This is a genomic window from Bartonella sp. TT29SHDZB (genome assembly GCF_042193395.1).
Taxonomy (GTDB): Bacteria; Pseudomonadota; Alphaproteobacteria; order Rhizobiales; family Rhizobiaceae; genus Bartonella.
Genome location: NZ_JBHILQ010000006.1, coordinates 1 through 50,692, shown reverse-complemented (window position 1 = coordinate 50,692; position 50,692 = coordinate 1). Strand labels below are relative to the sequence as shown.

The 50,692-nt window shown below is 36.5% G+C and carries 38 protein-coding genes, 2 tRNA genes and 2 pseudogenes; 6 read left to right on the top strand and 36 right to left on the bottom strand.

The window, feature by feature from the left end; all coding sequences use genetic code 11:
• From ACFIJJ_RS04530 to ACFIJJ_RS04500, 7 genes are all read right to left on the bottom strand, one after another.
• Positions 1 to 923, bottom strand: a 923-nt coding sequence (locus tag ACFIJJ_RS04530; protein ID WP_375646080.1) for a site-specific DNA-methyltransferase, incomplete at its 3' end; no start/stop codon positions are given.
• A gap of 60 nt (positions 924 to 983) precedes the next feature.
• Positions 984 to 1,385, bottom strand: a complete 402-nt coding sequence (locus tag ACFIJJ_RS04525) for an SUF system Fe-S cluster assembly protein (RefSeq protein WP_375623233.1) — start codon at positions 1,383 to 1,385, stop codon at positions 984 to 986.
• On the bottom strand, positions 1,378 to 2,622 hold the full coding sequence (locus tag ACFIJJ_RS04520) for a cysteine desulfurase (protein ID WP_375623235.1): 1,245 nt from the start codon (positions 2,620 to 2,622) through the stop codon (positions 1,378 to 1,380). Before ACFIJJ_RS04520 ends, ACFIJJ_RS04525 begins: the two co-directional genes overlap by 8 nt.
• Positions 2,623 to 2,632: 10 nt before the next feature.
• Positions 2,633 to 3,895, bottom strand: a complete 1,263-nt coding sequence (gene sufD / locus ACFIJJ_RS04515; protein ID WP_375623237.1) for a Fe-S cluster assembly protein SufD — start codon at positions 3,893 to 3,895, stop codon at positions 2,633 to 2,635.
• Positions 3,896 to 3,906: 11 nt separating this feature from the next.
• Positions 3,907 to 4,662 carry a Fe-S cluster assembly ATPase SufC gene (gene sufC, locus ACFIJJ_RS04510; RefSeq protein ID WP_375646132.1) on the bottom strand — a complete coding sequence of 252 codons (756 nt, stop codon included), beginning with the start codon at positions 4,660 to 4,662 and terminating at the stop codon, positions 3,907 to 3,909.
• A gap of 161 nt (positions 4,663 to 4,823) precedes the next feature.
• Positions 4,824 to 6,335 carry a Fe-S cluster assembly protein SufB gene (gene sufB, locus ACFIJJ_RS04505; RefSeq protein ID WP_375623239.1) on the bottom strand — a complete coding sequence of 504 codons (1,512 nt, stop codon included), beginning with the start codon at positions 6,333 to 6,335 and terminating at the stop codon, positions 4,824 to 4,826.
• 139 nt (positions 6,336 to 6,474) lie between these two features.
• Positions 6,475 to 7,650, bottom strand: a complete 1,176-nt coding sequence (locus ACFIJJ_RS04500; RefSeq protein ID WP_375623241.1) for a cysteine desulfurase family protein — start codon at positions 7,648 to 7,650, stop codon at positions 6,475 to 6,477.
• A 160-nt stretch (positions 7,651 to 7,810) separates the two neighbouring features.
• Here ACFIJJ_RS04500 and ACFIJJ_RS04495 point away from each other — a divergent pair, with 160 nt between their 5' ends.
• The 3 genes from ACFIJJ_RS04495 to ACFIJJ_RS04485 all read left to right on the top strand — a co-directional run bounded on the left by ACFIJJ_RS04495 (position 7,811) and on the right by ACFIJJ_RS04485 (position 10,724).
• Positions 7,811 to 8,491: an alpha/beta hydrolase gene (locus ACFIJJ_RS04495; RefSeq protein ID WP_273791258.1), complete on the top strand. Its 681-nt coding sequence runs from the start codon at positions 7,811 to 7,813 to the stop codon at positions 8,489 to 8,491.
• A gap of 310 nt (positions 8,492 to 8,801) precedes the next feature.
• Positions 8,802 to 10,055 carry a tyrosine--tRNA ligase gene (gene tyrS, locus ACFIJJ_RS04490; RefSeq protein ID WP_375646077.1) on the top strand — a complete coding sequence of 418 codons (1,254 nt, stop codon included), beginning with the start codon at positions 8,802 to 8,804 and terminating at the stop codon, positions 10,053 to 10,055.
• Between the two features lie 183 nt (positions 10,056 to 10,238).
• Complete coding sequence (locus ACFIJJ_RS04485) at positions 10,239 to 10,724, top strand: peroxiredoxin (RefSeq protein ID WP_273791260.1); 486 nt, start codon at positions 10,239 to 10,241, stop codon at positions 10,722 to 10,724.
• Between the two features lie 339 nt (positions 10,725 to 11,063).
• Here ACFIJJ_RS04485 and prfB read toward each other — a convergent pair.
• From prfB to ACFIJJ_RS04470, 3 genes are all read right to left on the bottom strand, one after another.
• A protein-coding gene (gene prfB, locus ACFIJJ_RS04480; RefSeq protein ID WP_375646075.1) for a peptide chain release factor 2 occupies positions 11,064 to 12,192 on the bottom strand; the annotation gives its coding sequence in 2 pieces (ribosomal slippage) (positions 11,064 to 12,122 and positions 12,124 to 12,192; 1,128 coding nt in all).
• Between the two features lie 170 nt (positions 12,193 to 12,362).
• Positions 12,363 to 14,828, bottom strand: a complete 2,466-nt coding sequence (locus ACFIJJ_RS04475) for a penicillin-binding protein 1A (protein ID WP_375646073.1) — start codon at positions 14,826 to 14,828, stop codon at positions 12,363 to 12,365.
• Between the two features lie 169 nt (positions 14,829 to 14,997).
• Positions 14,998 to 16,227: an N-acetylmuramoyl-L-alanine amidase gene (locus ACFIJJ_RS04470; RefSeq protein WP_375623250.1), complete on the bottom strand. Its 1,230-nt coding sequence runs from the start codon at positions 16,225 to 16,227 to the stop codon at positions 14,998 to 15,000.
• 586 nt (positions 16,228 to 16,813) lie between these two features.
• Here ACFIJJ_RS04470 and ACFIJJ_RS04465 point away from each other — a divergent pair.
• Complete coding sequence (locus tag ACFIJJ_RS04465) at positions 16,814 to 19,444, top strand: ribonuclease E/G (protein WP_375623252.1); 2,631 nt, start codon at positions 16,814 to 16,816, stop codon at positions 19,442 to 19,444.
• An 87-nt stretch (positions 19,445 to 19,531) separates the two neighbouring features.
• Here the strand turns inward: ACFIJJ_RS04465 and ACFIJJ_RS04460 are convergent, their stop codons facing one another.
• The 24 genes and pseudogenes from ACFIJJ_RS04460 to ACFIJJ_RS04345 form a co-directional block, all read right to left on the bottom strand.
• Positions 19,532 to 20,143, bottom strand: coding sequence for an invasion associated locus B family protein (locus tag ACFIJJ_RS04460; protein ID WP_273791265.1), 612 nt, complete (start codon positions 20,141 to 20,143; stop codon positions 19,532 to 19,534).
• A gap of 1,488 nt (positions 20,144 to 21,631) precedes the next feature.
• Positions 21,632 to 22,471: a hypothetical protein gene (locus ACFIJJ_RS04455; RefSeq protein WP_375646070.1), complete on the bottom strand. Its 840-nt coding sequence runs from the start codon at positions 22,469 to 22,471 to the stop codon at positions 21,632 to 21,634.
• Positions 22,472 to 22,731: 260 nt separating this feature from the next.
• A complete protein-coding gene (gene mfd, locus ACFIJJ_RS04450; protein ID WP_375646068.1) occupies positions 22,732 to 26,232 on the bottom strand; it encodes a transcription-repair coupling factor in 3,501 nt (1,166 codons plus the stop codon).
• A gap of 5 nt (positions 26,233 to 26,237) precedes the next feature.
• Positions 26,238 to 26,525, bottom strand: coding sequence for a succinate dehydrogenase assembly factor 2 (locus ACFIJJ_RS04445; RefSeq protein WP_375611887.1), 288 nt, complete (start codon positions 26,523 to 26,525; stop codon positions 26,238 to 26,240).
• 65 nt (positions 26,526 to 26,590) lie between these two features.
• The gene (locus ACFIJJ_RS04440; protein ID WP_375646067.1) at positions 26,591 to 27,271 is read right to left on the bottom strand and encodes an ABC transporter ATP-binding protein; all 681 of its coding nucleotides are present in this window, start codon (positions 27,269 to 27,271) and stop codon (positions 26,591 to 26,593) included.
• A complete protein-coding gene (locus tag ACFIJJ_RS04435) occupies positions 27,271 to 28,539 on the bottom strand; it encodes a lipoprotein-releasing ABC transporter permease subunit (RefSeq protein WP_375646064.1) in 1,269 nt (422 codons plus the stop codon). The genes ACFIJJ_RS04440 and ACFIJJ_RS04435 overlap by 1 nt, the downstream gene beginning before the upstream one ends.
• 11 nt (positions 28,540 to 28,550) lie before the next feature.
• Positions 28,551 to 29,876, bottom strand: coding sequence for a proline--tRNA ligase (gene proS / locus ACFIJJ_RS04430; protein WP_375623265.1), 1,326 nt, complete (start codon positions 29,874 to 29,876; stop codon positions 28,551 to 28,553).
• Positions 29,877 to 30,079: 203 nt separating this feature from the next.
• Positions 30,080 to 31,756, bottom strand: coding sequence for a ribonuclease J (locus ACFIJJ_RS04425; RefSeq protein WP_375646062.1), 1,677 nt, complete (start codon positions 31,754 to 31,756; stop codon positions 30,080 to 30,082).
• Positions 31,757 to 31,801: 45 nt separating this feature from the next.
• Entirely contained in the window at positions 31,802 to 32,611 is an 810-nt protein-coding gene (locus ACFIJJ_RS04420) for a biotin--[acetyl-CoA-carboxylase] ligase (RefSeq protein ID WP_375646060.1), read from the bottom strand.
• Positions 32,611 to 34,065 (bottom strand): NADH-quinone oxidoreductase subunit NuoN, encoded by a 1,455-nt coding sequence (gene nuoN / locus ACFIJJ_RS04415; RefSeq protein WP_375623271.1) that lies wholly within the window; start codon positions 34,063 to 34,065, stop codon positions 32,611 to 32,613. The genes ACFIJJ_RS04420 and nuoN overlap by 1 nt, the downstream gene beginning before the upstream one ends.
• A gap of 17 nt (positions 34,066 to 34,082) precedes the next feature.
• Positions 34,083 to 35,552 (bottom strand): NADH-quinone oxidoreductase subunit M, encoded by a 1,470-nt coding sequence (locus ACFIJJ_RS04410; protein WP_375646130.1) that lies wholly within the window; start codon positions 35,550 to 35,552, stop codon positions 34,083 to 34,085.
• Entirely contained in the window at positions 35,549 to 37,516 is a 1,968-nt protein-coding gene (nuoL, locus tag ACFIJJ_RS04405) for an NADH-quinone oxidoreductase subunit L (protein ID WP_375646128.1), read from the bottom strand. Before nuoL ends, ACFIJJ_RS04410 begins: the two co-directional genes overlap by 4 nt.
• Before the next feature lie 6 nt (positions 37,517 to 37,522).
• On the bottom strand, positions 37,523 to 37,831 hold the full coding sequence (nuoK, locus tag ACFIJJ_RS04400; RefSeq protein ID WP_375623273.1) for an NADH-quinone oxidoreductase subunit NuoK: 309 nt from the start codon (positions 37,829 to 37,831) through the stop codon (positions 37,523 to 37,525).
• 14 nt (positions 37,832 to 37,845) lie between these two features.
• The gene (locus ACFIJJ_RS04395; RefSeq protein ID WP_375623275.1) at positions 37,846 to 38,466 is read right to left on the bottom strand and encodes an NADH-quinone oxidoreductase subunit J; all 621 of its coding nucleotides are present in this window, start codon (positions 38,464 to 38,466) and stop codon (positions 37,846 to 37,848) included.
• A gap of 94 nt (positions 38,467 to 38,560) precedes the next feature.
• Positions 38,561 to 39,052 carry an NADH-quinone oxidoreductase subunit NuoI gene (gene nuoI, locus ACFIJJ_RS04390; RefSeq protein ID WP_273723184.1) on the bottom strand — a complete coding sequence of 164 codons (492 nt, stop codon included), beginning with the start codon at positions 39,050 to 39,052 and terminating at the stop codon, positions 38,561 to 38,563.
• Positions 39,053 to 39,066: 14 nt separating this feature from the next.
• Positions 39,067 to 40,113 carry an NADH-quinone oxidoreductase subunit NuoH gene (gene nuoH, locus ACFIJJ_RS04385; RefSeq protein WP_375623295.1) on the bottom strand — a complete coding sequence of 349 codons (1,047 nt, stop codon included), beginning with the start codon at positions 40,111 to 40,113 and terminating at the stop codon, positions 39,067 to 39,069.
• Between the two features lie 22 nt (positions 40,114 to 40,135).
• A complete protein-coding gene (gene nuoG, locus ACFIJJ_RS04380; RefSeq protein WP_375646058.1) occupies positions 40,136 to 42,205 on the bottom strand; it encodes an NADH-quinone oxidoreductase subunit NuoG in 2,070 nt (689 codons plus the stop codon).
• A gap of 68 nt (positions 42,206 to 42,273) precedes the next feature.
• Entirely contained in the window at positions 42,274 to 43,578 is a 1,305-nt protein-coding gene (gene nuoF, locus ACFIJJ_RS04375) for an NADH-quinone oxidoreductase subunit NuoF (RefSeq protein ID WP_375623280.1), read from the bottom strand.
• A gap of 146 nt (positions 43,579 to 43,724) precedes the next feature.
• Positions 43,725 to 44,397: pseudogene (nuoE, locus tag ACFIJJ_RS04370) on the bottom strand (NADH-quinone oxidoreductase subunit NuoE).
• Entirely contained in the window at positions 44,397 to 45,587 is a 1,191-nt protein-coding gene (locus ACFIJJ_RS04365) for an NADH-quinone oxidoreductase subunit D (RefSeq protein WP_375646055.1), read from the bottom strand. The pseudogene nuoE and the gene ACFIJJ_RS04365 overlap by 1 nt, the downstream one beginning before the upstream one ends.
• Before the next feature lie 120 nt (positions 45,588 to 45,707).
• Positions 45,708 to 46,319 carry an NADH-quinone oxidoreductase subunit C gene (locus ACFIJJ_RS04360; RefSeq protein ID WP_375646052.1) on the bottom strand — a complete coding sequence of 204 codons (612 nt, stop codon included), beginning with the start codon at positions 46,317 to 46,319 and terminating at the stop codon, positions 45,708 to 45,710.
• A gap of 14 nt (positions 46,320 to 46,333) precedes the next feature.
• On the bottom strand, positions 46,334 to 46,915 hold the full coding sequence (locus ACFIJJ_RS04355; protein WP_039758600.1) for an NADH-quinone oxidoreductase subunit B family protein: 582 nt from the start codon (positions 46,913 to 46,915) through the stop codon (positions 46,334 to 46,336).
• Positions 46,906 to 47,271 (bottom strand): NADH-quinone oxidoreductase subunit A, encoded by a 366-nt coding sequence (locus tag ACFIJJ_RS04350; RefSeq protein WP_005773599.1) that lies wholly within the window; start codon positions 47,269 to 47,271, stop codon positions 46,906 to 46,908. The genes ACFIJJ_RS04355 and ACFIJJ_RS04350 overlap by 10 nt, the downstream gene beginning before the upstream one ends.
• A gap of 298 nt (positions 47,272 to 47,569) precedes the next feature.
• Positions 47,570 to 47,646 (bottom strand) — tRNA-Asp (locus ACFIJJ_RS04345).
• 174 nt (positions 47,647 to 47,820) lie between these two features.
• Here ACFIJJ_RS04345 and ACFIJJ_RS04340 point away from each other — a divergent pair.
• Positions 47,821 to 47,896, top strand: a tRNA-Val gene (locus ACFIJJ_RS04340).
• 89 nt (positions 47,897 to 47,985) lie between these two features.
• On the opposite strand, the pseudogene ACFIJJ_RS04335 reads toward ACFIJJ_RS04340, so the two are convergent.
• A pseudogene (locus tag ACFIJJ_RS04335) lies at positions 47,986 to 48,360 on the bottom strand (XRE family transcriptional regulator).
• 247 nt (positions 48,361 to 48,607) lie between these two features.
• On the opposite strand from ACFIJJ_RS04335, the gene ACFIJJ_RS04330 reads away from it, so the two are divergent.
• Positions 48,608 to 50,521 carry an ATP-binding protein gene (locus ACFIJJ_RS04330; RefSeq protein WP_375646050.1) on the top strand — a complete coding sequence of 638 codons (1,914 nt, stop codon included), beginning with the start codon at positions 48,608 to 48,610 and terminating at the stop codon, positions 50,519 to 50,521.
• On the opposite strand, the gene ACFIJJ_RS04325 is transcribed toward ACFIJJ_RS04330, so the two are convergent.
• Positions 50,510 to 50,692: hypothetical protein (locus tag ACFIJJ_RS04325; protein ID WP_375646048.1), on the bottom strand; the 183-nt coding region annotated here is incomplete at its 5' end. The genes ACFIJJ_RS04330 and ACFIJJ_RS04325 overlap by 12 nt on opposite strands.

The window sequence follows — 50,692 nt, the reverse complement described above, 5'->3', positions numbered from 1 at the left end:
AAGACATTATCAGAATTAAAGGCTTTGACTTCTTTTTTGGCATCTTGGTTGTGCCCTACTTCCTCATAAAGCCAAATTGTCATTGAAACCATGCCATTTTTTACTTCTGATAAAAAACGCTTCAAAGAAGGAACATTGCTTCCTGTGGGGCCAAACCAAATACGATTATCATTCAATAATTCAAAGAATTTTTTTTTATTCATAGCCCAACTTCTACCATTAGGAGGCATTACCTTGCGTCCAGAAGGTGTGATGATTTCATAAATATCCTTAGATGTTACTCTTTTTACGGATAAATCTCCAGATTTCCAAGGACCGCGAGGATCATTATCAGGATTTTTATAGCGCGCATCCATATCGTTTGAACGAGGAAGCAATTGAGGGCGCCAAATCGTTTTATCTTTGGCATAAACCATTATAAAATCATGATTATCAGAAAGCCATTTTGTATCATTTTGTGGAGCATATTTCTTTTGCCAAATAATATTGTTGATGAAATTTTGGCGACCAAAAATTTCATCCATCATCACTTTAAGATAGGCTTGTTCATCATCATCAATGGAAATCCAGATACTTCCATCTTCTGCCAGTAAACGATGTAACAATTCTAATCTGTCTCTCATAAGGCTTAGCCATATGGAATGCTCCAAACCATCTTCATAATGTTCAAAGGCATTGCCTGTATTATAAGGTGGATCAATATAGATACATTTTACCTTTCCCGTATATTCTTGCTCAAGTGCCTTGAGTGCGAGTAAATTATCACCAAAAATAAGTTTATTATCAAAAATATCCTGAGATGATATTTGACGCGAGGCATGATAAGATTTTTCAACATTTTCTAATAAGACATGAGGCTTTAGTTTGGGGCGCTTTTCTTTTCCAATCCAGTTAAGTTCTAATTTTGGTTTATTATGATGCATGTAATCGTTTTTAAACCCAAATGTTTGCGAAAAACGATGTATTCACGAACAGGAGTATTGTTAGTACCATCCGACAGCAATTTGCGCTTCTTCTGACATACAATCAGGTGTCCACGGTGGATCAAAAGTCATAGTGACTTCAACATACGAAACCCCTTCAACTGCACTAACCGCATTTTCTACCCATCCCGGCATTTCACCAGCAACAGGACATCCCGGTGCCGTAAGAGTCATTTCAATTTTTACTGAACGATCATCTTCAATATCAATACGATAAATCAGTCCTAGCTCATAAATATCAGCAGGAATCTCTGGGTCATAAACTGTTTTGAGAGCAGCAATAATATCATTCGTCATACGATCAATTTCATCTGCTGGAATTGCTGATATGTAAGATTTTTTATTTTCACTTACAGTTTCAACAGATTCTGGAGAATGACGCTCTTCAATTAATTCAGCCATTAAAAAATGTCCTTGTTTCTTGCAATGCTTCTACCAATTGATCTATATCCTCTTGAGTGTTATACATGGCTAACGATGCGCGGCAAATAGATGTTAGACCAAAGCGCTGTAATAAAGGCTGTGCACAATGAGTTCCCGCACGTATCGCAATCCCTTTTCTATCAATAAACATAGCGATATCATGAGCATGAATCCCTTCAATGGCAAATGATATAATAGCTCCTTTATTAGGAGAATGACCATAAATACGCAATGAATCAACAGTTTTAAGTTTTTCATGCGCATAAGCTAAAAGGGACATTTCATGAGCATGAATCTTACTCCGACCTTTCTCTTGTATATAATCAATAGCCGCAGCCAATCCAATAGCTTCAACAATAGGAGGAGTACCTGCTTCAAAACGATAAGGAGGAGCATTATAAAGAACCTTATCGGTTGTTACTTCCTCGATCATTTCCCCCCCTCCTTGAAAAGGACGCATTTCCTCTAATCTATGTTCCTTCCCATAAAGAACACCAATACCGGTAGGACCATACAGCTTATGACCTGTAAAGACATACCAATCACAATCGAGATCTTGCACATCAACAGTTAAATGTATTGCTCCTTGAGAGCCATCAACAAGAACAGGAATAGAATTTTGATGTGCTCGCTTAATAATTTCTTTAACAGGAGGCACCGTTCCTAATATATTGGACATATGCGTTATAGCAACAAGCCGTGTTTTTTCGCTTAAAGCCTTTTGGAAATCTTCAATATGCAGAACACCATTCTCATCAACAGGAACAAAAACAAGTTTAACACCTTTTTGTTCTCGGAGGAAATGCCAAGGAATAATATTTGAATGATGTTCCATAATCGTTAGAACAATCTCATCACCTTCTTTGAGTTTGGGCATAGCCCAACCATAAGCAACAGTATTAATAGCTTCCGTTGCATTTTTGGTAAAAACAATTTCCTCTGCTTTTTGAGCATTTAGAAAAACACGAACGGTTTTACGAGAATTTTCATAGGATTGTGTTGCCATATTGGCTAAAAAATACATTCCTCTATGCACATTAGCATAACTATAGTGATAATAATTATTCATTGCATTGAGTACTGATTGTGGCTTTTGGGCAGAAGCACCACTATCAAGATATGCTAATCGCTTTCCATAAACTTGATGGTGCAAAATAGGAAAATCACGCCGAATTTCTTCGACATTATAAGTCAATGTTTGTACGTTATTTTCCATTTCTCCTCCCTTAAACATTTTTTTCAAGCCATTTACCAATGATATTCTCTAAAACAGTTTGAATATGATCTTGCTTGATGTCATCAATAAGTTCAGAGATAAATCCTTTAATCAAAAGTGCACGAGCCGTTTTAAATGGAATACCGCGCGCCATGAGATAAAAAAGATAATCATGATTAATATTAGCAACTGTTGCACCATGACCGCATGCAACATCATCAGCAAAAATCTCTAATTCAGGTTTTGCATTAAATTCTGCCTTATCTGAAAGGATAAGGCTATTACAGGCCATACGTGCATCTGTTTTTTGCGCTTTTTGAGCAACACGTATTATCCCTTGAAAAACACCTACAGCCTTATCTGCAACCACATTGCGTATAATTTCCGTTGAGGTTGATCTTTCGTCAAGGTGACAAACAGTCATTGTAAGATCACTATGTGTTTGCCCTGATAATAAATTTATAACGCGTAATTGAAAATCAGATTCTTCTCCCTGTAACTTAACATCGACTTCCTGGCGATTTAGTTGACTCCCTATATTAATGACATAAAGTGATAATTTCGCTCCTTGATCAAGAATAGCACGAAATTGACCAAACTGTGTAGAATTAAAATCACGATTGCGAATAAGAATCCACGTAACATCACTCTCAGCAGCAATATTTAATGAAAATATTGAACTGACAAAGGTATCTTTATCATTGCCAACCTGATGTTCAATAAACACAACCTGACTATTTTTATCAACTTTTATATCAGAAAAAATATGAGATTGTCCGCCCATTTGTATATTTTGTAGTTCAATGGGTATATTTAACTTTGTATTTTCAGGAATGTGAAAAAGCCAACCATCCGTAACAAAAGCTGTATTTAACTGTCCAATAAAATCCTCATCAGAAATGTTTTGACTTATCTGTACAGAATTATCTTCTAATGCTTCTGAAAGGCGTTTTACTGTAATATTGTCTACCTTGGACTGTGTCGATGTTTTTCCATTGTTCATAGAAAAAACAGCGCTTTCTGAAAGTAATGCCTCAACCGATTGATTGTCTTGGACTTTTGAAAAATTACTAACAGACTTTAGTAATGTGCGCAGATTGGTATAGTGCCAACTTTCGATTTTACGGGAAGGAAGCCGTGTCGTTTGAAATCGTTCAATAGCTTTCTTGCGAATTTCCTGCACGGCTTTATTACCAGGTAAATCGTTTGCATACTGATTGAAATTATTGAGTATATCTTCTTCAACCGCTAATAAGTTTTGCTGAGCATTCATATTTAATAACCTCAAACCGCTTCTTTGATAAGATCAGCATAACCATTTTGCTCTAAATAAAGCGCCAAGGATTTGTCTCCGCTTTTGATAATTCGTCCTTTATAAAGAACATGTACCGTATCAGGAATAATATAATTAAGCAGCCGTTGATAATGGGTAATCACCAAAAATGAACGTTTTGAATCCCGAAGTTTATTAACACCATCTGCAACAATTTTTAATGCATCAATATCTAAACCAGAATCTGTCTCATCTAAAATGCAAAGTTTAGGTTCAAGAAGTGCCATTTGTAAAATTTCAGCGCGTTTTTTTTCCCCACCTGAAAAACCTACATTTAATGGACGCTTTAGCATATCCATATCTATTTCAAGTTTGGCTGAAACTTCTTTAACACATTTTATAAATTCAGGAATTTTAAGTTCTTCGTCACCTCGCGCTTTGCGTTGAGAATTCATCGCAACTTTTAAAAATTCCATTGTTGCTACCCCTGGTATTTCCATTGGATATTGAAATGCAAGAAAAACACCATATGCAGCACGTTCTGCTGGATCCATTTCTAAAAGTGATTGTCCATTATAGAGAATATCTCCTTCTGTTATTTCATAATCATCACGACCAGCAAGCAAATAAGATAAAGTTGATTTTCCGGCTCCATTTTGTCCCATGATAGCGGCAACTTCTCCATCTTGGACTGTCAAGTTTAAACCACGAATAATTTCTGTATCGGTTTCAGCAATACGGGCGTGCAAATTTTTGATCTCTAACATCATTTAATCCTGTTTTGGCTGTTTTTTCAGATACCAATGCTGTGTTCTTTCGCCTTAGCATCCATCTACTTTTGTAATTACCATAGAGGTCATTTTTAGCATTATGTGCTACCGTTACAGCCTTTTTACATAAAGTCTTCTATTTATCTCATTAAATAAAATTATCCAACACTACCTTCAAGGCTAATACTAATAAGCTTTTGTGCTTCGACAGCAAATTCCATGGGAAGTTTTTGAATGACCTCTTTTACAAAACCATTTACAATTAATGCGATAGCTTCTTCTTCGGGAATTCCTCTTTGCATAACATAAAAAAGTTGGTCATCGGAAATTTTGGATGTTGTGGCTTCATGTTCAAACTGAGCTGTTGCATTTTTTGCTTCAATATAAGGAACTGTATGCGCACCACATTCATTCCCGATTAATAAACTATCACATTGCGTAAAGTTACGAGCATTTTGTGCTTTTCGATGCGCCGTGACTTGTCCTCGATACGTGTTATTTGAAAAACCAGCAGAAATACCTTTGGAAATAATACGACTGGATGTATTTTTTCCTAAATGAATCATTTTTGTACCGGAATCAATTTGTTGATGACCGTTTGCAACAGCAATAGAATAAAACTCTCCACGCGCATTCTCACCACGCAGTAAGCAGGATGGGTATTTCCAAGTAATCGCAGAACCGGTCTCAACTTGTGTCCATGAAATCTTAGAGTTATCACCTCGACAATCTCCACGCTTCGTCACAAAATTATAAATACCACCCTTTCCATCTTTATCGCCAGGATACCAGTTTTGTACTGTAGAATATTTAATCTCTGCATTTTCAAGGGCAATAAGCTCAACAACAGCAGCATGGAGTTGGTTTTCATCACGTTGGGGTGCTGTGCACCCTTCAAGATAAGAAACATAGGAATCCTCAGCTGCAATAATTAATGTTCGTTCAAACTGACCTGTATTGCGTTCATTAATCCTAAAATAAGTTGAAAGCTCCATAGGACAACGAATTCCTTTGGGAATATAAACAAATGAACCATCTGTAAAGACAGCTGCATTTAAGGCAGCATAATAATTATCACTTATAGGTACAACTGTTCCTAAATACTCTTTAATAAGCTCAGGATGCTCAATAATGGCCTCTGAAATAGAGCAAAAAATCACACCAGCACGTGCCAATTCTTTTTTAAATGTTGTCACAACAGAAACAGAATCAAAGACCGCATCAACAGCCACCTGCCCCGATACAGACATACTGTCATCAAAAGTGGAGGGATCAGACTGTTTTCTTACTCCTGCCAAAATCTCTTGTTCTTTAAGGGGAATGCCAAGTTTTTCGTACGTTGCTAATAACTCAGGATCCACTTCATCCAAAGATTTTGGTCCTGTATGATTTTTGGGAGCAGCATAATAATAAAGCTCCTGAAAATCAATTTTAGGATATTCAAGACGCGCCCAATGAGGCTCTTGCATTGTCAGCCAACGGCGGTACGCTTTTAAGCGCCATGTTAACATCCATTCAGGCTCATGTTTTTTAGCGGAAATAAATTTTATAATATCCTCATTTAAGCCTTTTGGAGCTTTATCGGTTTCAATATTGGTTTCAAAACCATATTTATATTGGTCAACATCTATTTCACGGACTTGGCGTATTGTTTCTTGTACTGCCGGCATCAATTTTCTCCATTTTTGGCGTCAAAAACCGGTAACTAAAAGTCTTATTTTTTACAAAATTAAAGTAAGCAAATTATTTCCTAGGCTATAGGTAAAGTGCAAAAATTTCAATCAAAGTTATTTTATCTTTAAAATAATTCTAATTTTTATAACTTTCTGATGATAAATCTTCCTCTTTTTTTCTGCTTATAATTTGAGAAAAAAACAATAGAAAATCATCTATATCTTCAGAAGTTGTATCACGTCCTATTGAAATGCGAATAGCACCATTTGGAACATGATATCCCATTGCCTCCAAAACTCTGCTTTGTTTTACTTTTCCAGAAGAACAAGCAGAGCCAGCTGATACAGAAAACCCTTCTAAATCAAAAGCAATTTGCATCGTTTCAGCTTTTATATTTTTCACGGTAAAGTAAGTTGTATTTGGCAAACGTTGAACTCTTTTGCCAAAAATCTCAACATTTTTACTTATTTTTTGTAGTCCATCTTCTAATTTATTGCGTAAATATATTAACTGTTTTATTTCCTCCTGTGTGAAGCAATCAGTCATTGCTGCCCCAAAAGCAGCAATAAGGGGCAATGCTTCTGTTCCTCCACGGAGACCTTTTTCTTGTCCTCCCCCAATAATAAGAGGGTGTGGCATGAGAAGATTACCACATGAAACAAAAGCACCGATTCCTTTAGGACCGCCAACTTTATGTGCAGACAATATAAAAAAGTCTCCTCCTAGCTGATGAATGTCCACAAAATTTTTATCTACATATTGTGTCAAATCAACTATAAGAGTGCCTCCTAAATCCCGAACAATAGCAGCGATTTCTGTTAATGGTTGAATAACACCCGTTTCACTATTTGCAGCTTGAATAGCAACAAGAGGTAAACCTTTTGTTTTATCGTGAACCGTTAAGAGTGATGTTAATTTATCTTGTTGTATGAGCCCATCTTTATCAACAGCAATGACGCTTATCAACTCTTTAGAAAAACGTCCTCCCTCTGCCACAGAGGGATGTTCAGTCGCTCCAAGGTAAAGACGAGAAAATTTAACTTTTGCATTCCCCATATTGTAAAAGGGTGTTAACAAAGTCATTGCTGCTTCACTCGCACCAGAGGTGAATACCACGTGATCTGGATCTGTTTTAAGATGTTCAGCGATTTGCCGACGGGACTTTTGCAACAAAGTTTTAGCGGCACGCCCTTCTTTATGAACCGATGATGGATTACCAAATATCTCTAAAGACTCTAGCAACGCTATCCGTGCCACTTTTTTGAGCGGTGTTGTTGCATTATAATCAAAATATCGGCGTTTTATAACCATTTTACATCGCAATCATTAATCTTATGAATTGATTAAAAAAATAGCGCAATCTTCTTGAAAAGTGCACTAAAAAAAGAATATCTAATAATTATTTAAGAGATTCTATGGTAAAAGTCGACCAAGGTCAATGAGAGCCTTTTATTGCATTAAGGAGCATTTTATGCCAGAAATTATTTTTAACGGTCCCGCGGGTCGGCTCGAAGGGCGTTATCAACCTTCACAACAAAAAAATGCACCCATTGCGATCATTTTGCATCCTCATCCCCAATTTGGTGGAACTATGAATCATAAAATTGTCTATGACCTCTTTTATATGTTCCAACAACGTGGCTTTACAACTTTACGTTTTAACTTTCGTGGTATTGGTCGCAGTCAGGGTGAATTTGATTATGGAATAGGAGAACTTTCAGATGCTGCTGCTGCTCTCGATTGGGTGCAAACACAACATCCAGATTCTAAAAATTGTTGGGTAGCTGGATATTCATTTGGAGCATGGATTGGTATGCAGCTCTTAATGCGCCGACCGGAAATTGAGGGCTTTATCTCAGTTGCTCCTCAGCCTAATGTTTATGACTTTTCATTTCTTGCCCCTTGTCCTTCCTCTGGGCTTATCATTCATGGCGGTATCGATAAAGTTTCCCCTCCAAAAGATGTTCAAATACTTGTCGATAAATTAAAAACACAAAAAGGTATCATCATCACACAAGAAATATTGGAAGAGGCTAATCACTTTTTCAGTGGATGTCATGAAGAGCTTATTGAGCGATGTGCCCACTATTTGGATAACCATATCTCCAATGAACTTCTCGCTCCTCCTCCTGAAATACTTTCACTAACTTAGGAAAATACGATAGATTTATAAAAAATTAGCAAAAGTCGTTTCTGATCATAACAAAGTAATTTTTTCCGTTTGCATTTAAAATTTTTCTAAATTTTATTTCAGGATAGAAATGAGAATAACAGCATACCTGTTTTCTATCACTGATAAGTCTCTTTTTTAGCGTAAAAAGGAAATAATACCTGTATTATTATCTTTATGTTACCAATATGTCTCTTTCTCTTGTGAGGTGTGTGTCAGTTATGATAGATAACTCATTATATAATCGCCTATTATATAAAATAATGCACTCTTAAATTAGGAAATTAAATCTGTGTTTGCCTTTAAATCTGATTTTTTACACATTATGAGCGAACGTGGTTTTATCCACCAAATTTCAGATGAAAAAGGCTTAGATGATCTTTTTTCAAAAGAAACTGTAAGCGCTTATACTGGATTTGATCCAACAGCATCGAGTTTACATGCTGGAAGTCTTCTTCAGATTATGATGCTTTATTGGTTACAAAAAACGGGTCATCGCCCCATTGCTTTAATGGGCGGAGGGACCGGATTGATTGGTGATCCTTCTTTCAAAGATGAAGCGCGACGCCTTCTGACACAAGATGATATTGCTGCAAATATTGATGGTATTAAAAAGGTATTTGCTAACTATTTGACATTCGGTGACCGAGAAACCGATGCTTGTATTGTGAATAATGCTGAATGGTTATGCAATTTAAACTACTTAGAATTTTTGCGTGATGTAGGAAAGCATTTTTCTGTCAACCGTATGTTGTCATTTGATTCTGTCAGACTCAGACTTGAGCGTGAGCACTCTTTGTCATTCTTAGAGTTTAATTATATGATTCTGCAAGCTTATGACTTTGTTGAACTTTATAAACGTTATGGATTGCGTATGCAAATGGGGGGCTCTGATCAGTGGGGCAACATTATTAACGGAATCGAATTAGGGCATCGTTTAGGAACACCGCAATTATATGCGTTAACATCACCATTGCTGACAACCTCTTCCGGTGCCAAAATGGGTAAATCATTGAATGGGGCTGTATGGCTAAATGCGGATAAACTTTCACCTTATCAATTTTGGCAATACTGGCGCAATACAGAAGATGCTGATGTTACACGATTTCTAAAGCTCTATACTCCATTGCCAATGGATGAGATTCTCAAACTTTCTCTATTACAAGGGACAGAAATTAACGAAGCAAAAAAAATTCTTGCAACAGAAATTACAGCAATGTTGCATGGACGTGTTCTTGCTGATGCAGCAGCAGAAACAGCTCGCAAGACGTTTGAAGAAAAAACGCTAGGAGAAAATCTTCCAACTGTTGAAATTAATGCCTCAGAATTAAAAAAAGGTGTTGGATTGCTCACTCTTTTAGTACAAGCAGGACTCGCTAGATCTAATAGTGAGGCACGCCGACACGTTCAAGGTGGGGGGGTCCGTGTAAATGATCAAATTATTGATGATGAAACACATCTTATTATTGAAGGGGATGTCAGTGCAGAAGGAACCATTAAACTTTCTTTTGGTAAGAAAAAACATGTTGTGATGAAACCAGTATAATCTTTTGCTGTTTTGTTTATGTTGTCGACCTTGTTCTTTCAATTCAATTGTTGTGATAGGGCGAGTTTTGTTAGGAAATAAAGGTCTCTTCAAAACAATAATATTCTAGAGAGTTGAATAGTTCTTTTCTTCTGTGTACTCTGATATCTTATACCTGTTACACAAGTAAGAAAGATGAAAATAATGACAAGACCAATGAAAGGTGCTCTTGCTCCTGATTTTAATTTGCCGCGCGATGGAGGAGAGATGGTATGTCTTTCTGACTTTAAAGGAAAGTCTGTTGTTTTATATTTTTATCCAAAAGATGACACCAGTGGTTGCACAAGCGAAGCACTTGATTTCACAAAATTAAAGATGAAATTTGATGAAATCGGTGTTTCTGTTATTGGAATCTCTCCAGATAATGTAAAAAAACATGATAAATTTAAAGTAAAACATGAACTTGATGTCATCTTGGTTTCTGATGAAGAAAAAACAACCCTCGAAGCTTATGGTGTTTGGGTTGAGAAAAGCATGTATGGACGCAAATATATGGGAGTTGAACGGAGCACTTTTTTAATTGATGCAAATGGAATAATAGCAGAAGAATGGCGTAAAGTAAGCGTATCTGGGCACGCTGAAAATGTTTTAGCTACTGCAACACTTTTATATCATAATGGTAACTTGTAAATTGAGTGTTTGATTTGCCTTAAAAAGCAAAAGTTATCCTCCTTAATTGATTTTAGTTTTTCCACGGATTCAATTTTTATAATATATTGATTGATAAGGATAATGAATTGTTTTACATTTATATTAGTCCCCCGAATATCCAAAATTTTTCTTATTTCAGATTCTTCCTATCACTTGCAATATCATAAGCAGAATTGGCGTGTGAGAAAAAAAATGAAGAAAGAAACAAAAAATCCCTCTTTAAACCTTTAAAGTATCAAGGACTATCGTAACATCACAACATCAATAAAATGAACAGCTTAAGAAAAAATCTACATGGCTTGAAGGAAGGATATATAATTAACGAATATCCTCAATTTCTTTGTCTTGTCCATAAATACGCCGTGCGAGTGCTGCCTCTATAAATGCATCTAAATTACCATTAAGTACGGATTGTGGATCCGTATTCTCAATTCCTGTACGCAAATCTTTGACAAGCTGATAGGGTTGAAGAACATAAGATCTAATTTGATGCCCCCATCCAATTTCTGTTTTAGAAGATTCAACAGCATTGGTTTCTTCTTCTCTTTTTTTGAGTTCTTCTTCATAAAGACGTGCACGCAACATCGACCAAGCCGTAGCGCGATTTTTATGCTGAGAACGCTCTGTTTGACATTGAACAACAATACCCGTTTTTATATGCGTGATGCGAACAGCAGAATCTGTTGTGTTAACATGTTGTCCTCCTGCTCCAGATGCACGATATGTATCAATACGCACATCTGCCTCTGAAACATCAACTTCAATATTGTCATCAATAACTGGATAAACCCAAATGCTCGCAAAAGAGGTATGGCGCTTTGCATTCGAATCAAATGGAGAAATCCGCACTAAACGATGAACGCCTGATTCTGTTTTTAACAGTCCATAAGCATTATGCCCTTTTACAAGAATAGTCGCTGACTTTATTCCTGCTTCTTCTCCATCATGAATTTCTAAAATTTCAACCTTCATTTCATGCTGTTCAGCCCAGCGCATATACATACGTAAGAGCATAGAAGCCCAATCTTGGCTTTCTGTTCCCCCTGCTCCAGCATGAACTTCTAAATAGGTATCATTCGGATCTGCTTCTCCTGAAAGAAGTACATCAATTTGCCTTTTATCTATCTCATTTTTAAGATTACGTATTGATCTTTCTGCATCAGCGATAATTTCAACATCACTTTCTTCTTCGCCCATCGCAATAAGCTCAATGCATTCTTCAAGTGTTTTTGTAAATGATAAAAGACCATTGATTGAATCATCAAGACGTTGACGCTCACGCATCATATCCTGTGCTCGTTGTGCATCATCCCATAATGATGGATCTTCTGCTTTTTGATTAAGATATTCAAGACGCTTTAGTGATTGATCCCAGTCAAAGATGCCCCCTTAGCAATTGTATTGCTTTCTGGATTTCATCAACTAATGTTTCTATTTCTGCTCGCATAATTTAACACCGTATTTTTAAAAACTCTTTTTGGTTGTGTCTCTTAGCATTTTATACAAATTTAATATCTGCTATCAGAAAATGGTACAATTCTATCACTCTATTTACAGAACCGACATTGTAAAAAAGAGATAAAAACCATGACTCCTAGCAAAAGGAGATTTTTTCGATTAATACAGCCCACCTGTCCCACTTTCAAGAGCTTTGTTGACTTGTGGAGAAGTCGTTACTGCAGGAACACCTTCTTGAAAAGAATTTGTACTCCCAATAACTTGATATATATCAGCAGGACCAGTCCCTGGTTTAAATGCTTCTATAATAACATCTTGATCTCCTCTTTCGGCAAGCATTCCTGTTTTTCGATTAATTGGCATTAAAATCATGCCCTTTGGCATCTTAAAGGGAACATCTGGCTTCCCTTTAAGAGCATCTGCCATAAAATCACCAAAAATAGGCGCAGCTAATGAACTTCCTGTTCCATTATATCCTAACGGAGCTGGTTGATCATAACCGACAAAAATACCAACGACAATATCAGGAGTAAATCCCATAAACCAGACATCCTTAGAGTCATTGGTTGTTCCTGTTTTAGCAGCAATATGTCGATTAAGATAACGTAAACGTGCCGCAGTACCACGCTGAACAACCCCTTCCATCATCGATGTAATCTGATAAGCCGTCATAGGGTCAAGAACTTGATCTCTTTCATCAATCAATGTGGGCTCACTTTGATTATTCCATGAATGCGTATTACAATTTTCGCAAATACGATCATCATGACGATAAATTGTCTTCCCATAACGATCTTGAATTCTGTCTATCAGAGAAGGTTTAATAGAGCGTCCGCCATTGGCAATAACTGAATAAGCTGTAACCATTCGTAATACTGTTGTTTCGCCAGCCCCTAAAGCCATGGGAAGATAAGGCTGCAATTTATCTACGATCCCAAAACGTTCTGCATATTCAGCGACAAGAGGCATTCCCATATCATTGGCAAGCCGTATTGTCATAAGATTACGAGAACGCTCAATACCATAACGCAACGTTGAAGGTCCTGCAAAGGTACCTCCATAATTTTTGGGTTGCCAAACTTCACCATTATATTGACGAACTTCAATGGGGCCATCTAAAACAACAGATGCTGGTGTATATCCGTTATCAAGAGCTGCTGCATAAACAAAAGGCTTAAAAGCAGACCCCGGTTGGCGATAAGCTTGGGTTGCACGATTGAATTCAGATGCGGCAAAAGAAAATCCTCCCACCATCGCAAGAACGCGCCCCGTATGAGGTTCCATAGCAACAATTGCACCTTCAACCTTTGGAATTTGTTGTAAACGATAAGTGTTGTTTGTATTGGATAGTTTTTCAACAAAAATGACATCCCCAACTTGCAGAACATGAGATAAGCTCTGAACAGTTTTTCGATAACCATTTTCTTTTACAATATGGAGTGCCCATTTTGAATCAGCTTCAGATAAAACAGCAATTTCCCGTTTTTTTGATAATATACCTGAAGCTTCGCGCTGTGGTTGTAAACCAATCTCTACTTTGTTGGGATTAGTAGAAAGAACAACAGCTAAACGCCATTCAGGAACATCACTTAGCCCTGTGATATCTGCAAGTTCTGTCCCCCAATCACCTTTCTCATCAATATGCGCATAAGCTCCACGCCATCCTTGCGCATGATCAAATCTAATTAATCCATCGTGCAAAGCACGTCGCGCAATAAGTTGTAAATGCGGATCAAGCGTTGTACGAATGGAAAGCCCACCTTCATAAAGTGTTTTAGCCCCATAGCGATGTATTAAACGACGCCGCACTTCTTCAGTAAAATAATCAGCTGCAAAAACATAGCTATCACTCCCACGGATTGTCGCTCCTAAAGGTTTAGCTTTCGCTTTTTCACCTTGTTCACGCGTTACATATCCATTTGCAATCATCCGGTCTATAACCCAATTACGCCGATCAATAGCACGTTGTGTATTCTTAAATGGATCATAATTTGCTGGTCCTTTTGGAAGAGCAGCCAAATAAGCACATTGTTCTAGCGTCAGATCATTGACGGATTTATTGAAATAAGTCAAAGAAGCAGCTGCTATACCATAAGTGCCACGACCCAGATAAATTTCATTGAGATAAAGCTCGAGAATATGATCTTTTGAATAAGTTTTCTCAATACGCATTGCTAAAATAGCTTCCTTAAATTTACGTTCTAACGTTGTTTCTGAACTTAAAAGGAAGTTTTTAGCGACTTGTTGCGTTATAGTTGATGCACCCTCTGGACGTCTTCCAGAACCAATATTACGAATATTATTGATCAAAGCGCGAGAAAGTCCTTCAGGATCTAAACCAAAATGATGATAAAAGTTTTTGTCTTCAGCCGAAATGAAAGCATTTATAACAAGCTTTGGTATTGATTGAATCGGTAAATAGAGGCGATGTTTTGTTGCAAACTCTGCCATAAGACGGCCATCAGAAGCATGGACGCGGGTCATTACTGGCGGCTCATAAAGTGAAAGAACTTCATAATCAGGGAGTGCATTTGCTTGACCACTGGTCATAACACCCCACGTTATTGCACCACAAAGTCCAACAGCAATACAAAAACGAAGAAGGTATCTTAAAAAAATCATCATAAAAACGGTTATCGCTTTCTTAAGAATTAATTAAAGAAAAAAATACGTTACTTCAAACACACCAAGTGGATATCACCACAAGATTGAGATCAAGAGAAATTGTTTTCTATCTTTTATTTATACTAGGGTACACTAGAAGCCCATATTGATACTCTATTTTCTCACAAATTTAAAGAGGCTGTATCATTTTCTGTCTATAATCAGCAAATTGACGAATAGAATGAGCAATAGAGGCTGCCATTTGTTTTCTCCAATGAGGATCATTTAATAACTTTTCATCCTCTTTATTGGATAAATAACCTATCTCTATCAAGACTGAGGGTATATCTGAAGCTCTTAAAACTTGAAAATTAGCATACCGATGTGGGTTATTAATCAAGTTAATATGATTCTTTGATAAACTTGAAATAACACTATTTGCAAAATTAACCGAAAATGTATGTGTTTCACGTCGTGTAAGATCCATCAAAATATCTGTAACTTCGAGCGTTTCATCTGCAGGCAAACCATCAAGCAAATCAACTTTATTTTCATTTTCAGCTAAAGATTTTGCAATGGCATCAGAGGCTTTATCTGATATGGTATACACTGTGGCACCGCGAAGAGAATGTAGATCAATCGTATCTGCATGAATAGATATAAAAAGATCAGCATCAAACTCTTGCGCTTTTTTAACTCTTTCACTTAGTCTTAAAAAAATATTGGAATCTCGTGTTAAAGAAACGGTAATATGAGAATCCTTTTGTAATTCGTCTCGCAATGCACGCGCAAAGTCTAAAGTCACATCTTTTTCTAAAATTCCAGTAACACCCTGTGCACCACCATCAATACCACCATGACCAGGATCAAGAACAACACGGAAATTATATGCTGGCATTAGCTGTGTTTTTGTATCAAAATTGCTTCTTTGCTGTTTTTTTAATATCTCATCAAATTTTTCTTGTGTACTTTTACGAATATCAATCAGCAACTGCCATAAACCATTATTTAATTTTTTTACGACATTTTTTTCAACCACAAAAGCCGTTTTACTTGTCAAAATAATGCGTGAAGTCTGTATGTCAGAAAAAGCATAACGCACATCTGAAAGCATAATGGATAATGTATTCTGTTTCTTTAAAGGTGTATTTTGCATTGAAAAATCAATTGTAGGTAAATTGATCACCAAACGTGCCGGCCTATCCAAAATCTGTAAACGAACATTTGGTTTTAAATTAAAAACCGCAATAATACGCGTATGAACACTATCACCAATGGTTCTAAAATTAATAAGTCTTAGAGGATCTGCGGCTTGAACACTGGTTTGGAGTAGCAAAAAAGATAATAAAAAGTATGTGATGAACACAATAACATCCCCATAAGCTGTTTTCAGCTTTTTGGTAAAAAAAACTCTTATCATAAGCAAAATACTCTACACTACCTTTGTAATAATTTATCTTGGTTATATAAAATGATACACCAATTTATTCTCTATTTTTCAAGAAAAGCTAAATAAACACCCAAAAACGAAATTAAAGTCATAAAGATATTATAATTATACATGATTTACATTGTTACTTGCCAAACGCATGATATCAACATAAAAGAATATTTATGCTTCCTAGCTGATAATAGTCATCTAAATTATCTGTAACTCATATTAAGTTGTCTTTAGAGTTTTTTTGCCTATTATGCGTTGAGACTTTTTTATGGATGAAAAATTTCTATGTTATAACATTAGGATTGCATTACTTAAGATTCGTTGGTTCGGATATCCGAACTGTTTTAAAGATTATTTTACCGGAGACTTTTAAGAAATATGAGTCATAAAAAACAGATGGAAATAATGATGAGAAATGGTGTAAATGCAGTCATGCCTCTGCACGTGGTGTTCCGTCCTGTTTTTCTGGTACCTCCCTTTTATGGCAGACAGCCTTTTATGTTTACGAATAGTTATAGCGTTCGTTTGAATAAAATTGTGCATGTCGCCTTCAGGATATTAACTTATGTCAAACAAAATGCTTATAGATGCCTCCCATCCGGAGGAAACTCGTGTTGTTGTTGTTCACGGCAACAAAATTGAAGAACTTGATTTTGAATCAGAACATAGAAAACAGCTCAAGGGGAATATTTATCTCGCACGGATTACGCGTGTGGAACCGTCTCTCCAAGCAGCTTTTGTTGAATACGGTGGAAACCGCCATGGTTTTTTAACATTTTCTGAAATTCATCCTGATTATTATCAAATTCCTATTGCTGATCGCCTTGCTCTTCTTGAAGAAGAGGAAAAAGCAGCTGTAGGAGAAAATTCTGTAGATAGCTTTACGGAAGAAGCAACTAAAAATAAAAAACGCTCCAGAAGAACAAAAAAAAATGGAAAAAACAATGTCATAGCAGCCGATATTGAAAGTGACATCACATCTGAAGCGACAATAATTGATAATACAGAAGAAGCATTAAATGCCGATATCTCTGATGATGAGATCGAAATGGTCGGTGCTGAGGACATCCGTGAAGAGCTTCCAATTTATCAAAGAAAACAAGGGCGCCAGTATAAAATTCAAGAAGTGATTAAACGACGTCAAATTTTGTTGGTACAAGTCATCAAAGAAGAGCGTGGTAATAAAGGTGCTGCCCTTACAACATATCTATCTCTAGCTGGTCGTTACTCTGTTCTAATGCCCAACACAGCACGTGGTGGTGGTATTTCACGAAAAATTACGAACGTACAAGACCGTAAGCGTCTTAAAGAAATCGTAAAAGAATTAGCCGTTCCAAAAGGTATGGGCGTTATCTTACGAACTGCTGGTGCCAATAGAACAAAAGCTGAAATTAAACGTGATTATGAATATCTTATGCGGTTATGGGATACTATTCGCACTTTGACACTCGAGTCAACGGCGCCATGCCTTGTCCATGAAGAGAGTAATCTCATCAAGCGTTCTATACGAGATCTTTACAATAAAAACATTAGTGAAATTCTTGTCTCTGGAGACCAAGGATATCGTGAAGCGAAAGACTTTATGCGTATGCTCATGCCAAGTCATGCAAAAGTTGTGCAACCTTACCGTGATCCTACGCCCATTTTTGCACGAAATAATATTGAAATTCAACTTGATAAAATGTTGCAACCACAGGTTTCTTTAAAATCTGGTGGTTATCTTGTTATTAATCAAACAGAAGCACTTGTTGCTATTGACGTAAATTCTGGCCGCTCTACGAAAGAATTCTCTGTCGAAAAAACAGCCTTACAAACTAACCTTGAAGCTGCTGAAGAAGTTGCGCGTCAATTACGCTTGCGTGACCTTGCTGGTTTAATTGTGATTGATTTTATTGATATGCTTGAAGAACGCAATGTGAAGCTGGTCGAAAAAAAATTAAAAGATTGTTTAAAAAACGATCGTGCTCGTATTCAAGTAGGTCATATTTCACACTTCGGCCTTTTAGAAATGAGTCGTCAACGTATTCGCATATCGGTTTTAGAAAGTACAACACAGCCCTGCCCACATTGCGCAGGAACAGGAAATATACGTTCTGAATCATCAATTGCGTTGCATGTCATGCGCTCAATTGAAGAATATCTTCTTCATAATTCGCAACATAATATTATCGTGCGCACCCCCGTAGCAACAGCACTTTATGTATTAAATCATAAACGCAACATTCTTGTTAATTTAGAAGCTCGCTTTAAGCTTAATATTAGTATTGAAGCAGATGATAGTATTGGAACACAACATCTTGTTATTTCTAAAGGCTCAATAGCAGAGAGAACTTCTCAATCTTCATTGGAAGATGACAATAAGCAAGAAATTGAAGATTCTGTTTTCATAAAAAGTGAATCTATTGAAAATCCTTCTCCCATTGAAACAAACCAAAAGCGTCGGCGCAAAAATCGTCACGGTGAAATTACTGATCATTCTCTCTCCAACGTTCATAAAAAAGAAGATACCTTGAATGATGATTCTTATCGTCGAGGACGCCGTCGAGGACGTCGTGGTGGTCGACGCAATCAAGATAATAGTTTTCATCAGATTCGCGTTCCTTATGCAGAACCAGTGGGAGATTTTGCTAAGCAAGCTTTAGCAGAAATTAAAGCAGCGCATCGCAAACGTCGTGTTTCACCTGCTAAATCTTTTGAACTTGAAGAAACGAAAAATAATACACAAGCTCTAGATATACAACAACAGAGTGAATCTGAAAAAATTGATAAAAGTATTAAACCTAAAAAACGTAAAACACGTTCTTCAAAAGTAGTAGAAAATCAACTTCCTTTAGAGAATGACCAAAATATTGCAGAACAAAAATCTCCTGAAGAAAAACCTACAACCAGTTTTATGCGTAAAACTAAAACAAAAAAAGCAGATAAAGCTATTCATGAGGTAGAAGATAAAACTCTTGAAAAGAGTAAAAAATCAACACGTGGAACACGTAAAAAATCATCTTCTAAAGAGATAACGCAAATACAAAAAATATTAGAGAAAGAAACTGTAATCGAGATGGAGGAAGTTGTTGAAACCTCTCCTTCCCAAATCGAAGAAACAATTAATCAACCCGTTGTTATTTCATCAACGCCTAATGATTCTTCCAAAACTGAACGTATTGGGTGGTGGAAACGCAGAATTGTTTCGGAAAATTAAGGATTTTAAAAACCGCCACAGAAAACTGTGGCGGCTCAAATAAACAATTATAGAAAACGTTTCGACCAATTCTATGGTGGGGGTTTATTATTTTTGTTTTGCTTTTTCTTGCTCAGCCCGCATACGCTCTTCAATTTCTTTTTGCTTTGATTGAATGGCTTGCTGCAGCTTTATTTGTTCTTGTTGGAAATCTTTTTCCTCCATACCAGGACCGGTATAGGCTGCTGTAAACCCATTAAGAGAAAATTCAATAGGATTAGCTGAACCACGGAAATTAACTGTGGTTACAACCATTTTTGTACCACTTTTCATAGCTGCTATAAGCTTATCATCTAAGACATCATTAGCAATACAACTTGGTCCATTACAAATAATATAAGGAATTTTTTTAGAGAACTCGTCACCGATTTTAATGTGAACACCTTCTGGCAAAAAACGACCTGTAGGTACTTGAATACCTATACGTTTCTCATTTTGCTTTCCTTTTATTTCAACAAGATTAAAAGCCGTTAAAGGTTGTCCCGTATTCGATAATACAGTATTCATTGTATTACAAATATCAACATCATGCTGCTTACTGCAAACTTTGTACCAACCTTGTGATAAAGTTTGCGCATTTGCAGAAATACCAGCTATAAGAAAAAGGGCAGCGGCTCCAACTAATACTGAAACAGCAGAATAAACATTTTTATGCGACATGATTAAGTTAATCCTTTCAACGCGCTCTTAAGTAACTTCAAAAAAATATTAAATATAATTCCAACTTAAATTTATTAAATTATAATGAAATAACAATTAATTTTACTATTTTTACTTCAATATATAAAAAAAAGTCAAATTTAGAGAAAAAATACAACGAGCCATTCTAATTTTTATACACTCATATAATTCCCCTATTCATCACATTGGTATTGGATACAATCTATCTATAAAATACCTCTGTGCATTTAAACTAAGATTACACAAACGAATCAATATTGCAATATTAATTAGAATAAACTCTGATACTACTCTAAAAAACTTACTAATTAAACTTTTTACATTTATTACTCTTCATGTTAAGCTTATAGAGCCTTAGAAACAGGTTGTTGCAATGCATGAAGCTCCAAAATATCAGATAAATTTTACTGTTTTCCTTATGTGCCTCGTGTGATACACAAAAACAAAATCATCTACGATATTATTGAAACATTTAATGAATTAAAACCACTGATTGTCTAAAATTTCTGCATAATTGTAAGAGAGCTTTTTGCTAATGAACAATTTTCTGCCCTTGTTTACAAAATAATAGTGATACGCTTTTGTAATAAAAATTTTATATTCCATAGCGTTTAACTAAACAGTTTAGTTTAAAAATACGTTACTAAAGAAGTGCTTTTTTCTTAATTAAACAACACATTTTCTTAGAGAGAAAATCTATAACTGCTGAAAATATTTTATTTATAATAAACTTTCTTAAAATATAGTAACATATTAATTTATAATAATAATTTATCTTTTTTCTATATTGTATGAAAGATCCTAATAGCGCAAACCTCTCTTATATCGAATCAATAAAATTTATCCACTTGCACATCACAAGCGGAGTTAGTTTTATAGATAAAACTACTGAACAAAGGAATACCCCCCCCTATGAATCATCTCACGTGCCCAAAGCCATAATAAATTTATGCTCATATATTAAACATCTATTATTGCACTTCTGTACAAATATCATCTCTCAGTTTTATAACGTGAATAAAAAATATCATTTTGTTTCTCTATATAACACAACTTAGAGCTATAAAATATCTCTCTTATCGTATTAATAAAACAAGATTTATGATATGAGATGTATCGTCATTAAAATAATTAATCAGATAAAAATAAAAAAACTACAAAAAAAATATATATAAGTTTATTATTTAATATATATATATAATAAATATTATATGATAAGAACAATAGATACTATCTTATGTGTATAAAATTACTTTATTATAAATAATGATTAAAAACAAAAAATTAAAATATATTTTAACTATTATTTAGTATATTATCTTAATTTCTCTGTATTTGTATAAGTAAATTTTTAATTGTATATTCTCATAGCATTATTTTTTATGAATTTTCTAAACTATAATGTTACGAAAAATTAAGTATTTTTCTATTTTGAATATAATTCAACATAAATCAAATAAATAATTTTTAATTGAATAATTCTTCAACATGAAAACGCATACGATCTATAATATTCTTTTTCTTGTTTGGAAGCATTATATTATGTACTTCTTTAATGGTATTACAAAGCTTAGGTGCACTTTTTACAAACCAATTATCTTCTGTAAGACTATTTTTTATATCGTCAAATATTTGTTTTTCATAACTATAAGAGCCATCTGTTAGTAATTCTTTAATATCCCTGACTAAACTAGGACTTATTGAATTATTTGCGCCTTTAGCCCAACTAAAATCTTTATCTTTCCAATCAAAATCTTTGCGCAAAATAGCACCTATATCACTTTGCAATATATCCGCTAACGTATTGCAAGCAATAATAAATATGAGATAATTTTTCATTATCTCATCATCACCTCCACTTTTCTCATTCATTCCCCATTCATTAAACGTTTGAGTTTTTTTTAAATAGTCTTTTGCTTTAATCAACTTTTCTTCATACTCCCCTACTTCATACTCTCTCGCTATATGTATTCTAGAGATAATTTTTTGTTTTTTTTCAGCTAGATCCTGTAATTTCGAACCAAGATTATAATATTCATCCTTCAGAGTTTTCAGTTTTTTATATAACTTATTCCGTTCCTGTAAACGCTCATAGCATTCTGCTTTAGAAATATTTTTTTCCCAAATATCCAAATGAGATATACTTTCTTCAATAAATTGTATGCTCTCTTTAATATTCTTTCTTTTGTTTTTTAAATGTTGGTATTGTTCATCAGAAGATAACTCAGCATAAGCGTTTTTTACGCCATGTATTAAAGTGAGTAACAAAAAAACGATAGTTAGACACTTTTGTAATGAAGAAAGCATGCTATCTTTACCTAAATTATTTCTAAAAAATTTACAGGAGCTTATTAGCTTATTATATTGAAAGTGCTATTTATTGCTGTTAAGCCGTCTAATCTATTTCCTTCATTGTATCAATGCGTATATAATAAAAACCAAATAAATATATAATGGCTCTTTATTATAAACTTAAATTTTATTCTTATACAAAATCAATAACTGTTTGTTTTTATAGAATTATTTTGTAAAAATGAGTAACAATTCTAAAATAATAAAGATATTTTTTAAACAGAATGTTGTTCTGCCATTTCGACAAGCTGTGTCATAATATTCGCTGCTCCAACAAGCCTTTCATCCGCTGTGGACCAATCACGAATAAGAGCAATACTTTGATCTGGTCGGATTTTTGCCATTGAACCTTGTTTTCCCACCCACTGAACAAGAGCAACACTATTTGCGAAATAGTTATTACGAAACTGTATGACAATCCCCTTTGGTCCTGTATCTAATTTTTCTACATGCGCTTTTCGACACAATGTTTTGATATAAAAGACTTTAAGAAGGTGTTGAACCTCAAGGGGTAAAGGACCAAAGCGATCAATTAACTCCGCTGCAAATTCATCAATTTGTTCTAAATCATCAAGTTCTGTTAAACGACGATAAAGTCCCATACGTAACGATAAGTCAGGCACGAAACTTTCTGGTATCATCACTGTTGTACCAAGGGAAATTTGAGGTGACCATTGCTTATCTTCATTTAGCTCTCCATCTTTTAATTCAGCAACAGCTTCTTCAAGCATTTTTTGATAGAGTTCAAATCCAACTTCTTTGATATGCCCCGATTGCTCTTCACCTAAAAAATTGCCTGAACCGCGGATATCCATGTCATGGCTTGCCAATTGAAAACCGGCCCCTAAGGTGTCAAGAGATTGTAACACTTTAAGACGGCGATCAGCAGCAATTGTTAAAACTTTACCAGCAGGAAATGTAAAGAGAGCATACGCACGTTGTTTTGAACGTCCTACCCTACCACGTAACTGATAAAGGGCAGAAAGACCAAACATCTCAGCACGATGCACAATTAATGTATTGGCTGTTGGAATATCAAGACCTGATTCAATAATGGTTGTTGAGAGCAGCACATCATATTGTCCATCATAAAATGCATTCATAATATCATCAAGTTGTCCAGCCGGCATTTGTCCATGAGCCACAACGAATTTCAGTTCTGGCACATGTGTTTTGAGATATTCTTCTACAAAAGCCAGATCAGAAATACGAGGACAAACATAGAAACTTTGTCCACCACGATAATATTCTCGAAGCAGGGTCTCTCGTATAACAAGTGCATCAAAGGGTGAAATAAAAGTACGAACCGCCATTCTATCAATGGGGGGGGTTGTTATCAATGAAAGTTCACGTACACCCGATAAAGCTAACCCTAAAGTGCGTGGTATGGGAGTTGCTGAAAGTGTGAGAACATGAATATCACTTTTAAGCTCTTTTAAACGCTCTTTGTGTTTGACACCAAAATGCTGTTCCTCATCAATGATAAGAAGACCTAACCGTAAAAAATTAACTGCATCACTTAATAATGCATGGGTTCCAATGACAATATCGATTGTACCATCTGAAACACCTTTTTTTACTCGTGCAAGTTCTTTCGCTTTTACAAGCCTCGAAGCATGTCCAATTTTAACCGGTAATCCTTGAAAACGCGAAATAAATGTTTTGTAATGTTGACGTGAAAGCAAAGTTGTCGGTACAACAACAGCAACCTGATATCCATTTAATGCTGCAACAAAAGCACTTCGAATGGCTACTTCAGTTTTTCCAAAACCAACATCACCGCATATCAAGCGATCCATCGGCTTGCCTGAGGCTAGATCGTCCAAAACAGCATCAATTGCATTCATTTGATCTTCCGTTTCTTCATAGGGAAAGCAAGCAACAAACTCATCAAATGGTCCAATTGGTGGAAGTAAAGCAGGCGCAGCACGAGTCATACGCTCTGCAGCTATACGGATTAATTGCCCTGCCATTTCCAATAAATGTTTTTTAAGCCGAGCTTTACGTGCCTGCCAAGCAACACCTCCTAATTTATCTAAAGTTACCTCTGTTCCTTCTGAGCCATAACGTGAGAGAAGCTCAATATTTTCAACAGGTAAAAAGAGTAAATCACCTCCAGCATATCTAATTTCAAGGCAGTCTCGTAAAATTCCAGTGGTTCTGATGGTTTTAAGACCAACAAATTGGCCAATACCGTGGTCGATATGCACAACAATATCACCAGAATTTAAAGCAGAAATTTCAGAAATAAAATTTGTATTATTCTTACGCCGCTTTGGTGATCTGATGAAGCGATCACCTAGGATATCCTGCTCTGCTATAATAGCTAAATCTTCAGCCTCAAAACCATGTTCTATCATGATAACGGCTGCTAATATATGATCTCGTGGTGTTGCTTTGACAGTTTGCAAGGATTTTACAACATCTATTTTTTTTAATCCATGCTCGTCGAGAACTTGTACTAAACGATTGAGAGATCCTTCACTCCAACACGCTAAAAGTACTTTTTTGCCCGCAGCGCGTAAAGATGCGATGTGATCAATAACACTTGAAAAAACATTTTTTTCCTGCGCATTACGCTCTTTTACAAAATCATATCCCTGTTTAACATGTGCGTGAATAATAGTTTGTTCCAAACTTTGTGGAACATTAAAAGGAGAAAAATCAATACGCTGTGAAGATTGTTGCGCACCTTCCAAAACACGCTCTGGCGTTAAATAAAAAAGACTAGGATCTATTGGATGATAAGAAGTAGAATTTTTTTCATCACTTTCGCGCTCTTTGCGCGCATTATAATAGTCTTCAATAAGACGATAGCGCTCAATGAAAACTTCTTCTATAAGATGCTCAAAAACAAGCGGTAGGTTGCCACAATGGTCAAAAAAAGTGTCAAGCTCTTCATAAAAAAATGGAAGCCAATGTTCCATACCGGCAAAACGCCGACCTTGAGCAATTGCTTCATAAAGCATGTTATTTTTTTGTAATACACCAAATGTACGGGTATAATTGCTTTTAAATCGGCTGATGCGTTCTGGTGTAAGAACAACCTCACTCATTGCCTGTAATAAAAGTTCAGTTTTTTGGCCTGTTGTCCTTTGACTTTCTGGATCAAATACGCGGATACTTTCTAGGGTATCTCCAAAAAAATCAAGGCGTAAAGGTTCAACATCCATCGGAGAAAAGATATCAAGTATTCCTCCTCTTACAGCAAACTCACCAACATCACGGACAACCGTAACGCGTTCAAAACCATTGGTTTCTAGAAATTGAATAAGATTTCCCATGTTATTGCGCTGGCCAACACGTGCGTGAATAAGCTGAGCTTCTATCATTTCACGAGGAGGCAACTTTTGCATAATTGCATTTGCTGTTGTTAATATAATTGCAGAATATGGATCTTTCCGTAAATTTGCTATGTGTGCCAATGTTGATAGTCGACGTGCCATAACAGCAATTCCTGGTGATACGCGATCATAAGGCAAACAATCCCATGCAGGAAATTGAAGTACGGGTAAATTGGGTTCAATAAAATTTAAAACTTGTTGTAAATGCGCAATTTTTGTTCCGTCACGGACAACATAGATGAGCGGTTTACCTTGTGCAATTTCTGAACTTAATTTAGCAAGCGCAAAGGCTTCAAATCCATCAGTAACGCCATCTAAAATCATACGAACAGAATTATTTTTGGGAATAACAATTTTTTTAAATATAGGCATCGGGATTAATAACTTAAGCAAGTACGATAATTGGCAATATCACGGAAAAGTGGACTATCAACTTCAGAGGGGGGCAAAATTTCTCCAGTAATCCATGTGAGTAAATCACGATCATCAAAAGACATAATATACTCAAGCTCAGAGAGCGTTTTATCATTCATCCCAGTAATATGAGCATCGACATAATGTCCAAAAATGAGATCCATTTCACGAATACCGCGATGCCATGCACGAAAAATCAATCGACGACGACGAGCATCTAATTGATTTTTGTCAACGACAAAAACTGTCATAAAAAATCTCCTTTAATAAAGTAATATAAACTATTCAATTAGTCGTATAAAATTTTTACCTTGCTTTAAGGAAGTTCTATAATCTTTTGTTCTTTAAGTGTAATTCGACGATGCATTTGCTTAGCCAAAGCGTAATTATGTGTTGCAATAAGAGCAGAAAGACCAGACTGACGAACAAGGATAGATAAAGCTTGAAAGACATAAGTTGAAGTTACTGGATCAAGATTTCCTGTAGGTTCATCAGCCAAAAGAACCGAAGGGCCATTTGCTACTGCACGTGCAATAGCAACACGTTGTTGTTCTCCTCCCGATAACTCTGAGGGACGATGGTTCGCACGATGAGAAATACGCAGATACGTCAATAATTTGCGTGCACGATCTTCTGCTATGGATTTTTTTAATCCTGCTATCATTTGCGGTATCATGACATTTTCTAACGCCGTAAACTCTGGAAGTAAATGATGAAATTGATAAACAAAACCAATATCATTTCGTCTTATAGCTGTTCGCTCACTATCAGAGCGCTTTGCACAAGAAACACCTCGTAACATCACATCACCAGCGGTTGGTTTTTCTAATAATCCAGCAATATGAAGAAGTGTTGATTTTCCAGCACCAGATGGTGCAACAAGTGCAACAAGCTCTCCACGATTAAGAGTAAAATTCGCTTTATCTAAAACAATGAGCGGCTTATGACCCTCGAAAAAGCGTCTTTCAATCTCTACAAGCTCTAAAATAGCTGTCATTATTCATACCTCAAAGCTTGTACGGGATCTAGCTTAGCAGCACGCCATGCCGGAATGAGAGCAGCAAGAAATGACAAGAATAAAGCCATCATAGCAACCAAGATGGTCTGTTTCCACTCAATTTGTGCAGGCAATTTTGTTAAAAAATAAAGTTGAGGATTAAAAACGTCGACATTAAATAACCAAGAGATAAAATCTTGGATATGATTAATATTCGCGGTCGCGATAACACCTAAAATTAAGCCCAATATCGTTCCAATAAAACCAATCATCATTCCTGTAATGATAAATATACGCAAAATCGCACTTTGTTGAGCACCCATCGTGCGTAAAATTGCAATATCATGACTTTTATCTTTTACAAGCATAATCAGTCCTGAAATAATATTTAAAGCAGCAACAAGAACGATCAGAGAAAGAATGAAAAACATAACATTTCGTTCAATCTGTAAAGCTGAAAAAAAAGCCTGATTACGTGTACGCCAATCAATTAAATAAACCTGTTGATCAACTGCTTTTTCTACAACGGGTTTTATTTGATCAACTGCATCAGGATCATTTAAAAATAACTCTAAAGACTGAACCTTATCGCCTAAATTAAAAAACATTTGTGCTTCATGAAGAGGCATAAAGACAAATATTGAATCGTATTCAGACATACCAACTTCAAAAATAGCAACGACTTTATAAGCTTTCACTCGTGGCGTAACGCCAAAAGGAGTCTCATCACCATCTGGAGTAATGATACGAATATCTCTTCCAACTGTTAATCCTAATTTTTCTGCTAAGCCACTTCCAATTGCAACACCTTCTTCTTGATCAAACCGAGAAATCGATCCTAATTTAATATTTTGAGAGACTGTTTTAAGCTTATCTAGATCTTGTTTGCGCATACCACGAACTAACGCGCCAGAGCCACCTTGAACTTCACCTTGAACAAGTGCTTGACCTTCAATAACAGGCAAAGCAAACTTCACGCCATTTGTAGTTTCTAAAGAAGAAATAAGAGTCTTATAATCAGCAAAACCAGAATCAACTGTTTGAATAATAAGATGCCCATTCATACCAAGAATACGATTGAGAAGTTCTGTACGAAAGCCATTCATCACCGCCATAACAACGACCAGAGCAAATACGCCCAACATAATCCCAATAAGAGAAATAATTGAAATAACAGAGGCAACGACATGTTTTTTATTGGGAATCATATAACGAAAAGCGATCATCCACTCATAAGATGAAAAACCTTTATTTTTCAGCCTCTTCATAACATTTCCTATTAAATTATAGAAAGTTGGCTGAGCACATCTTCAACCTTTAGAGATTTTTTTATTCCTGTTTTTCGATCTTTAATTTCAACTTCATTTTGTGCAATGCTGTTAGGACCAACAATAATTTGCGTTGGCAAACCAATCAAATCCATTGTTGCAAATTTTGATCCAGGGCGTTCATTTCTATCATCTAATAACGGATCAAAACCAACCTTCTTTAATCCCTGATAGAGAAACTCACATGCCTGTGTGCATTTTTCATCATCGGGCTTCATATTGATAATCCCAAAATCAAACGGTGCCATCGACTTTGGCCAAATAATACCATTTTCATCATGAGAAGCCTCAATAGCGGCCGCAACAAGACGCGAAGGCCCAATACCATAAGATCCCATAGAGACCACATGCTCTTTTCCATCTTGTCCCATAACTTTTGCTCCCATTGGAGCAGAATATTTAGTACCAAAGTGGAAAATATGCCCTACTTCAATACCGCGCGCTGAAAGACGATTATGATCAGAAACTTTAGCCCACTCCTCTTCATTATGCATTTCTTCCGTTGCTGCATAAAAAGATGTCCATTGCTTAACAATATCATCTAAAACAGCTTTATCACTAAAATCGATTGAACTATCTGGAACGGTAAGTTCAAGAAATTGTTTATCACAGAAGATAGCACTCTCTCCTGTTTCAGCCAAAATGATAAATTCATGACTGAGTTCCCCCCCTATTGGACCTGTATCTGCACGCATAGGAATTGCTTTTAAGCCAAGGCGAGAAAAAGTGCGTAAATAAGCAACAAACATACGATTATAAGATGTTTTAGAGCCCTCATAATCAAGATCAAAAGAATAAGCATCTTTCATTAAAAATTCTCGTGCTCGCATCACACCAAAACGTGGACGAATTTCATCACGAAATTTCCATTGAATATGATACAAATTAAGCGGAAGATCTTTATAAGAACGAACATATGAGCGAAAAATATCTGTTACCATCTCTTCATTGGTTGGACCATAAAGTAAATCACGCTTTTGACGATCTTTAATGCGGAGCATTTCCAAACCATAATCATCATAACGACCGCTTTCACGCCAAAGATCAGCAGACTGAATTGTAGGCATCAATATTTCTATTGCACCCGCACGTTCTTGCTCTTCACGAATAATTTTACAAACTTTATCAAGCACTTTTTTTCCCAAAGGAAGCCAAGAATAAATCCCTGATGTTTGTTGTCGAATCATTCCAGCGCGCAACATGAAGCGATGAGAAACAATTTCTGCTTCTTTAGGATTCTCTTTTAAAAGTGGAAGGAAATATTGAGAAAGACGCATTGAAATAATTAACTCCTAATCAGACCTATCATATCGGAACAATTTATCACACCCTCTATTCATCTATAGCCGCATTCTGAATACTTGCAAATATAACGATCTTATCATTTAAAAATTTATTGTGCTTTATTCTCTATTTTTCTTATTTAGCAATAAAATAAAAATGCTCTTCTCTTTTTAAATAACGTAATAGGAAAGTTCTTTTATTTTGACCGATGTAAAAAAACTGTACAGATAGGTTTTTTTTGCCAAATTTCATGAACAGCCGCTCTTACTGCACGTCGTGTTGCCTCTCGAATAAGTTCATTATTTTTCTGTTTCATGCGTGGGATATTATAAACTGTATTTTCTACGATATCTAAAAGAATATCTTTTAAACTTTCCCCCTTTCCATTACTTTCAGGTAACCCGAATGTTGTTAGACCGATATCCCCTAATAATTCATGCTTACTATTTATATGGAGAGAAATAGTAACATGACCAGCATAACTTAGTTTGCGGCGTTCACGAATCCCTAATTCATCTTCATCTCCAATTAGGCAACCATCCTTATAGATGCGGCCAACAGGAACTTGATCAATAACTTCTACAGGCTCTGGTGCAAGACGTAACATATGGCCATTTCTGATATCTATAACAGTTTTAATACCTGCTTGACGTGCTAAAGTTGCCTGAGCCTTAAGATGCATTGCTTCCCCATGTACGGGGACAAGTATTTGTGGCTTTATCCAATCATACATCTGCAAAAGTTCTGAACGACGAGGATGGCCTGAAACATGAACAAGTGCATCTTCATTCGTAATAATTTTAATACCCAAATCAATGAAACGATTTTGTACCTCAATAATCGCTTTTTCATTTCCTGGAATACTTCGTGATGAATAAATAACGGTATCACCAGTGGAAAGTGCAATATTTTTCATTCCATCACGTGACAGTTTAGCCAAAGCAGCACATGGCTCACCTTGGCTCCCTGTGACAATTAAAACAAGATCTTTTCGCGAGATGTAGCCATAATCATCTTCCGTCACAAATGGTGCTAAACCATTCATATAACCAAGCTCTTGTGCAACCATAATACTTCGCTTAAGGGAACGCCCAATGACGAGTACCTTACGCCCAGAAGCTTCAGCGGCAAGAGCAATAGAACGTATCCGACCAATATTAGAAGCAAAAGTCGCTATCGCAACGCGCCCTTCAGCTTTTAAAATAATCTCAGAAAGACTGGTTTGAACCTGCTGCTCTGATGGAGATATACCATCCCGACACGCATTTGTGGAATCACAAAGTAATGCTAAAACACCTTTTTTGCCTAAAGCACGAAACCTTTTTTCATCGGTTAGAGCCCCGAGTGAAGGGGTATGATCAATTTTCCAATCACCCGTATGGATTACGGTCCCTAAAGACGTTGTAATTGCCAAAGAGACAGATTCTGGTATTGAATGGTTAACGGCTATAGCCTCTACAGCAAAGGAACCTACCTGAAAACAATCACCAGCTTGAAAAATATTACATGAAATTTTATGAAATTCAAAATCTGCTTGCCTTTTACTTTCTAATAATCCTGCCGTAAAAGGCGTACAGTAAATTGGAACTTGTAACTTTGGCCATAAATCAAGAACGGCTCCATAATGATCTTCATGTGCATGTGTTAAAACAAGACCCCGTATATTATGTTTTTCACTTTCTAGAAAACGAATATCAGGCAAAACAAGATCGACACCTGGTAATTCAAAACCAGCAAAACTAACTCCCATATCAACAAGCAGCCACTCACGAAGATTTTGGGGACCAAATCCATAAGCAGCGAGATTCATCCCTATTTCACCTACACCTCCTAAAGGTAAAAAAACAAATTCACATCTATTGGCTGCAACCATAAACATCTCCCAAATCATTAAGGTATTTGATGATAAAATAATTCTTCAATAACGGCCTGCATTAACAGAATCAGCCAAACCAAAATGAACATCCCCAGCTGTTATAATGGCTGTCTGACCGTCTTTTTGCTTTATGATGCAGTTAAAATCACTATCAAGACCATCAAAAATACCCTCAATGACTTTTTCATCATTCACCACTTTGACATGTTTCCCAAGGTGAGCGGAATATAAAAGCCATTTTTTTCGGATTATTTCACATCCTCCTAATTGTTTCCAAAGAAGGTAATTTTTAGAAAAACACTCCGTCAAAACCGTAAATAATTGTTCTGCATCAATATGCAAACCGATATTCTTTAAGCTTGAAGTGGAATAAGGTGCATCTTCATAATTATATTTCACATTTATTCCAATACCAATAACCAAAGCATATTGTTGTGATGATAATTGTAAAATCTCAAGCAAAACTCCAGAGCTTTTTTCTCCTCTGAGCAAAATATCGTTTGGCCATTTTAAGCTCACAATATTGTTTGTCTGCTTTTCCTCTTTTATCAATTGTTTTATTGCCTCTGCCACACTTACTCCAGCAACAAAACCAAGTTGAGCCGCAGTTTGATGAACAATACCATCAATTAATAAAAGACTAGAATAAAGGTTCCCTTTTGGACTAGACCAAGTCCTCCCTCTTCTCGCTCTTCCCTGTGATTGTTCTTGTGCAACAATCCAAAGATTACCTTGATGACCAGTTTGCGCTTTTCGTTGCGCAATGAGATTTGTTGAATCAACACTATCGTACGCTTCAACAGTATATCCCTGTTTTTGTGCAAAATCTGATAAAGTATAAACCATATTCATTAAAACAATGCTGCTGCTGCTTTTTCTGCTAACTCAACGAACCAAACCCCAAAAAGCGCGTAAAATAAAATAAAGAATGCAGAAAGACCAAGACAAAATTGAAGCTCTTTCGATAAAGCAACAAAATGCACTTTTGCATCATCAAACCACATAATTTTAATGACTCGTAAATAGTAAAAAGCTCCAACGACAGATGCTATCATCCCAACGACTGCAAGTGACGTCAGACCAGCATGGACAGCAGCAGAAAATGTATACCACTTCCCAAAAAAACCAGCCATAGGTGGTATACTGGCTAAAGAGAAAAGCTGTATTGTCATAACAATAGCCATAAACGGATTTGTCTTTGCTAACCCTGAAAGATCGTAAATATTTTCAACATTGCCATTCTGAGAGCGCATTCCAAGAATAAAAGCAAATGAGCCAATCGTCATTCCAAGATAAATCGTCATATAAAGAATAACACTTTTTATTCCTAGCATATCTCCAGCAGATAAACCAACAAGTGCATAGCCCATATGACTGATCGACGAATAAGCCATTAAGCGCTTAATATTATTTTGACCAATTGCAGCAAATGCACCAAGTATCATTGATGCAATCGCCATGAAGACCAAAATTTGTTGCCATGCAGGCATCACGTTATCAACATGCCCTAGAGGAATAAAGGTCATCACAATAATACGGATGATTAAAGCCATTGCTGCAACTTTAGGGGCACCAGCAAAAAATGCTGTAATCGGTGTTGGTGCTCCTTCATAAACATCCGGTGTCCACATATGAAATGGAACAGCAGAAATTTTGAAAGCCAAACCAGCTAAAATAAAGACAATTCCAAAAATGACCCCCAATTGTACATTTTTACCTTTTAAAGCAAGAGCAATTTCGTGAAAACCAATTTGACCGGTAAAACCATAAAGTAAAGAAATACCATAAAGCAGCAACCCTGAAGATAATGCTCCTAAAACAAAGTATTTTATACCAGATTCAGAAGATTTTACATTATTACGATTAATCGCTGCTAAAACATATAAAGCTAAAGATTGCAGTTCTAAGCCCATATAAAGCGACAGCATATTACCCGCTGAAATCATAAACATCATTCCAAGAGTTGCGAAAAGAACAAGCACTGGAAATTCAAATATATCCAACTTTTGTGCATTTGCAAAACTAACAGACATGATAAGAGAAAAGAGTGCACCAATAAGCATTAAAATTTTCATATAACGACTAAAGGAATCGATAACGAGCGCATTGGTTTGAAATGAACCATTTTTCGGAAAAACTATAAGGATAATAATGGTTGCCACAAGAAGTGCTATGGTTAAACCTGTCACTGTTAAAGAAGCACGTGTATTGGAATAAACACCAATCATAAGCAGCACGACAGCTCCTAATGCAATTAAAAGCTCTGGAAGAATTAAGACTAATTGCGCTATTATTTCAGTTTGCATGTGCATTCTTCCCTTATCTAGTGCAGTTTATGGATGAGGGTTTCTACGGAAAACGCCATTGCCTTAAGAATAGGCGTTGGATAGATACCAAAGAATATTGTAAGAATAACCATTGGATAAAGAAGGAATTTTTCTCTTAAAGAAAGATCTATTAATACTTTTAAATTCTCTTTATCCAAGGAACCAAAAACCACACGCCGATAAAGATAAAGGGCATAGGCTGCCGATAAAATAACACCCGTTGTTGCTAAAACAACAACCAATTTATTTACTTGAAAAACACCTATTAAGGTTAAAAATTCACCCAAAAACCCTGAACTCCCGGGTAAACCAACATTCGCCATAGTGAAGATCAAAAAAACAACAGCATATTTGGGCATGTTATTCACTAAACCACCAAAAGCTGCAATTTCACGTGTATGCAAACGATCATAGATAACCCCAACACAAAGAAATAAAGCTGCTGAAACAATTCCATGTGAGAGCATCTGATAAATAGCCCCTTGTATCCCTTGCTCATTCGCAGCAAAAATGCCCATTGTCACATACCCCATATGCGCTATTGAAGAATAAGCAATAAGTTTTTTGATGTCACTTTGAACAAGTGCAACCAACGACGTATAAATAATAGCAATAAGCGATAATATGAAAACCAAAGGTGCAAAATCTGCTGAAGCTATAGGAAACATTGGTAAAGAAAAACGAAGAAAACCATACCCACCTAATTTGAGTAAGACACCCGCTAAAATAACAGAACCCGCTGTCGGTGCTTCTACGTGAGCATCAGGAAGCCATGTATGAACTGGCCACATCGGCATTTTAACAGCAAAAGAAGCAAAAAATGCAAGCCATAACCATATTTGCATATGAGCAGGAAACTGATAATTTAGTAAAGTCGGTATATCAAGTGTTCCAGCCTCCCAGTACATAGCCATAAGAGCAACCAACATAAGCACTGAACCAAGTAAGGTGTATAAGAAAAACTTAATACTTGCATAAACACGACGTGCTCCACCCCACACACCGATAATGATAAACATTGGAATAAGGCTGCCTTCAAAAAAAACATAAAATAATATTGCGTCAAGAGCACAAAAGACTCCAATAATCGCAACTTCAAGAAGCAGAAAAGCAATCATATAGGCTTTTAATCTCTCCTTAACATTCACCCAACTTGCTAAAATACAAAAAGGCAAAAGAAAAGCCGAGAGAACAACAAAAAGAATAGAAATGCCATCAACCCCCATATGATAGCTAATACCATTCCCTAACCAATTGAACTTTTCAACCATTTGAAAATTTTGGTTGCTAGAATCAAATCCTATCCAAATAATTAAAGAAATAATAAAAACAAATATAGTCGTAAAAAATGCAACATTACGTATATTATTGCGAGCTGCTTCACTATCATCTTTGATAAATAAAATCAGAAGCACACCAACAAGCGGCAAAAATGTAACCGTAGAAAGAATAGGCCAATCGATCATTGGTTTACGCCCCCAATCATCATCCATGTAATGAGCAATGCAACACCTATAAGCATCGCAAATGCATAGTGATAAAGATAGCCTGTCTGTATTCGAACAACTCTATTTGTAATATCAACAACACGTGCTGCAATACCATTCGGACCTAGACCATCAATAATTTTACCGTCTCCTATTTTCCAAAGAAAAGAACCAATTCTAAAGGTAGGACGAACAAATAAAAAGTTATATAATTGATCAAAATACCATTTTTGGTAAAGAAAGTGATACACTCTTGGCATAATACACGCCATTTTCTTGGGAAGAGAAGGAGCCACAATATAGAATAAATAGGCCAACATAAATCCAAGAACCATTGCTACAAAAGGCGACCATTTTACCCAATTAAAAACATGGTGGGCATCATGAAGAATGTGATTGTGGCTGCTTGTAAACAATGCTCCCTTCCAAAAAGTATCGTATAAATCACCAAAAAAATAAGGTTGGAAAATAACACCAGCAAACATTGCTCCAATAGATAAAATAAAGAGAGGAATTAACATCACTGGAGGCGATTCGTGTACATGATGCATAACATCAACAGTTGCCCGCGGCTTACCATGAAATGTCATAAAGATAAGTCGCCATGAATAAAAGCTTGTTAATAAGGCTGCAAAAACCAGAAGATAAAAAGCATACCCTGAAGCAATATTATGGGATGCAAAAGCAGACTCTATAATCGCATCTTTTGAGAAAAAACCAGCAGTCCCGAAAAATGTTCCTGGAATTCCAACACCGGTTAATGCAATCGTTCCTACCATCATCATCCAATAGGTGACTTTTATATGTTTGCGTAACCCGCCCATTTTTCGCATATCTTGTTCATCAGATACAGCATGAATGACAGAGCCCGCACCAAGAAACAATAAGGCTTTAAAAAAAGCATGCGTAAAAAGATGAAAGACAGCAGCGCCATAAGCTCCAACGCCTAATGCAACAAACATATAACCAAGTTGAGAGCATGTAGAATAAGCAATAACGCGCTTAATATCATTCTGCACCAACCCCACAGTTGCGGCAAAAAACGCCGTTGTTGCTCCAACAATAATAATCACGGTCAAAGCTAACGAAGAAAGTTCAAAAATTGGCGACATACGCGCAACCATAAAAACACCAGCCGTTACCATTGTGGCGGCATGAATAAGCGCTGATACAGGGGTTGGCCCTTCCATTGCATCAGGCAGCCAAGTGTGTAAAAGAAATTGTGCCGATTTTCCCATCGCACCAATAAATAATAACAGACATGTAATGGTAATTGCCGTCTGCCCATCAAACTGCCAACCTAAAAATGTCATATTTTGTATAAAGCTATTGTTTGCAGCTTTTGCAAAAATAGAGGCAAAATCAACCGATTGAAACAAAACAAAAATACTAAAGATTCCTAAGAGAAAACCAAAATCTCCAACACGATTGACCACAAAAGCTTTCATTGCAGCCTTATTAGCAGAATCGCGCTGAAACCAAAAACCAATTAAGAGATAAGAAGCAAGTCCTACACCTTCCCATCCAAAAAACATTTGGATCAAATTATTGGAGGTCACCAACATAAGCATCATAAATGTAAACAAAGAAAGATAAGAAAAAAAACGGGACCTTGAAGGATCATGGTGCATATAACCAATTGAATAAATATGCACCAATGCCGAAACACTGTTTACAACAATAAGCATGACAGCTGTTAATGTATCAACATGTAAAGCCCAGTTAAAGCTTAAGTCACCAACAGTTATCCAATGTAATACCAATATATCAATCGCTGGAATATGACCAAGTGCAATTCTGAAAAAGGCTACCCACGACAATATGGCAACAATCACCATAAAGCTACATGTTATCAATTCACTCGCACGATCTCCTATCGTTTTCCCACCTAATGCAGCAATGAGAAAACCCAAAAGAGGAAGAAATACAATCGTATAATACATCACTGGTTAGCCTTTCATTACATTAACATCTTCAACCGCAATGGAACCACGATTACGGAAAAAAACGACAAGAATTGCTAAACCAATGGCAGCTTCAGCAGCTGCTACAGTTAAGACAAATAAAGCGAATACCTGACCAACGAGATCATGAAGAAAAGCTGAAAATGCAACAAAATTGAGATTAACTGAAAGCAACATAAGCTCAATGGACATCAAGATAATAATCACGTTTTTTCTGTTGAGAAAAATTCCAGCAATACCAATTGTAAACATCAAAGCAGAAACAGTGAGATAATGAGTAATATCAATATACATCTACATAGCCCCCCTTAAATACCTTTGCCTGATTCAACTTGTTTGATTTCAATGGCACTTTCTACCGTTCTAGAAACTTGTTCCGCAATAGATTGCCGCTTTACTCCTAATTTATGACGAAGTGTTAAAACAATAGCTCCAATCATTGCAACCAATAAAATCATTCCAGCAATTTGAAAATAGAAAACATAATCCGTATAGAGAATATCACCTAATGCTTGTGTATTTGTTCGCTGCGCTAAATCTGGCATTGGTTGCGTAACATGCGTTCTCAAGACTGGAGAAAAATAGCTACTCATAAAAACAACAATCAATTCTACAGCGATAATAATGCCAATAAGAGCCCCAATCGGAGCATACCGAAGAGTTCCACTCTTTAACTCAGCAAAATCAACATCAAGCATCATAACGACAAATAAAAATAAAACAGCGACAGCTCCAACATAAACAACAAGCAGAATAAGCCCCAAAAACTCTGCTCCTGCAAGTAAAAACAAAGCTGCTGCATTAAAAAATGCGAGGATTAAAAACAAAACAGAATGCACTGGATTGCGTGCTGTAATAACAATAACTGCACTTGTTAGCATAATAAAAGCAAACAAATAGAAAAATGCCGCCGCTAGATCTGTTAGCATAGGCTTCTCCTTAATTATTCAAACAATTGGTATAAACTTCATACCAGATTACAATTTATCGGAAAAATATCCGACACCTCATTTAACGATACACTTAACGATAAGGCGCATCCATCAATATATTTCGAGCAATTTCTCGCTCCCAGCGATCTCCATTCAATAAAAGCTTTTCTTTATCATAATAAAGTTCTTCACGTGTTTCCGTCGCAAACTCAAAATTTGGACCTTCTACAATAGCCTCAACCGGACAGGCTTCTTGACAAAAACCACAATAAATACATTTAACCATGTCTATATCATAACGGACAGTTCTACGTGTACCATCATTGCGCCGTGGTCCAGCTTCAATTGTAATTGCTTGAGCAGGACAAATCGCTTCACATAATTTACAAGCAATACACCGTTCTTCACCATTTGGATAGCGACGCAATGCGTGCTCACCGCGAAAACGCTGAGATACAAAACCTTTTTCATAAGGATAATTAATCGTGGGCTTTGGTGAAAAAAATTGACGCATAGCTAAGAAAAAAGCACTCACAAATTCCAATAGAAGAAGTGATTTTGCCGCCTGAATGAAACCTGACATCGTAAAATCTCCTCTTAAACGAAATCCATAAACTTTAAAAAAGCAGCAGTTATCACAACCATTGCTAGTGAGAGAGGAAGAAAAACCTTCCAACCAAGCCGCATGAGCTGATCGTAGCGATAACGTGGAACAAATGCTTTAACCATAGCAAACCAAAAAAATACAAAACAGACTTTTAAAACAAACCAAATGATACCAGGAACCCAATTAAGCCACCAAACATCTAAGGGAGGAAGCCAACCGCCTAAAAATAAAATGGTTGTTAATGCGCACATTAAAACAATAGCAACATATTCACCAAGAAAGAAGAGCATGTAAGGTGTTGAAGAATATTCTACCATATGACCAGCCACAAGTTCAGATTCTGCTTCCACCAAATCGAATGGAGGACGGTTTGTCTCTGCAAGCGCAGAAATAAAAAATATAATAAACATTGGAAAAAGGACCAACCAATTCCAATCGAGAAAACTGTTAAAAGGAAGACCAAGAGTTGTACCAAAACCATGACTTTGTTTAAGAACAATTGTTGTAAGATCCAACGAACCACTCACTAAAATAACGGTCACAAGTACAAAACCAATGGAAACTTCATAAGAAACCATCTGCGCTGCCGAACGAAGAGCTCCTAAGAAAGGATATTTTGAATTTGATGCCCATCCCCCCATAATAACACCATAAACTTCAAGAGATGAAATGGCTAAAATATAAAGCAAGCCAACATTAATCTTCGCAACCTCCCAACCCTCATTGACAGGAATAACAGCCCAAGTTGATAAAGCAAGTGTCGCTGAAACAAAAGGAGCCAAAAGAAAAACACCCTTATTTGCACCTGCAGGGATAATAGGTTCTTTCACAACAAATTTAATTAAATCCGCAAAAGACTGTAGCAATCCCCATGGACCAACAACATTTGGTCCACGACGCAATTGTACCGCAGCCCAAATCTTTCTATCTGCGTAAAGAAGATAAGCAACTAAGATCAAAAGAACGACTAAAAGAAGCAGTGTTTTTCCAACGATAATAAGTAATGGCAACAGCCAAGTCATAAAGAAATCATACATCATTATTCCTTTTCTTTTGCCCTTACTCTATAGTTTGCATAACACGGTTTTTTGCAAGAGACGAACATTCAGCCATAACGGCAGAAGCACGTGCTATCGGATTTGTCAAATAAAAGTCTTTAACCATAGAAGTAAATGTTTGACTCTCGAGAGAAACCATTTTTGAACCAAGCGCCTTAAGATCACTTATATCAGAAGGTAGTATATCATCAACGGCACAAAGATGTGGATAATCATTAAACAAGCATTGTCTTAATTGAGAAAGAGAATCAAAAGGAAGCCTTTGTCCTAAAATATCTGATAAAGCCCGCAAAATAGCCCAATCTTCTTTTGCTTCCCCTGGAGCAAAACCAGCCCGATTTGTCATTTGAACACGCCCTTCTGTATTCACATAAAGCCCTGATTTTTCAGTATAAGCAGATGCAGGCAAAATAACATCAGCAGCATGCGCACCATTATCACCATGGCTCCCAATATAAACTGTAAAAGCTTTTGTATCGGCTAATTCTACTTCATCAGCACCAAGTAAAAATAAAACTTCACAGGTTTTAAGTATATTGGCAACCCCAAGTTTAGAAGTAAAGCCTATGTCCAGTCCTCCAACAGTCGAAGCAGCATTATGAAGAACCCCAAATCCATTCCATGTCTCACTAAGAGCACCAATATCATCCGCTAGTTTAGCAAGGTTTTTTAAAACAGATAAACCTTCATTTCCTGAAATTGCTCCCTCTCCAATAAGAATAAGGGGCCTCTTTGCTTCTTTTAAGACATTAAAAAAAACATTCTCTCCACGAATAAGTGTCGTTAATGTATCGCTATCAGATCCAAGATAAGAATAAGGATAACGTAAATCGACTTTTTCCCCAATTAATGCAATAGGAAAATTTCCCATCCGTTGACGCTTTAAAATACGCGCATTTAAAACAGCAGCTTCATGACGTGGATTAGATCCCACAATAAGCAGAGCATCAGCCTGTTCAATACCCGCAATTGTAGGATTAAAAATATAACTCGAACGCCCAAACTCAGGCGATAAAGCACCCCCTCTTTGACGACAATCAAAAAGCGTTGAACCCAACGAGCTCAGCAATGCTTTAAGGGCATACATTTCTTCAACAGAAGCAAGATCCCCCGCAATTGCTCCAATTTTTTCTGGCAAAATTTTAGAGATCACCATTTTAATTTTTGCAAAAGCTTCTGTCCAACTGACAGGTTGAAGCTTTCCATCTTTGCGTACATAGGGTCTATCAAGCCGCTGGGTCCGTAATCCATCCCAAATAAAACGCGTTTTATCAGAAATCCATTCCTCATTTACATCTTCATTCGTACGCGGCATAATCCGCATAACTTCACGACCGCGGCTATCAATACGGATAGCACTACCAAGCGCATCCATCACATCAATCGATTCTGTTTTGACCAATTCCCACGGACGGGCATGAAACGCATAAGGTTTTGAAGTTAAAGCTCCCACTGGACAAAGATCAATAACATTTCCCTGTAATTCAGATGTCATAGATTTTTCAAGATACGTCGTAATTTCAGCATCTTCACCACGACCGATCAAACCAAGCTCAGAAATACCTGCAACTTCCGTTGTAAAACGAACACACCGTGTACAATGAATACACCGTGTCATAACAGTTTTGACAAGTGGTCCAATATATTTATCTTCTACGGCACGTTTATTTTCTGTATAACGAGAACAATCTCGTCCATAAAGCATTGCTTGATCTTGAAGATCACACTCTCCCCCTTGATCACACACTGGACAATCCAAAGGATGATTAATGAGAAGAAATTCCATAACACCTTCACGTGCTTTTTTTACCATCGCCGTATTGGTAAAAATTTCAGGTGCTTCACCGTTAGGACCTAATCGTAAATCACGAACCCCCATAGCACAAGAAGCCTGAGGTTTTGGAGGACCGCCCTTAACCTCAACCAAACACATGCGACAATTTCCAGCAATTGACAAAGATTCATGAAAACAAAAACGTGGAACTTCTGCCCCAGCTGCCTCAGCAGCCTGAAGCAGCGTATAGTAATCAGGAACTTCAATCTCTTTGCCATCAACTTTGATATTTATCATCACCCATCCAACCTGCGGATAACCCACTTTAAATTTGCATTCGGTTGCTCTTAGAACAAAATCCTTTATTAAACCGCTTCTAAAGCAATATTTTTGCTTTGGACGACATTTCGCGTGTATTCATCAATTCTACGCTCGATTTCCGGACGAAAATTACGTATCAACCCCTGTACAGGCCATGCTGCAGCATCACCAAGCGCACAAATAGTGTGTCCTTCAACCTGTTTAGACACTTCAAACAAAAGATCAATCTCGCGTTTTTGCGCTCTTCCCTCAACCATACGCCCTAAAAGACGCATCATCCACCCCGTCCCCTCACGACACGGTGTACACTGACCACAACTCTCGTGCTTGAAAAAAGCAGCTATACGCCAAATTGCCTTGATAATATCGGTTGATTTATCCATAACAATCATTCCCCCTGTGCCAAAAGAAGACCCGACATCTCTCATCCCATCAAAATCCATGATCGCATCGATCATATCCTCACCACGAACGACTGGACAAGAAGCCCCCCCTGGAATAACTGCTAAAAGATTATTCCATCCACCACGAATCCCCCCCGTATGTTTTTCAATTAATTCACGGAATGAAATACCAAGAGCGTCTTCAAATGTACAAGGTGCATTAACATGCCCTGAAACCATAAATAATTTCGTTCCAACATTATTTGCTCGTCCGATTGATGAAAACCACGAAGCACCCCGCCGCAAAATCGTTGGAACAACGGCAATAGACTCTACATTATTTACTGTTGTTGGACAGCCATAAACCCCCATATTGGCAGGAAATGGTGGCTTAAGCCGAGGTTGTCCCTTTTTTCCTTCAAGACTTTCAAGAAGAGCCGTTTCTTCACCACAAATATAAGCACCAGCTCCATGATGAATAACAATATCACAAGCATGCCCATATTTCGTTTTTTTGCCAAGTAAACCCGCATCATAGCACTCATCAACGGCAGCTTGAAGCGCTTCACGTTCACGAATATATTCACCACGAATATAAATAAAAGCAACATTGGCTCCCATAGCAAAAGTAGCGATTGCACATCCTTCAATCAAAGTATGGGGGTCATGACGTAAAATATCACGGTCTTTACAAGTTCCAGGTTCAGATTCATCGGCATTGACAACCAAATAATGAGGACGCCCATCATTCTGCTTTGGCATAAAGGACCACTTCATTCCAGTAGGAAAACCAGCACCACCACGACCGCGTAAACCCGATGCCTTCACTTCGTCAATGATCCAATCACGACCTTTGTCAATCATCTCTTTCAGACCATTCCAATGCCCACGCAACATCGCAGCCTTTAATGATTTGTCTTTTAAGCCATAAATATTGGTGAAGATACGATCTTTATCAGCTAGCATACCCCACCTTTTTTTCTATTACCCATAGCATTTTCCGCTTTTCCTCAAATGCAAATTTTAAATATCTTTTCAAGACTTCTTACTTTTCGTTAAATGTTGCCATCATGGGTAGAATAATGAAATATTTTTTCAAGAAAAATACTTAATTATGTTCCCATTCTTTCCTTATCCTTTTTTGGTGAAGACTTGAGAGATCTTTTTTTCTTTCTCATCATCAATAAGAGAAGTTAAACCACTAATCGGTTCCGAAGATTTACGACTATTTTGCGGACCAACCGCTATCTTAGAACCTTTACCTGCTTCAAATGCATCAATAATTTCTTCAAGCCGTTCAGCCGTAAGATCTTCATAAGTATCTTTAAAAATCATAACCATCGGAGCATTAACACAAGCACCAAGACACTCCACCTCTTCCCATGATAAGGTTCCATCCTGATTGGTCGCAAAAGGTTCATGATGAATTTTTTTCTGACAAACTTTAATCAATTCATCAGAACCACGTAACATACAAGGCGTTGTACCACAAACTTGAATATGCGCTTTTGTTCCAACAGGCTTAAGCTGAAACTGAGTATAAAAAGTAGCAACTTCCAGAACACGAATATAAGCCATGGAAAGAATCTGAGCAATATGCTCAATCGCAGCACGTGTCACCCAACCATCTTGTTCTTGAGCACGCATTAATAATGGAATTACAGCCGATTGCTCACGCCCGACAGGATATTTTTTTATAGTATTTTTTACCCATATCTGATTTTCTTTTGTAAAAGAAAACTCAGCAGGCTGATAAACATCATCTGCAAGACGGCGTACGGACATTAGCGATCAACCTCCCCAAAAACAATATCAATCGAACCCAAAATAGCTGTAGCATCCGCCAACATATGACCTCTGGTTAAAAAATCCATAGCTTGGAGATGAGCAAACCCAGGAGCACGCAACTTGACACGATAAGGCTTATTGGTTCCATCAGAAACAAGATAAACACCAAACTCACCCTTCGGAGCTTCCACAGCAACATATACTTCTCCAGGAGGTGTATGAAAACCTTCCGTATAGAGTTTAAAGTGATGAATCAGTGCTTCCATCGAGCTTTTCATTTCGCTCCGTTTCGGTGGTACAATTTTGCGATCCAAGCTCGAAACTGGTCCATTTTTTTCAGTACTCAGTAAACGTTCCACACATTGGCGCATAATTTTCGCTGATTGACGCATTTCTTCCATACGAATAAGATAGCGATCATAACAATCGCTATTTTTACCTATAGGAATATCGAATTCCATTTCATCGTAACATTCATAAGGCTGACTTTTACGCAAATCCCATGGAACACCAGCGCCACGAATCATAACCCCAGAAAAACCGCGTGCCCAAGCTTCATCAATACTTACAACGCCAATATCCACATTACGCTGCTTAAAAATCCGATTTGGGGTCACAAGCGCATCAAGTTTTCCGAGAGAAACAAGAAATGGATCAATAAAATCACCAATATCTTCAACTAAAGATTCTGGTAAATCTTGATGCACGCCACCGGGACGAAAATAATTTGCATGAAGACGAGCACCGCAGGCACGCTCATAAAAAATCATCAACCTTTCACGTTGCTCAAACCCCCAAAGCGGTGGTGTTAAAGCGCCAACATCCATTGCCTGTGTCGTTACATTAAGCAAATGATTAAGAATACGCCCAATTTCAGAAAACAAAACACGTATTAATTGCCCTCTTTTAGGAACTTTAATATCTAATAACTTTTCAATAGCAAGAACAAAAGCATGTTCCTGATTCATAGGAGCAACATAATCCAAACGATCTAGATAAGGACCAGCTTGGAGATAAGTCTTTGTTTCCATTAATTTTTCAGTACCGCGGTGCAACAACCCAATATGTGGATCTACACGCTCAACAACTTCACCGTCCAGCTCCAGAACCATGCGCAAAACCCCATGCGCGGCAGGATGCTGCGGACCAAAATTGATATTAAAGTTTCGAACATTGACCTCAGCCACAATCAACCCCTTGCTTTTTAAAAAACTTCATATCAAATATCAAAAAATCTATCACGCTAAAAAATATTTAATTACTTAAGAAATACAATACTCTAATATAACGCCTCATCAAAACCAATATTATTTTTTTTCATCTGCTTTCCCATCACATGGCAAAGTATACTGCCCTCCTTCCCAAGGAGAAAGAAAATCAAAATTACGCATCTCTTGGCGCAAAACAACAGGCTCATAAATCACCCTCTTTGCTTCATTATCATAACGGCATTCAACAAATCCTGTCACAGGAAAGTCTTTGCGTAAAGGATATCCTTCAAACCCATAATCTGTTAAAATCCGTCTCAAATCCGGATGTCCTGAAAATAAAATCCCATACATATCATACGTTTCACGTTCATACCACTCTGCGCCCGGATAAACCGTACAAGCTGAAGCAACAGGAGTATTTTCATCTGTACGAACTTTTACACGTAAGCGTAAATTCTCACGAGGAGATAACAATTGGTAAGAAACATCAAAGCGCTTATCGCGAGAAGGATAATCCACACCACTAATGTCTGTAAGATTAACAAATTGACAGCGAGAATCATCACGAACAAACATTAAGACATCGATAATTGCATCAAGACGTGCCACAATGGTCAATTCACCAAAAGCAAGAACTGTCTCTTCAAGCTTATTTTTTAATTTGTTTTCCAAATAAGCAGCAAGCTCAACCAATGTTTCATCCACCATGACAAGAAAACTCTCTATCGCTCTATGGATCCGGTACGACGGATTTTTTTCTGTAGCAACAATATGCCGTATAATAATGCCTCTGCTGTAGGTGGACACCCTGGGACATATATATCAACAGGCACGATACGATCACATCCCCGCACTACTGAATAGGAATAATGATAATATCCCCCACCGTTTGCACATGATCCCATAGAAATCACATAACGTGGCTCTGGCATCTGATCGTACACTTTTCTTAAAGCAGGCGCCATCTTATTTGTGAGCGTACCAGCAACTACCATTACATCTGACTGACGGGGTGAAGCTCGTGGTGCATATCCAAAACGCTCATTATCATAATGAGGCATTGAGCATTGCATCATTTCGATAGCACAACAAGCCAAACCAAAACTCATCCACATTAAAGAACCGGTACGTGCCCAAGTAATCAAAGCATCTGCCGAGGTAACTAAAAAACCCTTATCTGATAATTCAGCATTGATATCACGAAAAAACTTATCATCAGATCCTATCAACTCTCCAGTATTGGGATCAATGATTCCCTTTGGTTTTGGAGCTGTAATCGTTGAATTATTAGATCTTAATTCCATTCAAGAGCTCCTTTTTTCCATTCATATATGAATCCAATAGTCAAAATCGCTAAAAACACAATCATCGACCAAAAGCCAAACATACCTATTGATTCGAATGAAACAGCCCAAGGAAAAAGAAAAGCAACTTCAAGATCAAAAATAATAAATAAAATTGATACCAAATAAAAACGAATATCAAACTTCATGCGCGCATCACTAAATGAATTAAACCCACATTCATAAGCCGATAATTTTTCAGGATCGGGGGAACGATATGCTACAATGTAAGGTGTAATCAACAAAACTCCAGCAATAACCGCTGACACAATAATGAAAATCAAGACTGGTAAATAAGAGCTCAATAAATAAGCCATAACCCTCTTCCATCGTAACGAAATGCCTGAGTTTAACACAATGATTCAATATTGCGAGACCAAACAGACAAATTTAACAATTGCTCTATTAACTCTATTTATACTGCTTCAAAGACATACAGAGCGATACTTTTCTTATCGGCATAGGTAACGCAGAGCAAAGAAAGACGCAAGCCCTATTCTTATAAACCATATAAAAAGAAAGAAAAAACATATTTATTCCCCAATCAAATACTCCACCACATCACTCATAGCATATGGATATTTTAAAAAGGAAATTTCATAAGGAATTACGAAATGGCGCGAGTGACGGGGCTCGAACCCGCGACCTCCGGCGTGACAGGCCAGCACTCTAACCAACTGAGCTACACCCGCGCATTTTTTTTCGAACCAATTTAATTTGGTACAAGCGGTCGTGTAAGGGGTTCATGCGTTTATGTCAAGAAGGATTATGCATTTTTAAAAAAAATTATCAAATACCATCTTTATTCTTGCGTTTAGAAAAATTTTTCCTTAAAGAGTCTCCATTCAATTGCTGATCATTGCATTGGGCGATTAGCTCAGCTGGTAGAGCGCCTCGTTTACACCGAGGATGTCGGGAGTTCGAGTCTCTCATCGCCCACCATATAGCTTTATATTCCTATTAAGTTGTTGATATTTCATATGTTTTTTACAGTGAGGGATGCGTAAATAAAAGTGAGGGTATAGGATTTTCTAACATTTCTTTATAAAGCACGCTTCGCACAATGTTTCTAATGTTTCTTTGAAGTCTGCTAACGCTTCTTGATGTGAGCCATCTAAAAGTCTCATAAATGCAACAACAGTTTCACGTTGCAACGGAGTAGAAGGCTTTATTATGATGCTTTTGCGACAAGCATCCGATTCTCTTCTCAAAATTTCTGCTACCTCTTGATCTAAGGCATAGAGTTCAACTATCTTTTCCTCCAGTCCTACAGAAACAGATTTTTTGCTAATCTATACAAAAGATAAAAATGCTACAGATATGTCTAATTTCTTAGCTATATCTAAGAGACGTTCTGAGCGATCAATGCGAAGTTTCCGTAAAATTTTACCAAAGGATGTAAGCATCTAGAAAGTCCTGTTAGAGAAGAAATATTTCTTCTGATTCTAATAAAATTTTTCAAATTTTGGTTAGTCATTATTTTTAGTGTGTGGAGATCTTGTCCAATACCTCTATATAAAAACCATTATCAAGCATATACAATATCTATTACGATAAGAAGTTATTAATTTTCATCAGGAACAGTGCGTTTAATATCATCATAAAATTTAAATATTACAAAGAGATATATAAATAAAACATATTGGTTTACCCATGCTTGTCAATCTTAATGCTATAATCCGCGATCTTTCTTCAGAAACGAATATCGTTATAGTTCTTAAGGAATCTATCGTTAACTCTATACAAGCTCATGCAACACAAATTGATATTTTATTCCAACTTCATGGCAATGTAGATTTGTGGGGGAATCAACCAGTTTTTTCTATAAGCGTTTTTGACAATGGAGATGGATTTACAAAAGAGAATATCAAATCTTTCTCTACCTATAAAAGTAATTATAAAATTCGAGAAGGATGTAAAGGGGTTGGACGTATTACTTACTTGAAAATATTCGAGGAAGTTAAAATTGTTAGTTTTAGCAAAGATGAGCATAATGCTCAAATTTCACTAAATTTCACTCCACAGTTTACACAAGATTCTTTTAAAAAAGAAAATGGCCAAAAAGATAAATGGTGGAATACACATTTATATTTTGAAAGACCTTATAAACAAAATGTGTTAGATATAAACCTAGTTCATAATGAAATTTATTATCATCTTCTTCCTTTACTTTTTTTAAAGAAAGATGAAAATATCCGAATTAACTTTTATGTACATAATGTAAAAAATTTAGAAGACGTAGAAAGCTTAAAGAAAAAAACAATCAATACGCAAGATTTACCTTACTTAGAAAATAAAACTCTAAAAATTGGTCCTTTAAATATTCCCTTTACCCTTTCTTATTATTTTGAAGAGAATAAAAATTCTAATACTAAAATAGAGGCTTACTATTGTGCTAATAATCGTACTGTTATGCCTTTTTCAAAGTTTATGAATATCAATCCAATAAATAATGTGATGATGATATTTTTATTAGAATCGTCTGTTTTGGATGAGTATGTTAACGACGAACGGAATAATTTTGAGATTAATAAAAAAGATCCTGACTTAGAAACCCGACTGACTTGGGAGAATATTAATCAAAAACTAGAGATAATTTTAGATGAAATAATTAATATCCGATTTCCAGAAATTAAAGAAAAAAAGAGTACTCTTCTCAAAAAAATTGCTGAAGAATATCCTTATTTAGTAGACTTTCTAGACACAAAAGATGTCATTGGGGGCGTCTTCAAAGAAGATTCATTTATTGAAAACGCGGAAAAAAAATATTCAAAAAGAAAACTAGCATTCAGAAAAACTCTTCATGAAGGCAAAGGAAAGCCAAAAGAAAATTTACAAAAAGCACAAAAATTTGCTAGTTTAGAATTAACACAATACATTCAGTTCCGAGATGATATTTTGAATCAATTCTCTAAATTATTAACACCAAAAACTTTAGAAAAAGACATTCATAATTTATTTATTCACCAAGGAAAAACAGCTGATAAACTTTCTCCTTTGCCATTAAAAGAAAATAATTTATGGATAATTGATGATAAATTTATGAGTTATAACTATTTACAAAGTGAGAAAACAATACAAGAATTTCTTTCAAACGTTGATTCGTTATCTATTAATTCTGGAAGAAAAAAAACAGAATTATGTAGCCGACCTGATATAGCTATCTATTTCGACTCTGAAGAAAAAAAACGTGTTGTCTTAATAGAATTAAAAAAACCCACGGCAGATTACAAAAATTCAGGCGTTGCACAATTAAGTAATTATGCCAGAGTCCTTAAAACATATGGTGTTAATGAGATATATTTATATTTAATAGCTGAAATAGATGATGATTTTGCATATACATTGCTTGATACAAATCATTTCATAGAAGTTTTTTCTCAAGAAGGAAAATGTTATCAGGGAAGTCTTTCTATGGGTAATGCATTTGTACAAGTTATATCTCCAAATGCTGTTATTGGGAATGCAAAAGCAAGAAATAGAACTTTTATGGATATTATTAAAAAGGATTTGTTACATCATCGATCAAAGCAAGCCAGTCAAGTATTCTGTTCTTCAATTCTTTGAAAACCACTGTTTTAAATGTGAGAAGCTATTCTCTATGGCGTCCACGCAACGGGAAAAATCTATTACAAACATAAAGACAATAAAGGCTATCAATTTCATGATGCGTGACATCATCTTTAAGCCTTGATAGGTCTCTATCATCTCGTGAAGGAGCTGTTGTTCTTTTTCTGT

Excerpts from the sequence above, each read along its gene's own strand:
- ACFIJJ_RS04460 (WP_273791265.1), bottom strand. The coding sequence starts at position 20,143 with ATGTCGCATAAAAATGTTTATTCTGCTGTTTCAGTATTAGTTGGAGCC.
- ACFIJJ_RS04410 (WP_375646130.1), bottom strand. The coding sequence starts at position 35,552 with ATGATCGATTGGCCTATTCTTTCTACGGTTACATTTTTGCCGCTTGTT.
- ACFIJJ_RS04465 (WP_375623252.1), top strand. The coding sequence starts at position 16,814 with ATGTCAAACAAAATGCTTATAGATGCCTCCCATCCGGAGGAAACTCGT.
- ACFIJJ_RS04440 (WP_375646067.1), bottom strand. The coding sequence starts at position 27,271 with ATGACAGCTATTTTAGAGCTTGTAGAGATTGAAAGACGCTTTTTCGAG.
- nuoG (WP_375646058.1), bottom strand. The coding sequence starts at position 42,205 with ATGATAAATATCAAAGTTGATGGCAAAGAGATTGAAGTTCCTGATTAC.
- nuoK (WP_375623273.1), bottom strand. The coding sequence starts at position 37,831 with ATGTATATTGATATTACTCATTATCTCACTGTTTCTGCTTTGATGTTT.
- proS (WP_375623265.1), bottom strand. The coding sequence starts at position 29,876 with ATGCGTCTTTCTCAATATTTCCTTCCACTTTTAAAAGAGAATCCTAAA.
- nuoL (WP_375646128.1), bottom strand. The coding sequence starts at position 37,516 with ATGTATTATACGATTGTATTTCTTCCTCTTTTGGGTTTTCTCATTGCT.
- ACFIJJ_RS04435 (WP_375646064.1), bottom strand. The coding sequence starts at position 28,539 with ATGAAGAGGCTGAAAAATAAAGGTTTTTCATCTTATGAGTGGATGATC.
- ACFIJJ_RS04425 (WP_375646062.1), bottom strand. The coding sequence starts at position 31,756 with ATGGTTGCAGCCAATAGATGTGAATTTGTTTTTTTACCTTTAGGAGGT.
- ACFIJJ_RS04330 (WP_375646050.1), top strand. The coding sequence starts at position 48,608 with ATGCTTGTCAATCTTAATGCTATAATCCGCGATCTTTCTTCAGAAACG.
- ACFIJJ_RS04525 (WP_375623233.1), bottom strand. The coding sequence starts at position 1,385 with ATGGCTGAATTAATTGAAGAGCGTCATTCTCCAGAATCTGTTGAAACT.
- ACFIJJ_RS04445 (WP_375611887.1), bottom strand. The coding sequence starts at position 26,525 with ATGACAGTTTTTGTCGTTGACAAAAATCAATTAGATGCTCGTCGTCGT.
- sufD (WP_375623237.1), bottom strand. The coding sequence starts at position 3,895 with ATGAATGCTCAGCAAAACTTATTAGCGGTTGAAGAAGATATACTCAAT.
- ACFIJJ_RS04485 (WP_273791260.1), top strand. The coding sequence starts at position 10,239 with ATGACAAGACCAATGAAAGGTGCTCTTGCTCCTGATTTTAATTTGCCG.
- sufB (WP_375623239.1), bottom strand. The coding sequence starts at position 6,335 with ATGCCGGCAGTACAAGAAACAATACGCCAAGTCCGTGAAATAGATGTT.
- ACFIJJ_RS04500 (WP_375623241.1), bottom strand. The coding sequence starts at position 7,650 with ATGGTTATAAAACGCCGATATTTTGATTATAATGCAACAACACCGCTC.
- ACFIJJ_RS04520 (WP_375623235.1), bottom strand. The coding sequence starts at position 2,622 with ATGGAAAATAACGTACAAACATTGACTTATAATGTCGAAGAAATTCGG.
- ACFIJJ_RS04355 (WP_039758600.1), bottom strand. The coding sequence starts at position 46,915 with ATGGAATTAAGATCTAATAATTCAACGATTACAGCTCCAAAACCAAAG.
- ACFIJJ_RS04495 (WP_273791258.1), top strand. The coding sequence starts at position 7,811 with ATGCCAGAAATTATTTTTAACGGTCCCGCGGGTCGGCTCGAAGGGCGT.
- ACFIJJ_RS04475 (WP_375646073.1), bottom strand. The coding sequence starts at position 14,828 with ATGATGATTTTTTTAAGATACCTTCTTCGTTTTTGTATTGCTGTTGGA.
- nuoH (WP_375623295.1), bottom strand. The coding sequence starts at position 40,113 with ATGTATGATTTCTTTATGACTTGGCTGTTGCCATTACTTATTATCGTT.
- mfd (WP_375646068.1), bottom strand. The coding sequence starts at position 26,232 with ATGCCTATATTTAAAAAAATTGTTATTCCCAAAAATAATTCTGTTCGT.
- nuoF (WP_375623280.1), bottom strand. The coding sequence starts at position 43,578 with ATGCTAGCTGATAAAGATCGTATCTTCACCAATATTTATGGCTTAAAA.
- ACFIJJ_RS04360 (WP_375646052.1), bottom strand. The coding sequence starts at position 46,319 with ATGGTGGATGAAACATTGGTTGAGCTTGCTGCTTATTTGGAAAACAAA.
- nuoN (WP_375623271.1), bottom strand. The coding sequence starts at position 34,065 with ATGCAAACTGAAATAATAGCGCAATTAGTCTTAATTCTTCCAGAGCTT.
- ACFIJJ_RS04470 (WP_375623250.1), bottom strand. The coding sequence starts at position 16,227 with ATGATAAGAGTTTTTTTTACCAAAAAGCTGAAAACAGCTTATGGGGAT.
- sufC (WP_375646132.1), bottom strand. The coding sequence starts at position 4,662 with ATGTTAGAGATCAAAAATTTGCACGCCCGTATTGCTGAAACCGATACA.
- ACFIJJ_RS04420 (WP_375646060.1), bottom strand. The coding sequence starts at position 32,611 with ATGAATATGGTTTATACTTTATCAGATTTTGCACAAAAACAGGGATAT.
- nuoI (WP_273723184.1), bottom strand. The coding sequence starts at position 39,052 with ATGTCAGGTTTCATTCAGGCGGCAAAATCACTTCTTCTATTGGAATTT.
- ACFIJJ_RS04350 (WP_005773599.1), bottom strand. The coding sequence starts at position 47,271 with ATGGCTTATTTATTGAGCTCTTATTTACCAGTCTTGATTTTCATTATT.
- ACFIJJ_RS04395 (WP_375623275.1), bottom strand. The coding sequence starts at position 38,466 with ATGCTAACAGATCTAGCGGCGGCATTTTTCTATTTGTTTGCTTTTATT.
- ACFIJJ_RS04455 (WP_375646070.1), bottom strand. The coding sequence starts at position 22,471 with ATGCTTTCTTCATTACAAAAGTGTCTAACTATCGTTTTTTTGTTACTC.